The organism is Paraferrimonas sp. SM1919, assembly GCF_010993985.1.
Lineage (GTDB): Bacteria > Pseudomonadota > Gammaproteobacteria > Enterobacterales > Shewanellaceae > SM1919.
In genome coordinates, this window is record NZ_WINH01000004.1 from 57,672 (window position 1) to 115,342 (window position 57,671).

The following is a 57,671-nucleotide window of genomic DNA, read 5'->3' on the forward strand; positions in this document are numbered from 1 at the left end:
TTAGTATCGCTCGCAATCACCAAAAACCATTAATTATTCATACCAGAGATGCCAGAGAGGATACCATAGAGCGTTTACGAGTTGGCCAAGCACATGATTGCCGTGGAGTATTACATTGCTTTACTGAAAGCTATGAAATGGCCAAGCAAGCTTTGGATTTAGACTTTTATATTTCATTCTCGGGTATTGTCACTTTTAAAAATGCCAAAGAGTTACAAGAGGTGGCTCGTAAGGTGCCACTGGATCGAATTCTAATTGAAACCGATAGCCCTTACCTTGCTCCAGTTCCTAAACGAGGTAAGGAAAATCAACCGGCCTATGTGAGCCATGTTGGTCAGTTTCTAGCAGATCTAAAAGGTGTGCATGTAAAAGAGCTTGCCGCTCAAACCACAGCTAATTTCTATGAGTTGTTTAAAGGTGCAAAAACAGCCTAAAAAAATGCCCAGAACGAGTCCGATGTTCTAGGCGAGGGGAACTGTATGTAATATACATACTCTGTTAGATAGACTTTAATTGTAGACCAATTATAAAAAAGCAAAGTCAAAATTTGTTGATTTTGCTTTTTTTAGGGGTTAACAGTTGCTAACTTTTTGAGTTATGGTCAGTTGTTGAAATTTAAATGATCCTTAATAAGCACTCTGGGCAACTTATTCTTTAGCTTTTTCTGCACCGGCTTAACCAGACCTAAGACCATATTTTGGTAGCAAACTCCCATCTCACCAGGGGAAAGTTTTTGCTCTATAGTGATGTCCTTTCCTTGTAAATAGTGTTGAGCCTGCTCGAGGCTGAGTGAGAAACAATTTTCAGGCTTAAGGAGTTGGTAGCAGTCATGCTCAAACTTATAGCCTTTTTTCAATTCTTCGGCTAATTTGATTCCAATGCGTTGATATTTTACTTTTCCATACAACTGGTCCATGCACAGTGGATGCAACCAAATTTCAGCATCACGTTGGGTTAATAACCCAAACTGGTCAACATCAATGCTAAATTGTTGGGAAAATGCTTGGCTAAACTGTTTTTTCGATGTCGCTGACATAGGTTTGAAAGCGGTGGGCTTAATTTTGGCCTTCTTGCCTTGCAGTTCAGGTATTGAACCAAGTTTTTTAATTTTAGCTACAAAAAAACCTTCAGAGTCATAGGTTTCAGGCCAAACGTGTAAGAAGCCTTCTGCAGTGATGGCTTGCTCTGCGCCATCGAACAAATTGTTTAATGGCGTGAATTCCACTTGCTGTGGGTACTTATCTCGTAGAAACCGACACACTTGCTGATTTTCGCGCTCATTCAAGGTGCAGGTTGAGTACACCATACTGGCGCCAACCTTTAATGCTGAAAATGCGCTCTCGATGAGTTGTCGTTGCAGAGCAGAAATTTCATCAATGTGTTGCTCACTCCAATTAGCAAGTGCATGTTCATCTTTACGGATCGCTCCTTCACCGCCACAGGGGGCATCCAATAAAATGGCATCAAAACTTTCTGGTGCGTATAGCCCAAACACACTCGCATCAAAGTTGGTGAGGGCCACATTGTAGGCGCCCATTCTTTGTAAGTTTGCATGCAATGTCTTTAGCCGTGAAGCTGATAATTCATTGGCGATTATGGCGGTACTTTTGGGTACTAGGTTTACTAATTGAGTGGTTTTAGAGCCAGGTGCGGAAGCCATATCGAGCAGGGTATTAAGGTCATTGAGCTCGGTTTCAGCCAGCAACGCAATGGGAGGGAGCATAGATGAGGCTTCTTGAATGTAAAATAATCCCCCCAAGTGTTCAATACTATTACCGAGACTTTGAGCAGCGTTATTGTCGTTGATCCAAAACCCATTATCACACCAAGGGATAGGGGTTAATTGCCAATCCTTTAATTTGGCAATGTTTAAGAACTCGGCAATGGTGATTTTGTCGGTATTGACCCTAATCGACCGTCTTAATGGCACTTGGCAAATATCCAAAAACTTTTGAAAATGAGTTGGTTCTGGATGAATTGCACGCATGTGCTCGATAAATTCTTGGGGTAATAAAGGCATGAATAGGCCATAGCTAAGGGTGATGATATGTATTATAAATCAAAATAAAAGAGCGACCTAGGTCGCTCTTTAGCAATCTATAATGTTGTCCTCTTAAAGTTTAGACTGAAACACTTTAAATTGTTCTTTGTTACTAAGTTTAGGGCTGAGTTTAGATACCATGATCCCCGCAATGGTAGCGAAGATAAACCCTGGCAATATTTCATACAGATCAAACAGGCCACCTTCGAGTGGTTTCCAAATCACTACCGTCAGTGCTCCTACAATGATGGTGATCAAGGCACCGTCACGAGAATAGTTTGACCAATATAGACTTAATAAAATGACCGGTCCAAAGGCCGCACCAAAACCGGCCCACGCATAAGAAACCAACCCCAGAACATTACTTTGTGGATCAAGGGCAATAATAATGGCGGTAAGCGCAATAACGATTACTCCTAGGCGGCCAACCAACATTAATTCTTTATCTGTCGCCTGAGGCCTTAACCACTTCTTGTAGACATCTTCGGTCAGCACTGAAGAGCATACTAATAATTGGGAATCGATCGTGCTCATAATTGCCGACAGTATGGCGGCAATTATTATACCTGCAATCCATGGATTAAAAGCCGTTTGAGCCAACTGAATGAAAACCGTTTCGGCATTTTCTAGTGGTGCTTTGCTAAAATATGCAGCACCAGCAAGTCCAGTAGCGAGGGCTCCCACTAATGAGAGCACCATCCAAGCCATCGCAATATTACGGGAGACAGGTACATCTTTAGGGCTTCTGATAGCCATAAATCGAGACAGGATATGTGGCTGACCAAAATAGCCTAGTCCCCAAGCTAACAAGGAGAATAAGCCAATAACGGAGAGATCAGAGTGCCATAAATGCCACATTTTTTCTGGAAGCTGTGGATGACTGCTAACCTGTTGGCTTTCAAAGATAAATACAGGCACAAACAGCAGCGCTAACAACATTAAACAGCCTTGAAAGAAATCCGTCCATGAAACCGCTAAAAAGCCACCGATGAAAGTATAAGAAACAATGATAATTGAACCAATGATCAATGCTTGCAGGTAATCGAGTCCAAAAACCTTTTCAAATAACAGCGCTCCACCGACCATTCCGGAAGATGCATAAAATGTAAAAAATAATAAAATAGTGGTCGCTGAAACGACTTTAAGTAGTCCTGAAGGATCATTGAAACGTTTTTCAAAGAAATCGGGAATCGTTAACGCGTTATCGGTGAGCTCTGTATAAATACGCAAGCGCTTAGCGACACATAACCAGTTCAATAATGCCCCTAAAATTAGGCCTATCCCCAACCAAGATTCACTCAGTCCATTAAGGTAAACGGCACCCGGAAGGCCCAGTAATAGCCAGCCTGACATATCTGATGCGCCGACGCTGAGGGCGGTAACAGCGGGGCCCATCTGGCGGCCACCTAAAATATAATCACTGACGTTGTCGGTTGCGCGGTAGGCCCAAACACCAATGGCTAACATGGCGATTAAATAGATAGTAAAGGTTATTGTTGCTGCAAAATCTACGTTCATGTTTTTTTTCTTGGTAATATTTATCCGCTTACCATATCAAAGAAGTGCTCATAAACCTATTTCAGATGTTTAAAAAAAGCTCACATAAGCCCATTCAAAATGAATTTTTTAACGAGTCAGTTACAGAGCGGAACAGTTTAAAAGTTTCATCAACATTGTATGCAATTGTTATTCCCCATTTGGGGGCTATCGACTTTCACCAATCAAGTCAGATAGCGGTTGTTACATTAACTTTAGGTGGCAGCAATGCAACAGCAACACATGATCAATCCTTTATTAAAAGAAAGTCTAGGGGGCTTTTTTGCTAAAGAGTCTGCATTTGGGTTGGTGATTTATGCCTAGGAATGGGCTTAATTAAATTGAACTGATTGAGATTACCTTGAGATAAGCGGTTAGCCAAAATGGCTTACAGTATCAGAGCTCATGGATCCTCAACTCTGGTGGGAAAGCCCTTGGTTTTTTTTATGATTAATTAACGGGCTTTTGTTTGTTTCTTGTATTTTAGTCAGTGAGCCTGAAGCCTATTTATCGCCGGTGGATAGGCTTGTGGCAATGGGGTGCTGGTCTTCAGTAATCGTTTGATCTTGCTCAGTGGCTGCCATTGCGGCGCGTTCGGCCTTAGAAATATATTTAGGCTTATTACTGGTATTTAACTTAGCGTTCTGCTTTTTTAGCTTCTTCTTTAAGGTTGAAATCACTTTTTTCTTTCGGTTCATAATGGTCTCCTAGTTCATATCCAATGCATGGTGAATAAGCGTAATACACTGGGAAGCAAATAACATTTTTGGCCCTAGGCTAATATTCTCGCAACCTAAGCGTTTCAAGCTGTTAAAGCTTTTTTTAGGCATAGGAATATGGTCGGTCAATAAAAAACACGGGTTGTCGGCAAACTCGATATCATGAATGTATTCCCCTTTAGGCGACATCATATACAGCTGTTGAGTTTGGGAAAGCTCAGCAATCAGCTTTTCAAAGCTTATGGTTCTAACACTGATCCCAGGCTCTACCTGCCTTGTTTGCTCTTTACCCATGCCTAAAGACTTGGTTAATGCCAATTTAACTTTAGCAAGTAATGATTGCTCATCAAAACCAGTTAAACCAGTAAGTTCATCGGATGTAAAACTGATAGTACGGGAGTAGTCCTTAGTGCTTTCAAGGACCAGGTGGACGGTGACATCACTGCGGTGGGATTGGGCCACAAAGATCCCGTTCATTAAGGTGTGGGCCAAAATTTCAGTATGGTTGTCACCACCCACTCCTGATAATAATAATTCAGGATCAGTAGGGGCAGAGCGGGCACGAAGCACAAAGGTGCGCATAAAAAATAACCTAATAAAAAATAAAGGCGAGGGTCTGTTGACCTTCGCTGTTTGTTTCTGCAGCAGTTTGTTAGTCTTTTATACAAGGCGAAGCGATTGACGTGTGGTCATTCCACACCAATGAGCTTCACCGCAGTAAAAATGGCTAACAAACGCTGTCCGCAGGATGCGTTTAAAGCTCAACCTAGCGGCGTTACTCTCATTTTACATAGAATAACTATGCTTCAATTCGAGTGCTTTGCTATCTTGCCCTTTAATTAGCACATAAAGTAAACATGAAAGGTCAGCAGACCCTATTATACCGCTAGAGATATATTTTGTGCCACTGTATAGGCGGTTTGTTGGCAGTTTTTAAGACCTTGGGCTAATGCTTGGGGTAAATCCATACCTTCGGGAGTAATACAGTAATAGGCATCGATACCATGCTCGAGCACTTGTTGTACATCTTCACCAAGGGAACCGGCCAAAGCCAATACTTTAATTGTAGGATTAATTTTTTTGGCTCTTTTGGCCAATGCCGTCGGCGTTTTTCCTTGGATGGACTGTCCATCTAAGCGACCTTCGGCCACGATTAACAGATCGGCATCTGTGACAATATCATTAAACCCTAGATGATCCATCAGTAACTCAGCCCCAGCTTGAAGCGTTACCTGAGGCAATAGTTGCAGCCCTGCTCCAAGGCCTCCTGCAGCGCCCGCGCCAGCATTATTTAAATCCAGATTAAATTGAGTTTTTACTACCTTATGGAATTGAGCTAGAGCAGCATCTAATTGTTTTACCTGTTCAGGAGTTGCCCCTTTTTGAGGGCCGAAAATATGGCTGGCACCATTATGTCCTAGTAGCGGGTTGTCGACATCGCAAGCCACTAAAATTTCGGTGTTTTGCAAGCGGTTATCCAATTCAGATAAATCAATTTCTGCCAGTCGAATAAGCTCAGCGCCACCAGGGTTAAGTGGCTGGCCGTCCTCATCTAAAAATCTTGCTCCTAAGGCAGTTAAAAGTCCCATGCCCGCGTCATTGGTCGCTGAGCCACCTAGCCCTAGAATAATCTTTCTTGGGTTGGCAGCTAAGGCGGCTTTGATCAGCTCACCACTGCCATAAGTGGAGGTGATAAGGGGATTACGCTGAGTCGTTGTCAGGCGTTCTAAACCAGAAGCCGCCGCCACTTCGACGACATGAATGCCATCTTGTAACTGTCCATAAAAGCCGTTAATCGCTTGACCTAAAGGATCTTGGCAGGGGTGTTCAATTAACTTACCGTTATTGGCAATCAGCGCGGCAACAGTGCCTTCACCACCGTCGGCCATCGGGAATAGGGTGCACTGTGTATCTGCTTGAGCACTAAGCCAGCCTGCCTTAATGGCCTTGGCAATATCAAGGGCACTGGCGCATTCTTTAAACGAGTCTGGGGCAATAATTACTTTCATTGGTCTAGAATAGTATGTTGTTTGAATATGTAAAAGTGTAATTAATTCACCTGTACTAACCCTTTGACAAAGGTTAGTCTTAGCGAAAATTTTATAATGTCTGTCCTATGAAAAAGTTGATTAACCATTCCCTTATCCTATCTTTGCCTTTTTTTGCACTAGGTTGCCAAGAAGCGGCAAAGCCGCAGCCTGTGAACGTAGAGTTACGCATTCTTGAAACCAGCGATCTACACGCCAATATGCTGGACTTTAACTACTACGCAGGTAAAGAAGACCCCAAAATCGGATTCGCGCGTACTGCCACTTTAATTAAGCAGCAACGTCTAGCGGTCACCAATAGCGTGTTGGTTGATAATGGCGACTTATTGCAGGGCAGTCCAATGGCGGATTATATTGCCAATCAATATCAGCAAGGCCAAGGCGTTGCCAAAGGGCAGGGTAATCCGATTTACCATGCGATGAACACCCTTAATTATGATGTCGGTAATATTGGTAATCACGAATTTAACTTTGGTTTGGATTTTTTAGAAAAATCATTAGCCAGTAGTTACTTCCCCTACATTAATGCCAATGTTTACTGTGCCCAAGCCGAGTGTTGGCAAGGCATTAAACAGGGACAAAACTTATTTACCCCTTATATTATTAAGCCTACTCAAGTGAAAGATTTAACTGGGCAAATTCACACCCTTAATATTGGCTATATTGGCTTTGTGCCACCGCAAATTATGCAATGGGACAGGAACCACCTTGAGGGTAAAGTGGCCGCAGAAGACATTCTGCTGTCAGCTCGCAAATTTGTCCCGCAAATGAAAGCCAAAGGCGCAGATATTATTATCGCCATCCCCCATTCAGGTTTAGGCAGTTCACAGGCGCCGGCTGAAATCAATGCTGAAAATGCGACGTTTCATTTAGCCAGCGTGCCGGGGATTAATGCGATTTTATTTGGTCACTCCCACAGCGTGTTTCCTGGTCCTAGCTTCAGCGGTATTGAAGGCATCGACCTTAAAAAGGGCAGCATTAATGGTGTTCCGGCGGTGATGCCAGGTCGCTGGGGAGATAACCTTGGAGTGATAGATTTATCTCTGCAAAAGAGTGAGCAGGGCTGGCAGGTGCTGGATTATCAAGCGCGCGCTGTGCCAATTTTTGATAAAAAACCAATGGTAGCAGCGGATCCGCATATTCATAACATCATGGCTGATACCCACCAAGGTACCTTGAACTTTGTTAACCAAGATATTGGTTATGCTAAGCAGCCACTGAATAGCTATTTGGCATTAGTGCAGGATTCCCCAAGTATGCAGATAGTGGCCGATGCCCAGCAGGCCAGAGTAAAGCAGTTGCTTAGTCAAAATGAGCAGTTAAAACATTTACCGGTATTATCGGCCGCGGCACCGTTTAAAAGCGGTGGCAGGCACTCAACCGCTAATGATGCAGACCAGTATACTAATGTGGCTGCAGGTGAATTAAGCTTTAAAAATGCTGCAGATTTATATTTATATCCCAACACCTTAGTGGCAGTAAAAGTGAGCGGCCAACAATTAAAGGATTGGTTAGAATGCAGCGCCAATCAATTTAATCAAATCGATGTTAATTCAACTATGCCACAGCAACTGATCAATTGGAGTGGCCACCCAACCTTTAATTTTGATGTGATTGAAGGGGTCGATTACCAAATTGATATCACCCAACCAAGCCGTTTTGACCGTGAGTGCCAATTGGTTAATGAAAATACTAGCCGTATTACAGGGCTGACTTATACCAATGAACAGGGCAAAAGCGTTAGCGGGGATGAGTTATTGGCTATGGAATTTGTGGTGGCCACCAATAACTATCGTGCTTTCGGTGGTAAGTTTGCCGGAACCGGCAGTGAGCAAGTGATCCTCGAAGCCCCTGATGAAAACCGTACGGTATTGAGTCAATATATCAGCGATAAAACCACGGCACTTGGTTACGTGCCAGTGCAAGCCGATAATAATTGGCGCTTTAAGACCATTGAATCAAAGCTTAAACTGGACATTCGTTTGCAAACTAGTGCCTCTGACAATGCCACCGCTTACATAAAGCAAAGTGCCATCTTACCTATGCAATACCTAAAGCAAGATGAACTCGGCTTCGCTGAATACCGCATTAATTTGCAGTAATTGACGGGAGCAACGAGTACGGATGACAGATGACGGATTGTCAGTATTCCGTACTCTGCACTCGGTATTCTAGTCCCATATAAAAAGCCGCAATAGTGAAAACTATTGCGGCTTTATTTTTGAGTAGTGTTCTCGAAGTGCGAAGCACGTTCTCGTAGCGAAGCGCCCTCGAACCTCGAAACCTATCAAATTAGGCTTCAATCCCTACAATTAACCAAGGCGCATTATCTGCAGTTAGGTTACGCTCAAGGTGCCATACATCATCAATGGCTTCTTCTTCGTTGTTGGCTTTATCTCTAGCACGGCCACTGAACTTAACGCTTAGTTGGGCGGTGAAAGGGGTTGAATCCGCGCGAACAATCTCTGCGTTTAAGAACATGATCTCAACGTCAGAAATTTCAGATTGGGCACGGGCTTGAATTAAATCTTTTAAGATAGTTGGCTCTAGGTACTCAGCCATTACCCCTAAGTCATTCTCATCCCATGCTTTTTGTAAAGTGCGGTAATGGTTTAGGGCACCATTAATAAAGTTGTCTTTATCAAAACCCGCCGGGTAGTTGTGGGGAACATCATCACCACTAGAAACAGCAGAAGTTGTCGCTGGGTTGTGGCTTTCAAATTGCGCTGATGCGGCAGGTTTTGGCATAGGTATGTCCATCGCAGGCCCTTGAGCTGCAGCCGCTTGAGGTGCGCCTTGGCGTTTAGAAGCCATTACCGATTTAAAGACTTTAAATAGCAAGAATGCCACACCGGCCATTAACAGCATGTCCATGATTTGCAGGCCTTCAAAGCCATCGAACCCACCGCTTAGCAGCGCCGCTAATAAACCACCGGCGAGTAAACCACCTAAAATGCCGCCCATCATGCCTTTTTTAGAGCTTGGCTTGGTAGCGTCTTGCTTAGCTGGCGTTTGTTGATTGCTGGCAGGTTGTTGTTTTGCTGGTGCCGTTTTGTAGCTTTTGCCAAATGTCTTACCACCACCAAAACGTTTTTTGGCATCCGCTGCCCCAGAGAAAACCAAACTCAGTGTTAATAGCACTAAAGTAAGGGTCGATAAAATAGACTTCATGATCCACCTTAATTCATTGAATTTATCGCGACAGATAATACCTGTTTATTCTAAGATTAAAAATGCTTTAGGATATATTTGTTAAAATATTAAAGGGAAATGAATTTATGAAAACATCAATTGGATTGTTGCTTTTAAGTATAAGCAACCTAGCTTGGGCAGATTGGGCGCTTAATAATGACCAAAGCAAGGTGAGCTTTGTGTCGATAAAAAAAGGGACAATCGCTGAAAACCATTACTTCAAATCGGTAACAGGAAGCATCACTGAAAGTGGCACAGTAAGTATCAGTATTGATTTAAGCTCAGTCGAAACGCTCATTCCTATCCGTAATGAACGTATGCTTAACTACCTGTTTGAAGTGGCAAGCTACCCAAAGGCCACCATCACTGCTCAGCTTGATGACAAGACCCTAGCAAATATTAAAAAAGCGTCTAGTGTTCAACTTACCCAAGTGGCTGAGCTCGATTTACATGGAGTTAAGCAAAATATCCAGCTTGAGCTGCAAGTTAATGCCACAAACTCCGGTGTGTATGTGAATACCATTGCCCCAGTGATTATTAATGCTGCCAACTTTAAGTTAGAGGGTGGGGTAGAGAAGCTTAGGGAACTGGCCAAACTGCCAAATATTGCGTTGGCAGTCCCAGTCCACGCAACCCTGAACTTTAGTAAATAAGTCTTAACCCCTAATTAACCTGAACTTAGGTTATGCAAACAAGGTCACATGTTGCTGGGCAACGGCAATTAAGCGGCCTTGTTTATCCCATATCTTTGAGCTTTCGGTACCATAGCCATTATGGAAATGGTCAGCCACAGCTTGAAAGGCAAACCAATTATTTTCATAGCCTTGATGGCTAGGGTGAATGAACTCAATATTCCAACTCATGGTGTTTGCTGGTGCCGGCAATTTGACCAGTTGTAGTAGGGTAGGCGGCCAACAATCGAATAGCGCCACTAAATGGGCATTACTGATCTTTTCGGGCTTTTTCTTAAAACGGCACCAACCGTGGAGCTCGATAGGCTGCTCGGGGTTATTGAAAAACTTCCCTTTTTGCAAAGATAAATCAAAGTGCTGCAAAAATTTAGGGACAATTTTGGGGATAGGCGGGATAAACATTTTTCTATCGGGCTTGGCCTGATTATGTTCATCGGTATTGGTTAAAACGTATTTCGACTTCCTATCTAAGCCATAACAGCCTTGGGCAACCAGTGCTGTTTTCCCCTCCTGCTTTAAGGTCACTAGAAACTGGCTGACATTCTTGCCTTGCCTTAGCTTTTCACAGCTTAAATTTATGTCTTTGTCTCCCTCTAATGGGCCAATGTAATTGACGTTTAAAGAACGGAGCAAGCGTTCATCGTCAATTTGATTGTCCATCGTTTGTACTGCAATCGCGGCGCCGATACCGCCAAAAATGGTTCTTCCTTGACCCCAACTTTTGTCAATTTTGATGGTTTGTTGAGCATCTGCTGTCACTTGCGCAAGATGCTGATCAATCGAACTTTTCATGGCCTACTCCTTTACTGGTCTTACCACATGTTAAGTGACTGATGTAAAAGTAGCAAGGGTTAAAAGTTAGCCAAAAGTATAATTTTATGGTAATAATTGTTTGTCGAATGTGTTTGTTGTAAAATGCGCGCGATTTATTGGTTGCAGCAATGTAGCCTACTAGTGGGTGCCAATGTAGTAGCCACATAATAAATATAAAATTAAACATTAAACAAGGAAAAACCATGTTCCCTAAAACCCAATTAGCTTGCGCTATTGCTCTTGCTACAAGCGTTTTAACTTTCCCTCAAGCTTTCGCGGCTGAAGAAGCTGAAACTAAAGCTAAAGACAAACTTGAAGTGATTGAAGTTACCGCAACACGTCGTGTGCAAAACATCAATGACGTACCAGTGTCTATTGCTGCTATTTCTGAAGAGCGCTTTGCTAACTTAATGGCTGGTGGTGGGGACATTCTTACCCTTGCATTACAAGTTCCTGGTTTATATGCAGAATCATCAAATGGTCGGGTTGCGCCACGTTTTTACATTCGTGGTCTTGGTAACACCGATTTTGATTTAGCGGCATCACAGCCAGTGTCTGTGATCATGGACGATGTCGTAATGGAAAACGTAATTTTAAAAAGTTTCCCATTATTTGACGTACAACAAGTAGAAGTACTTCGTGGTCCACAGGGCACTTTATTTGGTCGTAACACCACAGCTGGTATTGTTAAATTTGATACCGTTAAGCCGACTCAAGATTTAGACGGTTACTTAAAACTTGGTGCTGGCAGCTACGGCAGCCAAATCATTGAAGGTGCTGTAGGTGGTGGTTTAACCGATGCAGTTTCTGTGCGTCTGTCTGTGAAAGACGACCGTCGTGACGATTGGGTGTCTAATGGTTACACCGGTGAAGAAAACGTCATGGGTGGTCATGTTGATACTGCAGTACGTGCTCAAATCCAAGCAGATATCACCGATTCATGGGATGTAGGTTTTAGTTACCAACAGCGTGAATTAGACGGAACTTCTACTTTATTCCGTGCCAACGTGTTAACTGCTGGCTCGAACAAGCTAAATGAAAACTACAAGCGCGATGAGGTGTACTACGATGCGCCAATGCCTAACTATCAAAAGTATGATAGCCAAGGTTACACCCTGCGTTCAAATTTAGATTTAGATATCGCAACCCTAAGTTACATTGGTTCGCTGCAGAAAGCTGAAGGTGGTGGCTACGGTGATATCGATGGCGGTTATGGTGCATCTTACCTGCCAGAAATGGGACCAGGTTTTATTCCATTTGATTCGCAAACTGCAGATGGCGCTATTGTTGAGCAAATGACCCATGAACTGCGTTTAGCCTCTAACAATGTTGCTGGCTACAGCTGGCAGACTGGTGTTTACTGGTTCGATGGTGAATTACAAGTTGAGACAAACCCATTCTTTGTTGACCCAAGCACAGTGAAGCATGAAAACAAAACTTGGGCTCTATTTGGTCAAGGTACCTATGATGTTAATGACGAGTTAACCTTAACCGGTGGTGTTCGTTATACCAAAGATGAGAAGTCTCTTAAAATCCTAGCTGCACCAATTATGGGTGATGACGTTGCAACTGATGATGGCAAAGTAAGCTGGGAAGCTGCTGCCAACTATGCAATGGATGATAACTGGAATCTGTTCACTCGTTTAGCAACCGGCTTCCGTGCGCCAACCATTCAAGGTCGTGACGTAGCCTTCTTCGGGGTACCATCGGTAGCTAAATCTGAAACTGTGACTTCATTTGAAGTGGGCACTAAAGGTGACTTACTGGATGACACCCTTCGTCTGAATACGGCTGTTTTTGCTTATCAAGTAGATGACATGCAGTTTACTGCAGTGGGTGGTAGTGACAACCTAGTCCAACTTCTCAATGCTGATAAAGGCCAGGCTTACGGTGTTGAGATGGATCTTGAGTGGGTGGCGACTGAAAACCTACTGTTCACTGCTGGTTTCTCTTACACTAAGACCGAAATTCAAGATAACAATTTGAAAGTAGGTGTGTGTGCACAATGTACTGTGACTGATCCTCTGCAAGACGGTTATGCTTTAGTTGACGGTAACCCATTCCCACAAGCTCCTGATCTAACGGCTAACTTTACTGCTCGTTGGTCTAAAGAAGTGGGTAACGGTGAAGTTTATGCCTTTACTGATTGGTCATACCAAGGTGAAACCAACCTATTCATCTATGAGTCGGTTGAATACAACACCAATGGTCAGTTTGAAGGTGGTATCCGTCTAGGTTACAACAACTTTGAGCACGATATCGACTTCTCTTTCTACGGTCGTAACATCACTAATGAGCATAACATTAAAGGTGGTATCGACTTTAACAATAATACTGCGTTCGTTAATGAGCCACGTATTATTGGTTTAGAAGTAACCAAGCGCTTTTACTAAAGCATAGTTATTTTTATAAAGCCTCGCATTTGCGGGGCTTTTTTGGTTGTTTTGTTTAAAAAGTGACTAAATAGGTCGCTAATTGTCGATAAAATGCTGTGTTATTAAAATGTTTATTTATAATAAGAATCAATAAAATGATGAATTAAAGGTAAATAATTTATTTACCTATCACAGTTACAAACAGTTAACTGAAAAAGAGGAAATGACTTGTGTCTAAACCTTGGTTACAACAATACCCAGAAGACGTTCCAGCAGAAATTAACACCTCCCAATTCCCATCACTGATTGAATTGTTTAATCAAAGTGTTGCTAGCTATGGCGATCAAGTCGCCTTTGAAAATATGGGAAGCTCAATCACTTATCGCACTTTAGAGCAACGTTCTCGCGCTTTTGCGGCATATTTGCAGAATGATTTAGGTCTGAAAAAAGGTGACCGAGTAGCATTAATGATGCCAAATCTATTGCAATATCCGATTGCTTTATTTGGGGTGCTACGTGCGGGCATGGTGGTTGTTAATGTTAACCCTCTTTATACTCCAAGGGAATTAAAGCATCAGTTAAATGACTCCGGCGCCAAAGCCATTGTCATCGTGACAAATTTTGCTCATACCCTAGAGCAAGTCATTGAACAAACCGCGATTGAGCATGTGGTATTAACTAAGCTTGGGGATCAGCTGCCCATTGCGAAGGGGACTATCGTTAACTTTGTGGTGCGTTATATTAAAAAGATGGTACCTAAATACCGTCTTCCGTATGTGACTTCGTTTAGAAAAGCGTTGAAGCTAGGAAAATCAAAACAATTTATTCAACCTAAATTGTCCTCTTCAGATCCCGCATTTTTGCAATACACAGGTGGAACCACAGGGGTTTCGAAAGGGGCTGAACTGAGCCATGGCAATATTGTGGCTAATATTTTACAAGCCGATGGCGCCTACTCACCGTTACTTAAAGATGGTGAAGAACGCGTGGTTACGGCATTACCCCTGTACCATATTTTTGCCCTGACCGTGAATTGCTTTTTGTTTTTCAAAAAAGGCGCCAGCAATCTGTTAATCACTAATCCTCGGGATATTCCAGCCTTTATTAGCGAACTGGATAAAGCCCCATTTACCTGTTTAACTGGGGTGAATACGCTTTTTAATGCCCTGTTAAATAGCCAAAATTTTGCCGAGCTTGACTTTAGCCATTTAAAACTTTCCATTGGCGGGGGTATGGCTGTGCAGCGCCCTGTTGCTGAGCACTGGCAACAGGTGACCCAAACCCGATTGTTAGAAGGCTATGGTCTCACGGAAAGCTCGCCTCTGGTGGCTTGTTGCCCTTATAACCTTGAGGGTTATAATGGTTCTATTGGTTTGCCGGCGCCCTCCACCGATATGCGTATTATTAGTGAACAAGGCCAAGTATTAGCAGTGGGTGAAGTTGGGGAAATTCAAGCGAGGGGGCCTCAGGTGATGCAAGGTTATTGGCAGCGTCCTGATGAAACCGCCAAAGTTATCGATAGTGATGGTTGGCTATCAACCGGTGATATTGGCTATATGGATGAACAAGGGTTCTTCTATATCGTGGATCGTAAGAAGGATATGATCCTAGTCTCTGGCTTTAATGTTTTCCCAAATGAAGTTGAAGAAGTCATCGCTGGTTTGCCAGGGGTGATTGAGGTTGCAGCTGTCGGTTCCCCCCATGAAGTCAGTGGTGAGGTCGTGAAAGTGTTTGTGGTGCGCAAAGATGATACCCTAACAGAGCGAGATATTATTAAACACTGTCGTGAGAATTTAACGGGATATAAGGTCCCCAAATTGGTTGAGTTTAGGGATGAGTTACCAAAAACCAATGTCGGCAAAATTCTTCGCAGAGAATTAAGATAGTTTATTTTAGCCCGCTTCGCGGGCTAATTATTTGGAGTTTTTCTTGTTAGATTTTCTATACATTGATAGTCAAAAAGCCCTTGATGAAATGATCGCTCATTATCAAACGGCGGCGGTGTTGACCATTGACACCGAATTTGTTCGTGAACGTACCTATCATGCTGCTTTGGGGCTTATTCAGATTTATGATGGCGAAAAGTTGGCATTAATTGATCCTTGTTGTGGTCTTGATTTAACCGGCTTTTGGCAATTATTGGTCGATGAAAGCATCACTAAAGTGCTGCACAGTGGTTCTGAAGACCTAGAAATTTTTGCTCATATTGGTAACTGTCAACCGAAACCGTTATTTGATAGTCAATTTGCAGCGGCATTATTGGGCCATGGTGTGGCGATTGGTTACGCTAAATTAGTTGAACATTATCAATCCATAGAACTTGATAAGGGCGAATCCAGAACCGATTGGTTAAAACGGCCGTTAACCCAATCACAGTTAAACTACGCCGCTAACGATGTTTATTACTTGCACAGTATTTACTTTGAATTAAAGCAGCAGTTGGTCGACCAAGCTAAGGAACAGTGGGTATTGGCTGAAGGCGAGCGTGCGACTACAGATAAGCTTAAATCTTTAGATATTGAGCAAGCCTATACCAAAGTGAAAAATGCGTTTCAGCTCACCCCTAAGCAGCTTGCGGTTTTAAAGCCTCTGGCAAAATGGCGTTTAGAACAGGCCTTAGAACGTAATTTAGCATTAGGTTTTATTTTAAAAGATCATGCCTTAATTGCCCTTGCAAAGAAAAAACCGCAAAACGTTAATGAGCTTATCGCAATGAAGGAGCTTAGCGAGCAGGAAAAGCGTCGACATGCTAAGCGAATTGTAAAAATGATAAGAGACGTCGATTATCAATATTTACCTGAACCTATCGATGTTATAGCGGTTCGCTCTTGGTATAAAGCCGCATTCAAAACTTGCAAATCGGCATTAAATGAATTGGCTCAAGAACAATTATTACCAGTAGAGTTATTATCCTCTAAAAAATTAGTTCATGGCTATCTTGATTGGCTTCATAAAGGTGCCGATGAACATTCTTTACCCGTGCTGTTGCAAGGCTGGCGTGGTCAAGTCACCGCACCAACATTGAAGAATTTAAAACTTGTTTTAAATTCGTGAGCCGAATAACCAAAGGGGGTAGAGCAACTCGTCTCTTGACGCTAGTTTTGCTATAGTGCCGTCTAAATATGAAAAATAAGTTGAGAACTAAAGTGATCCAGCTGTGCTCTGTTTATAAAAGCAGTAAAAAACTTGATACCTACTTATATGTAGTCAAAAGAGATGATTTTTCAAATGTTCCATCACAGTTGATGGAACTGTTTGGGCAACCGATATTCGTGATGACTCTGCCTTTATTTAAAAGGGAGCACCTAGGAGTGGCTGATATTGAGAAAGTGCGCCAATCTTTGCTTAATGAAGGTTTCTATTTGCAGTTACCACCACCAACGGTTGATGAGCTTAAAGCCCATAAAGATCGAAAAAAAGCCCAGAATAACTAGCAAAAGCCTGCCGCTTATACCATATTAAAGTCAGCCTATTAGGCTGACTTTAATATGGGAGGACTGTTGAAAGGGCTAATTTTATTGTTATTCAGTTTCAACCTGGCCGCGACCAGTTTTGATGAATTTATTGCTAATGAACGGCAATGGTTATCCAAGCAACTTGGGCAAGCGCAGCTTCTTAACGCTGAAATTAAACCCTTAAGGGTGCTCAAAAATAAGCAGCGCGATCCAATGGATTTTAGCCATTACGTGGCACAATATTTAACGGATAAGCAAACCCAATCAGGATTAGCTTGTTTGGATGAATATCAATCCTTACTGAACCAACTCACTAAAAAGTACGCCATTCCCAAGCACATCCTATGTGCGCTTTTTGCCCTTGATCGAGCTAATAGTGAGCGGTTGGATTTTTATCCTAGTACCCCTTTTCTTGCGGCATTAGCTTGGCAGCAGCCGCAGACATATCTACAGCCCTGGAGGCAATATTTATTGGCGGCAGAAAGGTCTCCTCGAGCTTTTACACAAATTAGCCGCTCCTTACGGTTTAAGCATATCCCTATCACCCTAGATAATTTGGCACCACTGAAATATTTAGGGGATTCAAAAGAGTTGGCTACGCCCCATTACTTAACAATGTGGGCAAAGTATTTAACCGCAGTCGATTGGCAAGTTGGGATCCGTTGGGGCAGACAAGTGAAGGCGAATAATGGGGCAATTGCAAATTTAGATATCTCTAAATGGCATACATTAGCCCATTGGCGGCAGCTTGGCGTAACAAAATTTAATAATAAAGCACTTCCTAAAAGTGATTTAGAGGCTAAATTGATTATTTTGGACAAGCTCAAAGGGCGCCAATATTTAGTCTATAAAAATTATAATTTGTTAGAAAAGCTCTACAATGACCAGTATTTTGCTTTTGCTGTTGTTATACTTGGCGACCGATTGTTGTATCACCAAAGTTAGCATTTATGAGTAAAGTAAAAAAAACCACAGAGAAGTTTTGGGAACACAAAACCCTCGCTCAGATGAACCCACAAGAATGGGAAGCGTTATGTGATGGTTGTGGCAAATGTTGTCTCCACAAGGTGATCGATGACGAAACCGAAGAGCTTTACTACACCGAGGTTGGTTGTAAACTTTTAGATTGTCGCAACGGCAATTGCAGCAACTACCCGCAAAGGTTCGAATTCGTACCTGATTGCACTAAAATCACCTTAGATAATATCGACTCTCTAACTTGGCTTCCCAAAAGTTGCGCTTATGTACGAATTAATGAAGGGCGGGGCTTAGCTTCTTGGCACCCGTTAATCGCCGGTGATAAACGCAAAATGCACAAGAAACATATTTCAGTGCAAGATAAAGCCATAGATGAGCGCCAAGCGGGTGAATTACAAGATCATATTGTCATGTGGCCACTATTAGACAGATAACACATCTACATTTTCGTTGGCTAACATTTGCACCAGAGAAATTAATGGTAGGCCCACTAGCGTATTGGGGTCTTTACCTGACAATTGTTCAAACAGAGCGATTCCCAGCCCTTCACTTTTGAAGCTCCCCGCACAGTTTAAAGGTTGCTCCTGTTCCACATAATAGTGAATTTGCGCTAAGTTTAGGTGCCTAAACTGTACCTCAAATGGTTCGCAAATTATTTGCTCATGAGCGGTGACACTATTGAGTAAACATAGCCCAGTGTAGAAGGTGACTGTTTTACCTGAACAAAATTGTAATTGTTTGATGGCGTTGGCGTTGCTGCCGGGTTTGCCTAATATTTTACCGTCACAAAAGGCGACTTGATCTGAACCTATGATCAGGCCTTGGTGCTGTTGTGCGACCGCTTTAGCTTTAGCGAGTGCTAATCTTTGCACTAATTGCTGTGGAGTTTCATCTGCTAATGGACTCTCATCAATGTGCGGTCCTTCACAATTGAAAGAAATGTTTAATTTGTTTAAAAGTTGTGCGCGGTAACTTGAGGTAGAGGCTAAGATTACATTCATAGTATTTATGATGAGTTTGCAATTATTGAAATTAATGCCATATTAGCATCTTGTTGAACATTTTGCTGAAGACTCTGTTTGTTGCTTTTATAGTCACAAGTGGCTGATTTAGGTTGAATTGTGAGCATTGTTTGATTAATAAAAAGCAGTTGTGAACCTTTGTCGCTTTATTCTGAGAAAGTACTATACCTAGTCTCAGACTAAGGCTAAAATACGCAACGGCTAGGGGTGGTTTTTAATTACCATTTTTTTGTCAGAAATTTTTAAGGAGATTAACTAGGAACTTGACAATTTTAAGTTCTAGGTTAATATGCGCGCCTTATGCAAGAAACTAAGATACCGGTTACCATCGACCCTGTTCGAGCTGCCCAAAAGTTATCTACCTATAATGGGATAATCCCAGGTAGGCAACTCAAGCGTTTGAATGGTGTTTGTGCCGGCGACTGTTCCGAAGTGAAGGTGTCTTTAGAAAGCGGCGTTGATATTCAAGGGATAGTCTACCTCAAGGGGAAGGCTGTGACGGAGCTCACTTTGGATTGCCAACGTTGTATGACACCGTTTAACACAGAGGTGACGGTCGAGTTCTGTTTTACACCAATTGGTGATGAAACAGAAATCGATGAGCTCCCACAGGCGTACGAGCCTATTGAGACCAGCGAGTATGGCGAAATTCGTCTACACGATTTGATCGAAGATGAGCTAATTATTGCGGTGCCATTGATCCCTGTCCATAATGATGGTCAGTGTAATCAAGGTTCGCAAGACGTTAGTTTTGGCAAGATTGAAGAGGTTGAAGAGGAACGTCCAAATCCGTTCGCCGTGTTAGAAAAACTGAAGAACAAGTAAGTAGGAGATAAACCAATGGCAGTTCAAAAAAGCCGTAAGACTCGTTCACGTCGTGGCATGCGTCGTTCACATGATGCTTTAACCACAGCACAACTATCTGTAGACGTACAGACTGGTGAAACTCACCTTCGTCACCACGTGACTGCAGACGGTTTCTACCGTGGTCAAAAGGTTATCAACAAGTAAGTTGGTAGTCCGATGACTCATCTGACGCTTGCGTTAGATACTATGGGGGGCGATTACGGCCCCCATAATATAGTGCCTGCCCTAGTGCAGGCACTTGAACATTTTACGTCCGTAGATTTCATTCTAGTGGGCGACAAACAACTCCTTTCTTCGCTACTCAGACGACATCGAATTTTTTCCCACAAAAGAATTACTATTACGCATACTGATCAAGTCGTGAGTATGACTGATAAGCCAAGCTTTGCTCTTCGTCATCGCAAAAACTCTTCAATGCGAGTCGCATTAGAATTGGTTAAATCTGGGCAAGCCGATGCATGTGTCAGTTCCGGTAATACCGGGGCATTAATGGCAATGGCTAAAGTTATTTTAAAAACCCTACCTGGTATCGAACGTCCTGCATTGATCAGTGGTCTGCCAACTATTGCAGATAAACCCGTTTATATGTTGGATCTTGGCGCCAATGTCAATTGTTCAGCAACTATGTTGTTCCAATTTGGCGTGATGGGGTCTGTGTTAGCCGAAGTCGCAGAACAACGACCCGCGCCTAAAGTGGCGTTGCTGAATATTGGCAGCGAAGAAATAAAAGGCAACGAGCCGGTCCAGCAAGCCGCCAAATTATTGAAACAAGCTTCGCACATCAATTATGTGGGCTTTATTGAAGGGGATGACATCTTCCGTGGTGAGCATGATGTGATCGTTTGTGATGGCTTTGTTGGTAACACAACCTTGAAAGCGTCTGAGGGCGTGGCTCGATTGTTGACCAATCATTTGCAAACCACGGCTAAATCATCATGGTTTTTTAAAATGTTAACCTCACTGATGCGACCAGTACTGACTTCAGCATTGAAAAAGATGAACCCCGACCACTATAACGGCGCGAGTCTGTTAGGATTGCGCGGCGTGGTAGTAAAGAGCCACGGTGGTGCAGATGAAAAAGCTTTCTATCAGGCTATTGCTCACGCCGTAATCGAGGCCGAGCGCAAGTTACCGGACCTAATATGTCATAGGGTTCAGTCGTTACTCGCAACAAAAGAACATAAAAGTGATTAATACAAAAATTTTAGGAACAGGAAGCTATCTGCCACAGCAGGTACGTTCCAACAGTGATTTAGAAAAAATTGTTGATACCAGCGATCAGTGGATTGTAGAAAGAACAGGTATCTCAGAGCGTCGTATTGCGGCCGCTAATGAAACTGTTGCTACTATGGGATTAGAGGCGGCTAAAAATGCCATTGATATGGCTGGGATCACCGCTGCGGATCTTGATTTAATCGTGGTAGGTACCACTACCTCAGAAAATGCATTTCCAGCCAGTGCTTGCGAAATTCAGGCAGCGTTAGGCGCTAGCCAAATACCGGCGTTTGATGTCAGTGCCGCCTGTTCGGGTTTTATCTACGCTTTGGCAATTGCTGACAATTTTATTAAAGCAGGCTCGAGTAAAATTGCATTAGTCATTGGCGTCGACATTATTAGCCGACTGTGCAATGAGCAAGACCGTTCAACGGTTATCTTATTTGGTGATGGTGCAGGAGCGGCGATCATCGCCATCAGTGATGAGCCGGGTATCATCTCCACTCATTTATACGCCGACGGTCAGCAGGCTGACTTACTTAAATGTGAAATGCCAAAACGTCGTATTGATGAACAAACCGGTAATGATTACATTCAGATGCAGGGTAACGAGGTCTTCAAAGTGGCGGTTACCCAGTTAGCTCAGGTGGTTAAAGAAACTCTTGAGCATAACGCCCTAGAGAAAACAGATATTGATTGGCTGGTTCCCCATCAAGCCAATTTAAGAATTATTAAAGCAACGGCTAAAAAGTTAAATATGGACTTGAATCAAGTCGTTTTAACGTTGCATAAACATGGTAATACTTCGGCAGCTTCCGTTCCAATTGCTTTGGATGAAGCCGTTCGTGACGGACGCATCAAGCGTGGTCAAATGTTACTACTAGAAGCATTTGGTGCAGGCTTTGCGTGGGGCAGTGCCCTAGTAAGATTTTAGAAGGAATAAAAAATGACACAAGCTTTTGTTTTTCCTGGTCAAGGCTCTCAAGCTGTAGGTATGATGCAAGACATCATCACTGGCCATCAAGTGGCTAAAGATACCTTTGCTGAGGCCAGTGAGGCCCTAGGTTATGATTTAACCGCTCTGGTTCTAGACGGTCCAGCAGAAGACTTAAACGAAACCCATCGTACCCAGCCTGCTTTATTAGCAGCCTCTGTGGCTATGTACCGTACCTATCTTGCCCAAGGCGGTAAAGTACCAGCGCTAATGGCCGGCCATTCTTTAGGTGAGTACTCGGCCTTGGTATGTGCTGGTGTGATCGATTTTAAAGCAGCAATTAAACTGGTTGAGCTTCGTGGTCAACTTATGCAAAAAGCGGTACCAGCAGGGACTGGTGCGATGTACGCTATTATTGGTCTAGAAGACGATGCTATCGCTCAGGCTTGTGAGCAAGCCGCTCAAGGTCAAGTGGTTAGCCCTGTTAACTTTAACTCTCCAGGACAAGTCGTTATTGCTGGTGAAAAAGACGCTGTAGAACGTGCAGGTGCACTGTGTAAAGAAGCCGGTGCTAAGCGAGCACTGCCTCTACCCGTTAGCGTACCTTCCCACTGTGCGTTAATGAAGCCTGCGGCAGATGAACTTGCTAAAGCACTTGAATCAATTGAGTTTAATGCCCCTGCAGTAAACGTAATTAACAACGTTGATGTGGCGGCTGCAACCGTGGCTAGCGACATCAAAGATGCATTAATTCGTCAGCTTTACAGCCCAGTTCGTTGGACTGAATCGGTTAACACCATGGCTGCGCAAGGCATCGAGCAATTAGTAGAATGTGGTCCAGGTAAGGTACTTGCTGGTCTGACTAAAAGAATTAATAAATCGCTTTCAGCAGCTTCGTTAAACGACCAAGCTTCCCTTGAAAGCCTAATTTAATAAAGGAACACACATGAGTGTTAGTTTTGATTTGAGCGGCAAAGTCGCTCTAGTTACTGGTGCAAGCCGTGGTATTGGTCGCACTATTGCAGAAACTCTTGTCGCTGCTGGCGCTACCGTTATTGGTACGGCAACGTCTGAGCGCGGTGCAGAGGCAATTGATGCTTATCTAGGTGACAACGGTTTTGGTATGGTATTAAACGTAACCGACACTGATTCAATTGAAGCTTTGTTTGCTAACATCAAAGAAAAGACCACTGGTGTTGATATTCTAGTAAACAATGCTGGTATCACCCGTGACAATCTAATGATGCGTATGAAAGACGATGAGTGGGAGAGTATTATTGATACTAACCTGACTTCAGTTTTCAAACTGACCAAGCAAGTATTGCGTGGCATGATGAAAAAACGTCAAGGTCGAATCATTAACATTGGCTCAGTAATCGGTACCATGGGCAACGCTGGCCAAGCCAACTATGGTGCGGCTAAAGCAGGTGTGATCGGTTTCTCTAAGTCACTGGCTCGTGAAGTGGCTTCACGTAATGTAACGGTTAACACCATTGCTCCTGGTTTTATCCAAACCGATATGACCGACGAGCTGACAGATGAGCAAAAAGCAGGTATCTTATCTGGCGTTCCAATGGATCGTTTAGGCCAACCAGCTGATATTGCAAACACTGTTTTATTCTTATCATCAGACCTTGCTGGCTATATTACGGGTGAAACAATCCACGTAAATGGCGGCATGTACATGGTATAAACAACTAAATTTTTTATTTGTAATTCACTGCCGAAAAAGGTAAGTTTTTGTGGTTAGACCACGATAATCTTTGCTTGCATTGTCGGTGAAATTCAATAAACTACACGCATCCTACGCAAAAGCGTAAAAATAAATGGGAAAATAAAAAAATGAGCAACATTGAAGAACGCGTAATCAAAATCATCGTTGAACAACTAGGTGTTAAAGAAGAAGAAGTGAAGCATGAAGCTTCTTTCGTAGATGACCTAGGCGCTGATTCTCTAGACACAGTTGAGCTAGTAATGGCTCTAGAAGAAGAGTTTGACACTGAGATCCCAGACGAAGAAGCTGAGAAGATCACTACAGTTCAAGCTGCTATCGACTACGTTACTGCTAATCAGTAATAGCGAGCAAAATTATTTAAAACAGGTGGCTTAGGCCGCCTGTTTTTGTTTTTACTATTTGGAGAGAAATATGTCTAAACGTCGTATTGTAGTAACAGGCTTAGGTGCCATTACTCCTGTTGGCAATGACATACAAAGCACATGGGATGCGCTATTAGCAGGCACTAGTGGTGTGACGGAAATTACTGAGTTCGACGCCAGTGAATTTTCTACTCGTTTTAGCGCAACCGTCAAAGACTTTGATGTCGAGCAATATATATCTAAAAAAGATGCCCGTAAAATGGACCGTTTTGTACAGTTTGGTATGGCTGCAGCCATTCAAGCGGTAGAGGACGCAGGTATTGATATGGCCAGTCTTGATCCCTCTCGAGTGGGGACTGCGATTGGTTCAGGTATTGGTGGCTTAGGTTCGATTGAAACCAATCATCTTGCTCTGCAAAATAGTGGTCCACGCCGTATTTCTCCTTTCTTTATTCCTAGTGCCATTATCAATATGATTGCGGGTCATGTATCGATTAAATATGGTATGACAGGTCCTAACTTTGCAGTGACTACCGCTTGTACTACAGGGGTACACAACATTGGTTTTGCGGCCCGGACGATTGCTTATGGCGATGCCGATATCATGGTCGCCGGCGGCGCTGAGTCGGTTAATACCCCAATGGGCATTGGTGGTTTTGCCGCAGCAAAGGCGTTATCAACTCGTAATGATGAGCCACAAAAAGCCAGCCGTCCATGGGATAAAGACCGTGATGGTTTTGTCATGGGTGAGGGTGCCGGAATGATGATTTTAGAAGAATACGAGCATGCGAAGGCCCGTGGCGCAAAAATTTATGCTGAGTTAGTGGGTTTCGGAATGAGCGGCGATGCCTTTCATATGACCTCACCACCCAAAGACGGTGCGGGCGCGGCTTTAGCAATGGAAAATGCCATCAAAGATGCCGCAATCGAAAAATCATTAGTAGGTTATATTAATGCCCATGGTACGTCGACCCCAGCAGGTGATGTCGCTGAAGCCCAAGCAGTGAAAACAGTATTTGGTGACCATGCTTATAACTTACTGGTAAGCTCAACCAAATCGATGACCGGTCATTTATTGGGCGCTGCGGGCTCTGTTGAAGCAATTTTTACGATTTTATCGATAAAAGATGGTAAAGTACCGCCGACCATAAATCTGGATAACCCAGATGAAGGATGTGATTTGGATTTCGTCGCCAACACGGCAAAGGAAAGAGAGATTGATTACGCACTATGTAACTCTTTCGGTTTTGGTGGCACGAATGGATCATTGCTGTTTGCTAAATGCAAATGATCCCTTAAAGGTGTTGACTGACACCTAGGTTGTTTAAGGATAAAAGATGAATAATAAACGTGAATTAACCCTTCGATTTTTAGCTGAACCAGGTGATGTGAACTTTGGTGGTAAAGTTCACGGCGGTGCCGTGATGAAATGGATTGATTTGGCGGCCTATGCTTGTGCATCTGGTTGGTCTAGTAGTTACTGTGTTACCGCCTATGTGGGTGGCATCCAATTCCAAGCCCCACTATTTATTGGTAACTTGGTAGAAGTTGAAGCGAGAGTAATTTACACCGGCAAAACATCCATGCACTTAGCTATTGATGTGATCGGTTGTGATCCTAAACAATGTCATAGGGTAACCACCTCATCTTGTATCATCGTTATGGTTGCGGTTGGTGAAGATGGTAAGCCAGTTGAAGTCCCCCACTGGGAACCAATTACCGCCAAAGATAAGCGTCTTGAAGATATGGCTAAAAAGCTTATGGAAATGCGTAAGCATATGCAAGATGAGCTTAAAGGCGCAGCAGAAGCCTAAGAAAAAGGCGCTGAAATCAGCGCCTTTTTTGTATTTTGAATACGGCTATAAGACCAAATGCTCTAATTCGATTTCAGTCACGCTATGCAACGCATCAAGGGAGTTATTCGCCAACGATAACTTTCCATCACTCGACTCTACTAATACGGCACGCTGAATATCACCACAATCATAACCGCTGCGGTTTAACGCTGATAAGGCTACATGCATGGGCATTAGGCTTGGATTATAAGCCGCGTTCTCTGCCACTCTACCGGTAAAAATACGTTGATCGACCATTTCTAGGGCGACACCAGCATAATTGCCGCTGTATGGGGCATAGCTGTTGTTGGCGGCATCAATTGCACTGATCACTAAAGGATCTTCGCTATCATAGTGTAAATCCACAGCCTTGCTATTAAGCAGTTGCTCGGTTTTACCTAGATCCTTAGGTGAGAAACCATAAGGTAAATATTGCTTTAGCGGTGCAATTTCGCGCTTAGGTAGGATGATGAGGGTTTCAGCGCCTTCAAAGGTTTCATTAATAAACTGACGACAATGGCCACAGGGGCTGTAATTGATCGCAATTTTCACTAGCTTTTTTGCCCCACGCAGCCAAGCGTGGCTGATGGCTGACTGCTCAGCATGAACACTATGATTAAGGGGTAATTGAGCCAGCTCAAGATTGGCGCCCATATATAAATTGCCTTCATCACAAAGGGCAATGGCCCCCACCTCAAAACCGCTGATCCTAGGTTGAGAGAAACTGGTGGCAATTGGCAACAATGCAAGCATTAGCTTATCGATAGTTAAATGATGGGTGAGCAATAGCTGTTGCACTTTTCTTTGCTCGATAAAACCTTCAAAGTTGTCATCGAGCAGAGGAATAAGGCTAGCATGCAGCAGGCTGTCTACTTGAGAAAGTGCGGGTTGGAAACGCATGTCATTTACCATTATAAAGATTGTAAATAAGAATATAGTTGCTTTAATAATCCAAGTTTATGTGGATTATTCATATTTTGCTCAACTAAGTTCTCTAAATTATAGAGGTAATCAGGATCATTGAGACGTTGTTCACAATGTTGACGCCACTTAAAAAGCTCGTTTTCAGAAAGACACTGGGGATAATTGCGAGCTTTATAACGAAAAAATAGTTCATGGTATTTAGCATCGTCGAATTGTGGGGTTAGTGCGGCAAGTTGCTCAACCTGAGTACGACGGATCATTTCCATTTGTGCTTTATCACTGTGGGACGGGAAGCCATTATATAATTGGGCATCAACATCAGCTGTCGCTGTAAAAGGAGCTTCACAATCATAAGCGGCGCTAATTTTCTCGCGAAGTTGTATTGCTTGCTTTAGCTTTTGGTATTGCACTCGGGCAAAAGCCTTATCAATCTGTAAGCGCGCGGCTATCTCATCGGTTAAGGATTTAGCTGTGGTGATAAACGGGCATTTGTTTAGGTGTAAAAGCTTTAACGGCACCGGTGCTAAGTCTTGTTGTTGCAGTTCTTTATGCGGAGTATACAAACGCTCAATAATTTGTTCAGGGGTAAGTTCTAATAGCGGTGTGATGTCTTTACACAAGTCCACCAAAACGATGGCATTGTTGTTAGTTGGGTGATAACAAATCGGCACCACCAAAGAAGCACAACCATGTTTAGGGCTAAATTTCGAGCTGATATGTAATAACGGCTTTAAGTTAATGACATCGATTTGCTTTGCGACTGCCTGCTTACGTCGTAAATTAAACGCATAATCGTAGAGCTTAGGCTGCTGTTGTTTTATTAACTTTGCCAACGCAATGGTGGCTTCGACGTCACTTAATGCGTCATGGGCATTAGTATGACCGATGCCATTGGCTGCAGTGAGCAGCTCTAAACGAAAAGAGACATGACCTTTGTCATTGATGGGCCATTCAATCCCTTCAGGTCTGAGGGCATAACAGGCTCTAACCAAATCAATAATGTCCCAACGGGAATTGTTATTAGAGTATTCCCTTTGGTATGGATCGAAAAAATTACGATATAGGCTGTAACGGGTCACTTCATCATCGAATCGAATCGAATTATAACCAACCACACAGGTTTCTGGCTCACTCATATAGCCATTAATACGCGCCATAAATTCAGCTTCGATATAGCCTTTTTCATTGGCTTTTTGTGGACTGATCCCGGTCACTAACATGGCCTCGGGTTTCGGTAAATAATCAGGGCTTAGTCGACAAAAATCATCAATCGCACGTCCCACAGGGTTTAACTCTAAATCGGTACGGATGGCGGCAAACTGGGCGGGTCTGTCTGTGCTTGGGCTGACACCCCAAGTTTCATAATCGTGCCAAAGTAAGGTTGGCTGGGAAGTGGTCATGATGCTTATCCGAGTTTATGTTATTGATATAACGAGATACTAACAGCTTTAGAGATAAGTTGTTAGCACCTGCTTAGGCGTCAAAAATAACTGCTGAAAATAAAAACAACTAATGGCTATACTTAACCAATAATAGCAATTCAGGACAGCCTACCGAATATGAATATAACATTTCTTGGTGGCACTCAAACAGTGACAGGTTCAAAATACTTGGTTGAAACTCAATCCACTAAAATCCTGATAGATTGTGGCTTGTTTCAAGGCTATAAGTGGCTGCGACAGCGTAACCGAGAACCATTGCCATTAGATATTGCCACTATTGATGCGATTATCTTAACTCATGCTCATTTAGATCACTCTGGTTACATTCCTGCGTTTTATAAAAAAGGCTATCGTGGTCCAGTGTATACTCATCCGGGCAGCTTGGCGTTGTGTGAGATTTTGTTACCTGACAGTGGTCACATTCAAGAAGAAGACGCCAAATTTTATAAAAAACATCAAATCGGCAAACATGACTCTCCCGAACCCCTATACGATGAACAGACTGCTAAAGAATGCTTAAGCCTATTTCATGAGGTGGATTTTGAACAGCCATTTAAGGTGGGTGATGTAGAAATTAAATTGCAAAGTGCTGGGCATATTTTAGGCGCATCCAGTGTCATTATTAAGGCCCAAGGAAAAGTCATTGGCTTTTCAGGTGATGTTGGCCGCCCTGATGACATTGTTATGCATCCCCCAAGTAAACTTCCTAAATTGGACTTATTATTATTAGAGTCGACTTATGGCGATAGGCTTCATAGTCGTGAAGATCCATATCATCAACTGGCGAAGGTCGTTAATGACACAGCCCATAAAGGAGGGGTGTTACTCATCCCGAGTTTTTGTGTAGGCCGTGCACAAACGTTGCAATACATGCTGGCAAGACTCATTGTCGATCACAAAATTCCTAAATTACCCATTTATATCGACAGTCCAATGGCTATTAAGGTGTCAGATATCTATTGCCGTCATCGTCAGCAGCACAAACTCAATACACAACAATGCCAATTAATGGAAGCGATGAATACTTATGTTAAATCAGTCGAGGACTCAAAGGCCTTAGCCGGTATTCGTGTGCCCCACATTATTATTGCCGGCAGTGGTATGGCAACCGGTGGACGTATATTGCATCACATGAAGCATCTACTCAGTGACCATAGAACGACGTTGTTATTTAGTGGTTATCAAGCTGGGGGAACCAGAGGTGCAAAACTAATAAGGGGCGAGGCGACTGTAAAAATTCACGGCGATTGGATCCCCGTTAAGGCTAAAGTGGATATGATTGAGGGGCTTTCTGCCCATGGTGATCATCAGGATATTTTAAATTGGTTAATGGAGTCAGATTTAGATAAAAACACCCCCATCATTTTGGTTCATGGAGAAGAGCCGGCCTTAGAAAGCTTTCGTGACTATTTAAATCAACATAGCCCATTTCAAGCCTCTGTGGCGACTTATAAAAGTATCCTACGGCTTTGATGTAGATCAAATGGCTGTTTAATTTTTGTACGCTGGTGACGGTATTCGTTTATGGTTAACAAGGATACAAGGATAAGGAGCGATCATGAAACATCTTATTAATAGTTTGTTATTGCTAATCTCTGCTGTTTTAGTGGGCTGCGACAGTGGTCCTAATGCTTCGCCGAGAGGTTTTAGTCTGCCACAGGGAGATGTTGAACAAGGCCGGTTGGTATTACATAAGTATCAATGTTTATCTTGCCATGTGATCAAGGGTGAAGTTCCCCAAGATGATGTGGTTAAAAATACAGATTATGTGGTACAAATTGGCGGTAAAACCGCACGTCAGAAAACCTATGCCGATCTCCTTACCTCGGTCATCAATCCATCTCATAAAGTGACTGCGGGTTATGGCAAATACGATAAGCAACAAAGAGGTATGGTCTCAGATATGCGTATCTACAACGATTTAATGACTGTGACAGAACTGGTTGATTTGGTGACTTATCTTGAAACCCATTATGAACTTATGCATTACCAGAGAACTGTCTACAGCAACTATGGTTATTGATAGCACCCCTTGAACCATTAATCGTTTGCTGAGTTCTGATAAAGCGGCGCACTTAAGCGCTGCTTTTTTATGCATTAAAGGTAAATGTGTTAGATTAGGGCGCATAACCGTGTTAATGGCAATCGTATTACAATGATAAACGCTTTTTTATTGATCCTTGTTGTAATTGTACTGGCAACTTTTTTGGGCTGGTTGCCAATATTAACAGTGTATCTTGGGTCTTTGCCCTTAATTAATTTATTGATTTATGTAGTAGCCTGTCTTTGGTGGTATGTGCTATTGCCACCCCAATGTGGCTTAGCTTTAAAGCGCATTTGTGCAATTTTGGGCATAGGTTCTCTGCCAATGGGATATGCGTTAGCGGGTAATTTGAGCTTTAACTTTGCGGGTGAAATTTGGTTAACGGTAGCAAAGTTCACTTGGTTTTGGTTATATCAAGGCTTATGGTTTACGTTACCAGTGCTTGTGAGTATTTATTATTTGATAAAAAGCCGAACCATGAAACGCTCGGCTAATAATCACTAAGTGTACCGTTAAAGTGGGCTGGTACTGAGTTGATAACCATTTTTATCAATGGTTAATACAGAACATTGCTCATACCAATCACCGACTACAAACCGTTTTTGCAGATTGGCCAAAGTATGTACTTTAGGTCGATGGGTATGCCCATGGATTAACCACTGTACTTGGTACTGTTGCAGTTTATCGGTCACAGCTTGGGGAGTCACATCCATCACTTCATAGGTCTTACCCTGATTCGCGGCTTTTGAATTGGCGCGGATATTGGCAGCAATACGTCGACGAATCATTTTGGGTAAAGCATTGTAAATAGCACGGGCCCAAGCTTGGTTCCTAAAACGACGAAACTTTTGATAAGCCTCATCTAAGGTACAAAGGCTATCGCCATGCAGTACGACCGCTTTATTGCCAAACAGATCAATGGTTTGATCTTCTTCAAGCAAAGTCATGCCTGATAATTCAGCATAGCGTTTACCTAGCATAAAATCCCGATTACCATGGGTGAAGTAGATAGGGAACTGAGTGCTTAACTTTTTAAGTTTATTGGCTAATTCAAGGGCGAAAGGTTCTGCAATGTCATCACCAATCCATACCTCGAACAAGTCACCCATAATGAACAGGGCTTCAATTTCTTCAAGGTTAGCTAAAAAACGATCAAAGGCTGAGTTAATGTCAGGGCGATCCGCACTTAAGTGCAGATCCCCAATAAAGACAACTTTACCTTTGTTAAAAGATAAATTAAGCAATGGTTGCCTTCTCAATAATCACTGGCTCTAGCGGTACATCTTGGTGCATACCGTGGTTGCCCGTGTCTACAGCTTTAATTTTTTCTACTACTTCCATGCCTTCAACCACTTCTGCAAACACGCAGTAACCCCAACCGTGAAGATTTTCGCCGGTGTGGTTTAGGAAACCATTGTCTTTTACGTTAATAAAGAACTGGGCAGTGGCTGAGTGAGGATCTTGAGTACGAGCCATTGCTAACGTACCGACCTTGTTGCTCAAACCATTGTTGGCTTCGTTCTTAATTGGAGCTTGAGGTTTCTTTTGTTCCATTTCAGCAGTGAAACCGCCACCTTGGATCATAAAGCCATCAATGACGCGGTGGAAAATTGTACCGTCGTAGAAACCACTTTTTACATAGTTTTCAAAGTTTTCACAGGTCACTGGTGCCGCTTCGTGGTTCAGTTTAACTTTAATGTCGCCAAAATTTGTGGTTAAAGTAATCATACTTTGTACTCGCAGTTAATAAATTCAATTAAAATCCGCTTAAGTTTAACGGAATTGGCTTTGTGCTTAAAGTAGAGTGTTAAATACATTTGCTAAGTGCTAGAATTAGCGCCAATAAACCTATATTCATCGTGTATGAGGAAGAATTAACCGATGTTGCAAATCTACAACACACTTTCAAGACAAAAAGAAGTATTTAAGCCTATTGAAGACAATAAAGTAGGCATGTATGTGTGTGGGATCACCATCTATGATTTGTGTCACATTGGTCACGCTCGTACCTATATCAGTTTTGATATGGTGGCTCGTTATCTGCGTTACTTAGGTTATGACTTAACGTATGTGCGAAATATCACCGACATTGACGATAAAATCATTAAACGCGCCAACGAGCGTGGCATTAGCTCTAAGGAATTAACCGAAGAGCTAACGGTAGAAATGCACAAAGATTTTGATGCGTTAAACCTAATTCGCCCGGACATCGAGCCAAAAGCAACTGAGCACATTCAAGAAATCATTGATATGGTTGAAACCTTGATCGCTAAAGAGCACGCCTATGTGGGTGACAATGGTGATGTGATGTTCTCGGTAGAAAGCTTTAATGAGTACGGCCGTTTATCTGGTCAAGACTTAGAGCAACTGCAAGCGGGTTCTCGGGTAGCGGTAGAAATGGCCAAGCGTAATGCAGCAGATTTCGTGCTTTGGAAAATGAGTAAACCAGGTGAACCAGCATGGCCATCACCATGGGGTGAGGGTCGCCCTGGTTGGCACATTGAGTGTTCGGCGATGAACGTGAAGCACCTAGGCGAGCATTTTGACATACATGGTGGTGGTTCAGATCTTAAGTTCCCACACCATGAAAACGAAATTGCCCAGTCGTGCTGTGCCAATGAAAAAGATTACGTAAACACCTGGATGCACACGGGCATGGTAATGGTTGATAAAGAAAAAATGTCTAAGTCATTAGGCAATTTCTTTACCGTACGTGACGTGTTAGAGCACTTTGACCCAGAAACCGTACGCTATTTCTTATTATCTTCTAACTATCGTTCACAACTGAACTATTCAGAAGATAACTTGAAACAAGCCCGTGCCTCGCTTGAGCGTTTATACACGTCATTGCGTGACTTAGACACCAGCGTAGCAGCGGCAGAATCCGCGGAATTTGTTGAGCGCTTTAACAAAGCCATGAACGATGATTTCAATACCCCAGAAGCTTATTCAACGCTGTTTGATATGGCCCGCGAAGTTAATCGCTTAAAAGAAGCGGATATCACTGCGGCCAGCGCTTTAGGCAACAAGCTTAAGCAACTGGCGGAAATTCTAGGTATTTTACAGCAACAACCACAAGCCTTCTTACAAGGTGGTGCAGGTCAGGGTAACGATGATGAAGTGGCTGAAATTGAAGCATTAATCGTTATGCGTAACCAAGCCCGTGCCGATAAAAACTGGCCTGCTGCGGACGAAGCTCGTGACAAGCTCAATGCCCTAGGCATTGTCCTAGAAGATAAAGACGGCAAAACAACCTGGCGCCGCGCTTAATAAATTAAGTTGCTAAAACATATTGAAAAAAGCTCACTTTAAAGTGAGCTTTTTTTATGCAAAGAATAAAGCTTAAAGGATCTAAAGTTCAGGGGGTGAGCATGTATAAACTTTATATTGGAAATAAAAACTACTCTTCTTGGTCATTTCGGCCGTGGCTATTAATGAAAACCTTAGGTATAGAATTTGAAGAAGTATTGGTGCCGTTTGCCGGAAGCAATACCGCCGCTCAATTCAAAGCATTTAGTCCAAGTTCTCTGGTCCCATGTTTACATGATTATAAAGTCGTGGTGAACGATTCCCTTGCGATTATTGAGTACTTAGCGGAAGAGTACCAACAAGTTTGGCCGCAAGAAAAACGCACAAGGGCATGGGCTAGAAGTGCTTGCGCACAAATGCACTCTGGTTTTTTTGAAATAAGAAATCAGTGCCCAATGAATTGTGGTATTACTTTTAAACTCAATGATATTTCTGCAGCGTTAGCTGCTGATATTGAGAAAGTACAGGCATTGCTAGAATATGGTTTGCAGCAATTCGGTGGACCTTTTCTTGCGGGCAATCACTTCACTGCCGTTGATGCCTTCTATGCACCAGTATTATCCAGGTTTAAAACTTATCAAATAGAGTTAAGTCCAATTCTAAAAGCATACTCAGACAAGATAGAAAGCTTAGTGAGTTGGCAAACTTGGTATCAACAAGCCATAGCGGAAACCTTCAGGGATGACCCCCATGAGGCAGAATTAGCGACATTAGGTACGATTATTGAGGACCGTCGTGCAATAGTTGAGCAGTCGGCTGGCTGAATGTAAATTTATACTTTACAGATAAGCCCTATATCCGTATTATTCAACCCGCTTCGGAGAGATGGCTGAGTGGTTGAAAGCACCGGTCTTGAAAACCGGCATAGGTTAATAGCCTATCTAGGGTTCAAATCCCTATCTCTCCGCCACATAAGAAAAACCCGCTACTTGTTAGCGGGTTTTTTGGTATTAACCTGAGGTTAATAGCAGCTCTTTATCTTGAGGGTTCAAATCCCTATCTCTTTGCCACATAAGAAAAACCCGCTACTTGTTAGCGGGTTTTTTGGTATTAACCTGAGGTTAATCGCGCCCTTTATCTTGAGGGTTCAAATCCCTATCTCTTTGCCACATAAGAGAAACCCGCTACTTGTTAGCGGGTTTTTTCGTATTAACCTGAGGTTAATCGCGCCCTTTATCTTGAGGGTTCAAATCCCTATCTCTTTGCCACATAAGAGAAACCCGCTACTTGTTAGCGGGTTTTTGGTATTAACCTGAGGTTAATAGCAGCTCTTTATCTTGAGGGTTCAAATCCCTATCTCTTTGCCACATAAGAGAAACCAGCTACTTGTTAGCGGGTTTTTTGGTATTAACCTGAGGTTAATAGCAGCTCTTTATCTTGAGGGTTCAAATCCCTATCTCTTTGCCACATTAAAGCCCGCTCAATCGAGCGGGTTTTTGGGTATTAACCTGAGGTTAATAGCAGCTCTTTATGCTGAGGGTTCAAACCCCTATCTCTTTGCCACAATTAAGCCCGCTCAATCGAGCTGGTTTTTTGGTATTAACCTGAGGTTAATAGCAGCTCTTTATGCTGAGGGTTCAAATCCCTATCTCTTTGCCACATAAGAAAAACCCGCTACTTGTTAGCGGGTTTTTTGGTATTAACCTGAGGTTAATCGCGCCCTTTATCTTGAGGGTTCAAATCCCTATCTCTGCCAAATATAGAAAGGCTGACTAATCAAATAGTTTTTTAATAACTACAGGTTAATTGCGCCTGCAGTCGTTCGCTGTTCTTGCTGTCTAATTGATGTCGCTTAATCATTATTGAGTTTACAGAGTTAATGTTGTTTATTTCTGCTGTTAACGGCCACAGTGACAGGCTTCATGGTGTTGTTTGTCTGATTTATCAGCTATGAAAACTATTTTTGTGCTGCATATCTTATTTTGAAGTGCTACATTGTATTTCAAGAAGTCCAAGAGCTTCGTGATATAAAAAATGAGGGTATCTGGTGATTAATGTACTAGTAGTAGATGATCATGACATTGTTCGTAGCGGTATCAGTCGATTGATTAGTGATGAAAAAGGTCTCAAAGTCCATGGCGAATGTAGTAGTGGTGAAGACGCTGTGGCTTGGTGCCGTAAAAATGATGTAGATGTCATTTTAATGGATATGACAATGCCTGGCATTGGTGGCCTGGAAGCGACTCGTAAAATCGTGCGAATAAACCCAGACGTAAAAATTATTGTATTGACCGCTTATGCCGAGCAACCAATCCCTAAGCGAGTCATGCAAGCAGGTGCTTTTGGTTTTCTTACTAAAGATTCTGCCCCGACCGATGTACTTAAAGCAATAAGGCAAGTAGCGGCAGGGCAACGTTTCTTGTCTCCTGAAGTGGCGCAAGCGATGGCAATGGGAGCCTTGGGTGATACTTCAGATAATCCATTCGATGAGCTTTCGGAACGTGAGCTACAAATCACTATGATGATCATAAACGGTGAAAAAGCCACAGATATGGCAGAAAAGCTTAATCTGAGCCCCAAAACAGTCAATAGTTATCGATATCGAATCTTCGATAAGATTAAAGTGACAGGTGACGTTGAGCTGACATTAGCGGCAATTCGACATGGGATCTTAGATAAATCTAGGATTTAATTTGAGCCAGTTCGATTCGAAAGAATTTTTAAAGCACTGCACTTCTCAAGCTGGGGTATACCGCATGTATAACCAGTCAGAGGAGGTGATCTATGTAGGAAAGGCGAAAAATCTCAAGAAACGCCTAAGTACATATTTTCAAAAAACCCAGCAGCACCCCAAGACCCTCGCATTAGTTGCTAATATCCATCATATCGATGTAACCGTTGTTCATAGTGAAACGGATGCATTGATCCTAGAAAATGATTACATTAAGCAATACATGCCGAAATATAATGTATTGCTTAGGGACGATAAGTCTTATCCTTATATATTTTTAAGTGATCATAAACACCCAAGGTTAGCCTATCACCGTGGTGCTAAGCGTCTGAAAGGTCAGTATTTTGGGCCTTATCCTAATGGCGGTGCGGTAAAGGATTCGTTACACCTTCTGCAAAAGCTATTTCCAATACGGCAGTGCCAAGACAGCTATTATCGAGCACGATCTCGCCCTTGTCTGCAGTACCAAATTGGCCGCTGTTCAGGTCCCTGTGTCGATAAAATTTCAGAGTATGACTACCAGCAGCAAGTGAATTTGGTGCGTCTATTTTTGAAAGGTCGAAACGATGAAGTGATCCATGCGCTTATCGATAAAATGGAGCAGGCGGCGAATAAATTTGAGTATGAGCAAGCTGCCGTTTATCGCGACCAAATCGAATCACTACGCAAAGTATCTGAGCAACAGGAAGTCAGTAAGGCAAGGGGAGATCTGGACGTGATAGGCATCGCCTACCAAGGTGGGATGGCCTGTTTTCATTTACTTAGTATCCGTCAGGGTAAAATTAATGGCTCTCGCAGTTATTTCCCTAAGGTGCCTTCTAATACTGAGCTTGATGAAGTGCTATCGAGCTTTATGCTGCAGTTCTATCTCAATACCGAACAGCGAATCGACTTACCATCTGAAATCATTGTGGCTGAAACATTTGAAGCCGCCCATCCCTTAGCCCAAGTTCTTAAAGATCAGGGGCATAATATTCAACTGCGGTTTGCTAAGGACATTCGTGGCGATAGGGCTAAATTTTTGGGGTTAGCTCAAACCAATGCGCAAACCGCTTTAGACTCAAGGATGGCTCATAAAGCAAATATAGAGCAGAGATATCAGTTACTTGAAGAAGTACTTAACTTTGAAGGTAGCATCCAGCATATGGAGTGCTTTGATATTTCACACACCATGGGTGAGGCCACTGTTGCGTCTTGTGTGGTGTTTGACCGCAGTGGTCCTAAATCGAGCAATTACCGCAGATTTAATATTAAAGGGATCACCCCTGGGGATGATTATGCTGCGATGGCACAGGTCATTGAGCGTAGAATAAAAGCGCTTAATTCTGGTCAAGTGAAACCCGATATTATGTTTATTGACGGTGGTTTAGGCCAACTTAAAGCTGCCGAAGCGATTGTTGATAAGCATTTAGAAGATCCGCAAATGCGCCCTTTATTAATTGGTGTTGCCAAAGGGGAAGGGCGTAAAGCTGGTTTGGAAACGTTAATCATGGGTGGCAGCCACGACAGGGTTAATCTGGACAGCCATAGTAGTGCTTTGCATTTAATTCAGCATATTAGGGATGAATCCCATCGATTTGCGATTGCTGGTCATAGAGGCCAACGTCAGAAAAAACGCATGACCTCGACACTTGAAGGTATCCCAGGAATTGGCCCTAAAAAGCGTAAAGCGTTGATTCAAAACTTAGGCGGGATCCAAGGGGTCAAGGCCGCAAGTGTTGCAGAATTGACCAAAGTCCCTGGGATCAGTAAAGATTTAGCACAATTATTGTTTGATTCATTGCGAGACAGTTAGTTTTCAGGCAAGATCCAGCTAGCCCAATGTTATTTTTGGATTTTTATGATTATCAATGTACCAATAGCCTTAACTTTATTTAGGCTTTTACTTATTCCAATTTTTATTGCCTTCTTTTACCTTCCAGTTTCTTGGAATTTTTGGGCAGCAGCTTTTATCTATATGTTGGCTTCGTTCACCGACTTACTTGACGGTTATTTAGCTCGAAAATGGAACCAATCAACCCCTTTTGGAGCGTTTTTAGATCCCGTGGCAGATAAATTAATGGTGGGTGTTGCCCTGGTTATGATCAGTGAATACTACCAAGATCCATGGGTAACCGTTCCTGCTATAATCATGATTTCGAGGGAAGTTCTGATTTCAGCACTACGAGAATGGATGGCACAGCTGGGTAAAACCGCTACCGTAAAAGTGTCCATGATGGGAAAATACAAGACAGCAGCGCAAATGATGGCGATAACAGGTCTTGTTTGGCAGGCCTGTGATGAAATGTATTATTTGGCGATGGCGATGTATTTAGTGGCGACAGTTCTCACGGTTTGGTCGATGGTCACTTATATTCGAGCAGCGTGGCCTAGTTTCTCAACATCGAAATAGCCAATTAGTTTGAATAGTGCGCAAACAGACAAAACTTATGGAATTAAGCTTGACTGTTAACGTCAACTCCGTAAAATGCACCTCGTTCTCAAGCAACGCTTGAAACTAAGGCGCTATGGCAGAATGGCTATGCTGCGGATTGCAAATCCGTCGATCTCGGTTCGACTCCGGGTGGCGCCTCCACAATTTAAAGAATTAGTGTGCCCGGGTGGTGAAATTGGTAGACACAAGGGATTTAAAATCCCTCGCGGGTTTCCGCGTGCCGGTTCAAGTCCGGCCCTGGGCACCATCATTCAAAACAACAAAGCCTGCTTTTCAGCAGGCTTTGTTGTTTTTAGCTGCATTGACTAGGCTTAGCTAAATAACTTCTAAAGGTTCATCATGTCTAAATTTTTCTATAAAGGTAAAATCGAGAAAAAACCTAAGCACGAAAGCTACGGTTTTAATACATCGAGAAAATTAAAAGCAGGCACAGCGGAAGCCCCTTTAACACTAGTAGTAAAAGATGAAGAAGAGCTGGCACAAGTGCAAGCCCAGTTAGCTGAACATCAGCTAGTGGCTGACATCAGTGTTTCTGAAGATGGTTCGACTAACCTGCAAGAGCTTGAACATTTGCTGGCCAAGCCAAAAACGGTATCGGTTGAGGCTACCCCAAACCGTAATGATCCCTGCTCCTGTGGCAGTGGAAAAAAATACAAAAAGTGTTGTGGTTAACTTCCAAGCCTTTCTTATTAATGCCCACTTTATGTGGGCATTTTTGTATCTGGCCTATGCATAGCTAATAGAGTTCGCAAGCTTAAGAACTCCAATATGGAGTTGGCATATGAAATACTTGTCGAAACTAACTAAAGAGATAAGAATATGAAAGCCTTATTTTTAATGGTATTAGGTGTTTTGGGAACATTGTATGCGGGAAGCATGATTATTGTGTATCTACATAGAACACAATTGATTACGCTTGGGGAATCAAACTATCAATTCGTTAACCAGGTGTTCTTCTACGGTACCGTCACCCTTATAATAGTTTTGTCGGTAGGCATGTTAATTTGGATGTGGGCTGGTATCTATGATGCAATAAATTGTAAATAATACTTCTTAGACATCCCGGTGTTGGGCGTAAAGTATTCAACTTAATTGTTTTTTAAGCACTTGATCCTAAATCATAAATTAATGCTTGCAAGGGCGGTGGGGATGGGTAAAATGCCCCTCGTTCTCAAGGGAAACTTTGAAAGCCAAGGCGCTATGGCAGAATGGCCATGCTGCGGATTGCAACCCCGTCGATCTCGGTTTGACTCCGGGTTGTGCCTCCACAATATACAGAATTAGTGTGCCCGGGTGGTGAAATTGGTAGACACAAGGGATTTAAAATCCCTCGCGGGTTTCCGCGTGCCGGTTCAAGTCCGGCCCTGGGCACCATCATTCAAAACAACAAAGCCCGTTACGAAAGTAACGGGCTTTGTTGTATGCGCGAAGCGCAGGTTCATGGGAGTCACTTAAAGGACTTCCTTAAGAAAGCTGGTTTCGCCCCGCTAGCACGTTGCTGCGCAACGGGATAAAAAGCTAGAACCCCTACTACTGATCACTGAAGACTGAAAAATATTCGACTTTCGACATCTCTATTTGCTTGTTTCTAATGCAAATTAATCGAAAAATAATCACTTAGAAAAGTTAAGGTCATTTTTTAGTTGCAGCTGAACTTCTGCCGTGTAAAATGCACCTCGTTCTCAAGCAACGCTTGAAACCAAGGCGCTATGGCAGAATGGCTATGCTGCGGATTGCAAATCCGTCGATCTCGGTTCGACTCCGGGTGGTGCCTCCACAATTTAAAGAATTAGTGTGCCCGGGTGGTGAAATTGGTAGACACAAGGGATTTAAAATCCCTCGCGGGTTTCCGCGTGCCGGTTCAAGTCCGGCCCTGGGCACCATCATTCAAAACAACAAAGCCTGCTTTATAGCAGGCTTTGTTGTTTTCAGAGCGGCTTCGCCTTCGAGGGTACTTAGTTACGAGAACTGGCTCCGCCCTCCGAGAACGCTGCTACGCAGCGCGAGTACAAGCAGAATACAGAACTTATTTGACGACCGAATACGGAAGACAGAATACTGAAAGAGCGTAATCCGTAATTATCGAGTCACGGAGTGACGTTATCGCAGGCGTAGCCGTTCTCGCTTCTGGTTTCGTTACTCTTCAAAACAACCTTTATCTCACCGTTTTCGTGTGAAATAGAAATGGCTAAATTGAGTTGTGTACACAAACGTTCCACAATCGATAAACCTAGGCCAAGGCCTCCACTGTCATCGCTTTTTACGCCCTTATTAAATAAATCATTAGGGTGTTGACTTGCCATGTTTTTAGTAGGGTTAGTGATGATTAACTCGGCTTCATCATTACTTATATCAATGTCGCCATCGCTGTGACTAAAAGCATTAGCAATAAGGTTATTAATAATTATCGACAGGGCTTTAGGGTTGCTTTGAAAGCTAAGTTCAGAAGAGACATTGAGCTGTAACTCCGGCTTTGCACGATTACTATCTAATAATTCATGGTGCTCAATCACGGCTTGTTCTATTAGGGGCAATAATTTTACCGTTTCTGTGTTGAATTCGCCCTCTCTAGCCAGGGTCAGTAACCCTTCAATACAATCATGCATCTGGCTATTGGCTTGATCGATTCTGGTAACCAATTGTTGTTGCTGTTCGCTCAGCTGAGTCTGTTTTAACAAACTGACAGCACCTTGATTAATGGCGACGGGCGTTCGAAGTTCGTGGGATACATCTCGGGTAAAGTCTTGCTCACGTTTAATAAATTTATCTAGGCGAGTCATGGTTTGGTCAAGTTTTTGTGCAAACAAACCCATTTCGTCGTTATCAAACTCCTTAGCAAACCCTTGTGGCAATGCGTTTTGATCCATACTATTTAATATTGAAGTTAGCTTATCTATAGGTTTAACTATGCGTCTGGCAATTCGCCAAGCAATAAAGCCTACTAGAAGTAAAATCACCACCAATACTTGCACTACCAAATAGGCAATACCTTGTTTGATTTGCCTAACAATTAAATAGTCACTGACTTCGGCAACTAAATATCCATTCTTTATTTCTAATAAGTGATAATGTTGGCTATTGTCGCCGGGGAACTCTATCCGTTGAGGCTCTTGTGCTAATAGCGTTAAAATGGGTTTAGGTAATTCACCTTTATTGGGGTAGTACTTAATGTAAGGGATGCCAGTAGTTGGTATTTGTCCTCTAACTAATTGAGATTCTACCTTTACTTTTTCGTCGTTAAGCTGCCTAGTAAACATGGCATCTTCCACATAATAACTCACTAGAAGGCCAATCATTACGAACACTAGGCTTACCGCTACCGAAATGGCAATAATATTAACTATGATTTTGTTACGTATCGTTGTGAACACTATGATTCCCCATTAATTTTTAAACCAAAACCAACCCCATGAATGGTTTTTATCACTTCCGAATTGAAGGGTTTATCAATGGCTTTGCGCAGTTGATATAAGTGCGATCTTAACGCGTCGGAATCGGTATTGTCCCCTTGCCAAATTTTATCTAGTAATTCGCTACGACTCACCGTACGCGGATGGGCATGCATGAGTATGCTAAAGATTTTAAAGGCGATAGGGGGCAAGCTTATTTCTTGCTTAGCCCTAAATACTTTATTGGCACTGATATCCAAAACCAGCTGGTTTTCGCCGCTACCATGGCAAAGTCGTGCGCTATTCTGGCTTTGTACCCGGGCAGCGATCACTTGAATGCGAACCAGTAATTCTTCTAGGGCAAAGGGTTTAGTCAAGTAGTCATCGGCGCCATAGCGAAAGCCCGTTAATTTATCATCGAGGCTGTCTCTGGCTGTAAGCATAATGATAGGAATATGCCTATTTGCTTGCTCCCTTATCATTTTGCAGGCGCTTAATCCATCCATCTTTGGCATGGTTAAATCAAGGACAATACAGTCGAAATGTTCAGAAAGTGCTAAGTCGCAGGCCATTTGGCCATCATAGGCAAAATCTAATTGCACATTGTGAGCATCCATAAACTCAGCAATATTCTTAGATAAACTGATATTGTCCTCAACGACAAGCAATTTAAGGGGCGTGTCTTTCACTAAAACCATCCATGTAATTGTTGTGGGTAACCATCAGGCAGAACATGGCCACCTTCAAACTGAATATGGCGTTTGTTGCCTGCTTTTAATAAATTAAATAGCGCTTGATTGTCCTTTATATCAGCATACTTATCATCATTGGCACTCACCAGCCAAATTTTATTGGCAGCGGCGTTTTTAAGGTAATTTTGAGGGGCAACCAAGGCCGTTTTATCATCTAAATGGGGCGGTACTATCGACAAAACCTGCGTTACCCTGTGATCGGCTGAGGCTAATAATAATGCCATGTGCCCGCCCATACTATAACCCGCTATTTTAACCTTATCTGCATTAAATTGAGGGTGTTGCTGCAGTAAATCTAATAGTACCCTATAGTCTTTCACCGTATTAATAATCATGTTTTCATAGGGTTGGCGTTTTCCCCATAAGTGCATGCCCCACATGATCTGCTTAATGGTAAGTTGAGGATCTTTACGCAAGCCATGGTTTCTGGCATCCATAGCTATCACAATATTACCGGCTTCTAATGCCATATTCGCAAGTGTGTGGGTTTGTTCTAGGGTTGGTCTATCTTTAAAGCTGTCACTAAACCAACGGTTATCACTGCGCCCCATGGCATGCAAACCAATAAATATGGGTAGTTCAGACTGTTTTTTGCTTGTCATTGGTAGTTTTATTCGGCCATTAACTTGGGCACCATCAAAACTACTAAAGGTAAAAGCATACTCATGATCACTCACTGAGGCAAAGTCCAATTCAGAATTAACTTCTTGATACTCAAAAGTATACTTAAGTTGCTGCTCAGTTAGTTGATAGCTTTTTAAACCAAACAACATATACCATAGTAATGCTAAGGTTGAAGTGGCTAACACTAAGCCTAAGGTAATCTTTTTCCACATACTCTGACTCCTATAGAGTAGCTAACAAGGTTTTTAAATCTTGGCTGTCAGGATGTTGTTTTATAGATGCAGCTAATACCGCTTTAGCTGTGTCTTTATTATTTAACGCAAGGTATGCCTTAGCGATGGCGGCATCCAGTTTTGGATGATTAATTAGGCTTTGTGTTTGCAGCATTAATTCTAGGGCACTGTTTAGTTGATGCTGAGTAGTCGCATGCTGACTTTGGTATAAACCAAACATTGCCATTAACATTGGCTCGTAATTGCTGGTGTTCGCTTTAAATTCTTGACTGGCCTTTGCTGGATTCACGATAAATTTCTCTATTAATAGTACGGTTTCATCGTCTTTAAAACGTAAATCACTAGCTAGGGTTAATCCAAGTTGCTTGGCCATCTCTTTAGCAGAATCTGCAGTAGAAAAAGGGTTTTGCCCAGTAATAATGCGGCCATCAATGCTTACCTGATTGAGCATTAAACCGTCTTGAACAAAGTTGGCACCTTGCTCACTCAAGCGGGTCTCTAATTCAAATGGCATGGTCCACGCTTTAGTAAATATGGATTCTTCTTCATTGGTAAAAGCGGAAATGCGCTTGCCATCCACAAGGTACTGACCATTTGTTAGTTTGACATCAAGCAATGCGGCAGGGCCATGACATACCGCGCCAATTACGCCATTGTTTTGGTAAACGCTGGCAATAATTTTTTTAAGATTACTGTCCTTGGCTAAATCAAACATAGGCCCTTTGCCACCTACAACATAAACTGCGTCGTAATCGGCGGGGTTGATGTCTGATAGCTTATAACTAGTCTCTAAGGCGGCTACGGCAGATGTATCTTCTAAAAAGGCTTGGTTGTATGCTTTGTTTTTATCGTACTTATCGGTGATTAATTTACCACCAAGTGGAGAGGCGAAAGTAATCTCCGCCCCGGCTTTATCAAGCACCAAATAGGACTTACTCATTTCATCGAACTCATAACCTGGCTGAACCAGCTTATCTCCCTGCATCTGGCCGTAACTACTAAGTACCATAAGTACTTTTGGTGCTTCATCAGCCATCGCGGTTGCATTAATTAAGCTTGATAATAGGGCGCCACTTACTAGTAAACCTTTTGAATTAGTCATGTCATATCTCCTTTGATGATCCCTTGTATTTGGGGTTGGAGATAAATTAACAGTGATGATGTGAAGAAAGTGTGAAGATTGGAGGGCTGAGCATTCGAGAACGCTGCTGCGCAGTTTGAATACAGATTACGGAAAACAGAATACTGAAAGACATCCGTAATCCGTAACCTCGAGTCACGAAGTGACGTTCTCGCAGGCGAAGCCATAATGCCCATGTACTTTAATACACCAAAGGCACCACCTACGAATACTACTACACCCATTACGCCGCCAGCAGACTAAAAGCCGCTGTAGAACCACTGTAAAAAGCCAATTAGGGTGGTTGGGTTTGATTCAAGCTGACGGTAGCTTTCAGGATCAATCACGGTTTTACCATCAACTACAGTGCGGGCAAACTCACCTGCAGGAATAAAGTAAGTCGCAATTCCTGCAATAGCAACCATGATCACCAACGAGAAAAATGGGTGGTTTGGCGCTTTAGCGGTTTTCACTGCAGCTTGAGTCATAGGCTCTCCAATATGCCTTTATTCGATTTTAAAAGGCGTTCACTAATTCACTAATTCACTAAGCCGCGAATTATAAAGGTTTACCAGCTTCCATTAACTTTTGTTGGTGAACTATCAAGTAGGGTTTACAAAAAATTTACATGCGTGTGATGTTGATAACAGTTTTCAATTAGGATAATGTTTATATGTTTCAGAAAATATTGAAACTTTAAAAGGTTGTGCAATATGGAAAACTATCAACAAGACATCATTAGCCACTTTGGCGAAATGGGCAGCCGCTGGGGATTTAACCGCACAGTCGGCCAAGTTATGGCAAGGCTATTATTGGCTAATGAAGCATTAGCGGCCAATACCTTGGCAGATGAACTCATGATCAGCCGTGGCAACGTCTCCATGGCCATTAAAGAGCTGCAGTCATGGCAACTGGTTAATACCGTACATAAACCAGGTGATAGAAAGGACTATTACCAAGTCAGCGGCAATGTCACCAGCCTAGCTATCAAGGTGATGGAGCAACGCCGCAAGCGGGAACTAGAACCCACCTTATCGTTATTACGAAATACTGTTTTACAAGCCCCTAAAGAAACGAATTTATCCGTCGTTAATGAATTACTTACCGCATTAGAGTCTTTAAACACTGCTGTTGATGAACTGCTCAGTCTGTCGCCAGAATCCTTACAGTTAGTATTAAAAGCTGCGCCTAGTTTAACCAAAGTGTTAGCCCTTAAAGACAAGTGGCTAAAGGAGTAACCCATGGATGTATTAATACTTTCAAGGCTACAATTTGCCTTAAATATTAGTTTTCACATTTTGTTTCCCACCATCACCATTGCCCTTGGTTGGTTTTTATTCTTCTTTAAAGTGCGCTTTATGCAAACCGGTCAAGATAAATGGATGGCTGCCTATCGGTTTTGGGTAAAAGTGTTCGCTTTAACCTTTGCTTTAGGGGTGGTCAGTGGCATTACCATGTCATTTCAATTTGGCACCAACTGGCCAGGCTTTATGGAAAAGGTGGGCAACATTGCCGGGCCATTGCTGGGTTATGAAGTGCTCACAGCCTTCTTTTTAGAGGCCACTTTCCTAGGCATTATGCTGTTTGGCTTGAAGCGGGTAGGGCACAAAGTGCATACCATTGCGACTCTTGTGGTGGCCTTTGGTACCACTATGTCAGCTTTCTGGATTTTAAGTTTAAATTCTTGGATGCACACCCCAACAGGCCATGAAATGATTGACGGTGTCGCCCATGCGAAAGATTGGTCTGCCATTATATTTAACCCTTCATTCCCTTACCGTTTAAGCCACGTATTGCTGAGCTCAGGATTAACTGCCAGCTTTTTAATTATTGGCCTAAGTTGTTATCGCTTATACAAGGGCGATAAACAAGTAACCCCCAAACTTACCTTAAAAGTGGCCTTATTCGCTGCGGCCATACTAGCGCCTATGCAAATTTTTGTGGGTGACTTACATGGCTTAAATACCCTTAAGCATCAGCCCCAAAAAATAGCGGCGATGGAGGGGTTATGGCACACCGAAAAAGGCGTACCGCTATTATTGTTTGCCATCCCCGATCAAGAGCAACAAACCAATCATTTTGAAATAGCCATTCCAAACTTGGCCAGCATCATTTTAACCCACGAAGTGGATGGCAAGTTAAAGGGCTTAGCGGAATTTGGCGAAGACATTCCCCCTGTAAAACCCGTGTTCTTTAGCTTTCGGATAATGGTCGCCATGGGCGTGTTAATGCTGCTAATGGCTTGGTACGGCAGTGTTCAACTGCTAAAAAACGGCAAATTAAACGGTTTTAGTGAAAAGGTATTTATTGCCATGATGTTCAGTGGCTGGATTGCTACATTGGCAGGTTGGTATGTAACAGAAGTCGGCAGACAACCCTATTTAGTCGATGGCATCTTAAAGGTGAGCGAAGCGGTCACCACGGTGCCAAGTTCTAATGTATTGCTGAGCTTTAGCTTATACAGTGTGATTTATGGGGTGCTATTAGTGGCTTACATTCACACCATATTACTGCTCGCGAGAAAAGCTATTAACGAGCAACAATCTCAAGGAGAAAGCCATGTTTGATGCCCATACCCTAGCACTCATTTATATTGCCTTATTAGGTCTGGCAGTGATTTTATACGCACTCTTAGATGGCTACGATTTAGGCGTGGGCATATTACTGCCAATTAATGATAAACAAAGTGCCGATACCATGATTGCCTCTATCGGCCCATTTTGGGATGCCAATGAAACCTGGTTAGTATTGGCTGTTGGGCTGTTACTTATTGCATTTCCTGAGGCACATTCAATTATTTTGACCGAATTATACTTACCCGCGACCTTTATGTTACTTGGGTTAATACTGCGTGGCGTGGCTTTTGACTTTCGGGCAAAAGCGGCAGTGAGCTATCAAAAAACTTGGGACGTTGCCTTTAAATTCGGTTCGTTATTGGCCGCATTTACCCAGGGCTACATGTTAGGTTTATATGTGATTGGTTTTGATTCGGGCCTGCATGGGCAGCTGTTTGCGGTGGCCTCAGGCATCGGTGTGAGCTGTGCCTATGCCTTTATTGGTGGCACCTGGTTAATCATGAAAACAGAAGGCAAATTGCAACAAGCCGCTATCGTTTACTGCAAGTACTTAGCTGCCATTGCCTTCATCGGTATTGCCTTAGTAACGGCGCTGAATTTATACCTATACCCACAAGTATTTGCTAAGTGGTTTGCGATGCCTACCGCATTGATATTACTGCCACTGCCGCTATTGGCGACGCTCTGTTTTATCATGTTATTTGTGGTACTTAATGCACTTAATAAAGATTCAAACTGGGGCCAAGCCTTACCATTTGTACTGGCTTGTTTAATCTTTATCATTAGCTTTTTCGGGCTAGGCTTTAGCTTCTTCCCATACATAGTACCAAACCAACTCAGTATTTTTGATGCCTTAGCTGCGCCGGCATCTTTAAATTTCTTGATGTGGGGAGTGGTGATCGTAGTACCGACCATTCTGGCCTACACCATATACAGCTACCGAGTGTTCTGGGGTAAAGCTGAAAAACTCAGTTATTACTGAGCATAAAATGTGGGGTCACTTCGTTTCGAGGTCAAAGCACAGAATACGGAATACCGAATGAGTCTGTGATCCGTATTCATCCCTTGAGCCACGAAGTGGCACTGTCGAAGCGAAGGCGAAGCCGCTCTCGCTTCCGTCATCTATTTTCGTCACCCATCAAGTGACTAAAATTAAACCTTGTGTTTACATGTGAAAGCGCTTACATTTTTAGGTGTTAATAAAATGTAAGCGCTGCTGGTGGTATTTGCAGAGGTCATGTTTAAAGTCATTTCACTTTAGGAATTTGATATGGATTTTCGAAAAAATACTGTCGGCAGTGTGCTGGCGGTCAATTTATTACTGCTACAAGGCTGTGGTGGTTCCTCTTCAGATTCACCTGATCCTACACCAGAGCCGATTGATGCTATTGCGCCGGTGATCACCTTAAATGGCGATGCACAAATTCAGCATGAGCAAGGCACCAGTTACCAAGATGCCGGTGCAACAGCGAATGATAATGTTGATGGTACAGTAAATGTTACCACAACCGGTGAAGTGGGCTCTAATGCCGCCACTTACACCATTACCTATAGCGCCAGTGATGCCTCAGGTAATACCGCCAGCCTAACCAGAACCGTTATCGTGGCGGATACTATTGCACCAGTGATCACCTTAAACGGTGAAAGCCCGATGCAGATAACTGAAGGTGAAGCCTATCAAGAGCCTGGTGCAACTGCCGTTGATGTGGTTGATGGGGCAATCGATGTGGTGATCAGCGGCAATGTTGGCCAAAGCGTTGGTAATTATCAAGTGAGTTACACGGTTGCCGATACGGCAGGTAACAATGCCAGTCTTACCAGGCAAGTCGAGGTGTTAGCCAAAGACACTACACCGGTTGATGGTGTTGAACTGGTCGTTATGGTTGATGGCCAAGCAGACAGCAAATGGGACAGAGGCTTATTGGCTTTTGATGCAGCTTTAGGTTATGCAGATTGTAGCAACAGTCAAGGTTCTAGCCCATGTGTCAGCATTGATTGGCAAACTGTAAACGATGCCGAAAAAGGTCAAGTACTGCAAATTAGCCATGGTAGTACGGGGGAATTAGCAGGCTTCTTTATTGGCTCAAGTGCCGGAGAAGATCTCACCGTATTTAGTAAGGGCGCCCTTAAGTTTGATATTAAACACATCAGTGGTGACAGCAATTTTACTGCCAAACTTGATTGTTTTTATCCATGTACATCGGGTGATCAAAGCCTAGGTTCACTTGGCACCGATGGTTGGCAAACGGTGGAAATGCCAATCGCCAGCTTAATCAATGCCGGTTTAGACATCACCAAAGTCAACACCGGTATTGTGATTTGGGCCAGCCAAGCTAAAGATACGGTATTTTTGTTAGATAACGTACGCTTTAGTACCGATACTGCCTTTGAAATACCGCCAAATAACGGCGGTACTTTTGATAACTACAGCATTACCAATTATGGCGCTGGCAGCATCTCTGACACCATTAATCCTGACAGCTGGCGCTGTGTGCATGACTATGGTAACTGGATTTATAACGCCGGTATTGTTGAGCCAGGTGTGGCTGACTGTAATACTACAACGGGCATTCCTATTGGTGAGCCAACCAAGCTATTTCCACACTTAACCGCAGACGCTGATGATAAGCCAACACCAACTCACAAATGGTGGGGTTCTATTCCATTCATGGGTGAAATGACCATTGGCGATGCTAATTCGGCCTCTTACATTACCCCTGATCCAATTATGGCCCGCATTACTAATGCTGGCGTGCGCATGTTGTCTATTCCTTCAGGCCTATCTTCATCGACCGGCGGCTTTGGTTACGCTATTCCAGATCCATTTAGTGAAGTGTTTGACGGTATCGCAGTCGCTAACAGTAAACATGCCAATATGAACGCGGTATTGAAAGATTACTCAGACGGTACGGTAACCGTGCAATGGCAAGCCTCTGGCACAGCAGTAATGGAAGCCACCTTTGTTTATGGGTCACCCTATGCATTTTTTACCGCCCTTGATGGTCAAATCATCATTAAAACCCTGCGTGAAGATGGCGGCGAAAAAGGCACTTTTTATAACAGTGACAACAGCCTAGGGGTATGGACCAGCGTAGCGGGCAACCACAATAACTATTTATTAGTGGGTGAGGGCGCAACCACCTTTGATGGCGCAAGCTCAAACCAAATTACCGTCACTAATGCCACTAACCAACTCACCGTTGCTTATTTACCGCAAACAACGGCTAACCCTGCTGCGGCTATGAGCCAGCAGTTCGAGCAATATGCCCGTAACATTATCGCTAAGGTAAACATTAATTACAGTGTAGACAGGGCAACTAACATGGTTACCGTTAGCCATGACTACTTAGATAGCGCCGATCAAGCGGTAACCACTATGGCAGGTTTAATGCCACTGCAGTGGAAACAACTAAACCAAAATTTAACCAGCCAATATTCGGTACGCAGTGCCAGGGGTGTTGTTAAGTTTGCACCTTTTAGTCGCTTTGATTACAGCATGCCATTTGTAGGGGTATTGCCAAGCTTACCAAGCATAGATAACAGCCTTGATATACAGGTACTAACCGATCATATCAACGACTTTATCGCCAAAGGTGAGGCCAGTTGGAACACCCATACCGATGCGTACTGGTCAGGTAAAAACTACTCGAAGGTGTCTGAACTGATTGCCATTAGTGACAGCATTGGTTTAACCACTCAAGGGCAAACCCTTAGAAATTGGCTAAAGGCAGAACTGGCCGACTGGTTTACCGCAGAAAATAACGACAGCCTCAATGAGCTTAAATACTTCGTATATGACGATGTATGGAACACCTTATTAGCCATTGAAGAGTCGTTTATGTCGCACCAGCAGCTGAACGATCACCACTTCCATTACGGTTACTTTGTCCGCGCTGCCGCTGAAATTTGTCGCGTTGATGTTGACTGGTGTTCAGCAGAACAATACGGCCCAATGATTGAGCTGTTAATTCGTGACTACGCCGGTGGCAGGGATGATGACATGTTCCCATACCTGCGCAACTTTGACCCTGCAAATGGTTTCTCATGGGCATCAGGCAAGATGAACTTTGCCCGTGGTAACAACAATGAATCGACCTCGGAAGCAGCCAATGCTTATGGCGCAGTAGTGTTATACGGCTTAATCACCAATAACACCGAGCTTACCGAGCGTGGCATGTATTTACATGCATCAACGACGGCGGCGTACTGGCAATACTGGAACAACATTGACGGTTATAGCCAAAAAGGGTCCGAGCACGACAACTTCCCTGCAGGTTATGACAAAATCACCACCTCAATTATTTGGGGCGATGGTGCAGTGTTCTCTACCTGGTTTAGCCCTGCATATGCGCATATTTTAGGGATCCAGGGCTTACCAAGTAACCCATTATCATTGCATACCGGTTTATATAAAGACTATATGCAAGACTATGTGGCGCTAGGTTTAGCGGAATCGAGCAATAACAAACCATCAGGGTTAATTCCTGACCAATGGCGAGACATTTGGTGGAACCTGTGGGCCATGGTAGATCCACAAGCCGCCATTAATGACTACAACAGCATGCCTAATTACATCCCAGAGGCAGGCGAAACCAAGGCGCATACCTATCATTGGATCCACACCTTCAATGCGTTAGGCCAAGTCGCCACCGGTATGGGCAATTTAACGGCAGATTATCCAACCGCTTTAGCCTTCGATAAAGATGGTACGCTAAGCTATGTGGTTTATAACTATGGCGACAGCCCAATTACCGTTAAATACAGCAATGGTAAAACCGTCACTGCCCAACCAGGTTTTAGTGTGGCAAACGATTAACCCTGCCTCAATGTAAACACTGATGGAATTGCCCACTGGTAAGTGGGCTTTTCTTTTTAGGTGCTTTATTGCCGCTTTGTTGGTTTGTTTTATACCGTTAATTACAATTTAAGTTATGATTAAATAGTCAATTAATACTCACCTTTCAGGAGGAAAACATGGCGAATATAATCGTTTGCTGTGATGGGACATGGAACAACGAAAGCAACCAAGATGATGGTGTACCCGCTCCTACCAATGTACTTAGAATTTTTTATGCCGTTAATAAAACCCAACAAAAAGCCCATTACCAAGCCGGGGTAGGCACTGGGAAATTATGGGACAAAATCGTCGGTGGTGCGGTAGGTTCGGGCATTTCAACCGATATTTGCGAATGTTATCTATGGTTATGCCGACATTACCAGTCAGGGGATAAACTGTTTTTATTTGGTTTTAGTCGTGGGGCCTATACTGCTCGCTCATTAGGGGGCATGATAGGTCGTTATGGTTTGCTGGACTTAAGCCAAAGCCAGTCGCAAATTAATGATGTTCAGGTGCTATACAATGATGGCTATCGCCAGCGTAAAACCACAACAGAATTAGACTATCTTAATTTTAGCTATCATCCCGATTCACAACATATTGAATTTATTGGAGTGTTTGATACCGTTGGCGCTTTAGGCATACCAAACGATAAAGAGTTTTTTAACCTATTCGATAACCCAGAAAAGTACCAATTCCACGACACTAAACTCGGTGATACGGTAAAGCATGCCTGCCATGCGGTAGCCATTGATGAAAAACGCGGTAGCTTCACCCCGACACTTTGGCAAGCAGACCCAAGAGTAAAACAACGCTGGTTTGCTGGCGTTCACAGTGATATTGGTGGTGGCTATAAAGAAAACGGTTTGTCTGACTGCACCCTAGACTGGATCATTCAAGAGGCCCAAAGTCATGGGTTATTGTTTAGTGAACACATGCTGGAACAAATCCAACCTAATCCACTTGGACGACTGCATAATTCTTATAAAGGGGTGATGAAGGTTTTACGTTCAAACCCAAGAGCCATTCCCCGTATGGATGCGCCTGAAGTCGATCAAACTGCCAAAATCCGTTTAGCTAATCCACCGATAAACCAAGGTTTTTATCGTCCATTGAATCATTTCAAAAATAATCAAGCCAGCGTTGAAGTGATGGCTGATATTCGTTGGAACTGGACTGGCGTTTATTTACAAAAGGGCAAACGTTATCGCTTTTTAGCCACTGGAACATGGTTTGATCGCAACATCTGTTGCGGACCAGGGGGATGTGATGATGGAAACTTCCAATTTGCTGAAGCAATTCAGGCCGTCGGCAGCCTATTTGGTAAAGCTGAAAAGCTGTTTAACCGCTGGTTTCATCGGGACAATAAAAAGTATCAGGTATCAGATTTTCCATTTACCAAAAGGGTGGAAGATCAAGACTGGTTTTGCCTAATGGGAGCAATCCCCAAGGCTGAAAATCCTGATAAAGACGGCTCATTTGTTCGACCTGAATTATTTCATATTGGTGACAGTAGCGACTATAGCCCACAAACCAGCGGTTACTTATATTGTTTTGCAAATGATGCTTGGGGGATGTACGGCAATAACAGTGGTGAAGTCAGTATGATCATCACCGAATTGGACTAGTATGACAGTTATCAACAGTGGCCACTTCTTCAGTGCCTTATTCGCACTCATCATTGGACTGTGGCTATTAACCATTAAAAAAGGCACTCGATGGCATAAAAACCTTGGCTATGGTTATTGGTTTGCCATGTTAGCGTTAAATGTATCTGCTCTCAGTTTATATCAACGAGATGGTCAGTTTGGGCCATTTCATATTGCAGCGGTATTATCATTATTAACATTAATTGCTGGGGCAGTTCCCGCCCTTAGGCGCAAGCCCAAACATTGGTTGGCGATGCACTGGCGATTTATGGCTTGGTCATATGTAGGGTTAGTGGCAGGGGCTTTATCCGAAAGCATATTCAGGTTACCTGGCATGGCTTATTGGCCGTCAATAGTAGCAGTATCATTGCTTACCTTTGCCATTGGGGGCGTTTGGATAAAACAGCAAAACCATAAATGGCCATAATCTTACATTACTTCCTAACAGCAAATGGACGCTTTATAGGGTTAACGCTTGTAAAAGATGATAAATAACATGACTAAAAAAATACTGATCACCCTAGGTATCATTGCTGCGCTAATAATGGCATTAATAGGCACGGTAGATGCCTTCGCAGTGGCGCAAATTGATAAATCTTTAGTGAATGCGGGTGTTAGCTTTGCTGCTGCCCGCTTGTTAGATGCGGCACTCACCACAGTACAAAGCTTAGAGGGCAGCATCGGCGTGGCCAGTATTCAAATCGGCCAGTTACTCAACCCCATTGTTGATATTATTAATAACTTTGCCGATATTATGGCACTGGCGTTTGCATCCCTGACCCTGCAGCGCATATTGGCATTATTATTCTCATCAGATGTAGGGAATGCCTTGTTGGTGATATCAAGCGTTGCGTTATTAGCCTGTCTATGGATAACTAAACTCAGTGCATATATAAACGCAGCTTGGACGCAGTTTAAAATTGTTTTCTTACTGCGCTTTGGCCTAGCGCTAGCATTATTGCTTACCTCAGCCATCAATCACTACGCCCTAGACGAACAAATCAATAATAATGCCCACGCAGTGGATGCCTTAACTCTTCAAGCCGATGGCATTACCGCGGGTATTAGTGTGACGACCGACACCAGTACCGAAGACGAAGGCAGTTTATGGCAAAGCGTAAAAAACGCCACCAACGCCATGACCAGCGGCCTCATAGACAAGGTAAAATTGTTTAAAACCGGAGTAGAGCACGCCATTACCAACATCATCACCCTAATGGCACTATTTGTATTAAACACTATATTGCTCCCTCTAGGTTTTTTCTGGTTTGTGAAGCATTTAGTGTTTGTGAATATGACCCTACCAAGGCCGCAAGCCAATACCTCAAGCTAAGGGATAAGCCCTTGTGAATTACAGGGGCTTTTTTTCGTGCCTAAGAATGTCAATATTCCAAATGTTGATATTTTCGCTTTATTACTTTGAATTAGTGGCCATTAAAGCATAACTTACCCCTTAGATAAGTCGGGTAGTTTGATAATTTTATCAACGATATAGGGTTAATTAATGGCGTTCTTGGGTGGTAATGATTTTATGATTAAGACAAAAGGGCTGATTGCGGCATGTCTGCTGTGCTCTGTGCCTACTTGGGCAGAAGTGGTAAGCATCGATTTTGAAAACGGTCAATGGCATTCGGGCTTTGACAACATCGTCTTTAGTAAAGCAGGCTCTGAAGATTCAGTCAGTGGTATTGAGATCACTGACAAATTTGTTCGCCAGGGGAAACTGGCCGCCCGTTTTTGGCGAGAAGCTGATTCAGGCCGCATGGAACATGGTTATGATCGCCTCCACAAATACACTGACGGCAGTCATAAGTTTTACCGCGCCAGTTATTTTATTGATCCCAATTCTACCTTGGAATCGAGAAAAAATGGCACTATTTTTCAGCTAAAACATACCGGTTTACCCCTAGGAAAAGGAACGGCAAAATGCATCGCAGTTAATACCGATGGTAAATCACTCACTCTAGATGTGCGCCATTACCACCCACAACAACAGCGTATTCGAAATAAACACACTTTGCTTGCAGAGCTGCCAGTTGGTCGTTGGTTTGATATTGTGGTGGAAAGTAAATGGTCAAATAAAGCTGATGGCTTTTATCGAGTGTTTGTTCGTGAGCAGGGCAGCGATAAATGGCAAAAACAGTTTGAGCAGCTCAATATCACTACCCTAGCTAACCCTAAGGCGCCTAAAAAGCCAGTAAAAGGGTATTTTAAAGTCGGAACTTATGCTGGCCCTAAAGTCACGGTCAGCAAAGAAATTTATCTTGATGACATCCGCATTGCCGACAGCTTTATTGAAGCCACGGCCATGCGCTAAGTTTCCATATTGGCTTTTATGGTGTCTGGGGCCGGGATTTACTTTGCAGCAGTATGATTTGCCTGAGAAAGTGTTAAACGGCCATAGGCCACAGCAACAATGGCAACGCAAAAGGTACATACCACACCAATATAAAATTGCTTTATGTCAGCGGTTGCTGCTATGTCGAGTTTGTCTAATTTAAAAGGTTTAGCCAGCTGGTTGTAATGGCAGGCCAGTTGATACAAAAACTCATGCCCAGTGGTTAATGCGCGGTAATTACCTATACAGAACACGATATAGCCAAGCAAAATAAATATTGGCTCTTTTATGGTTTTCGTGGCTTGCTCACTGCCTATGGTGAATCCCGCCACAGCGAGGCTGACGATGCCAAAGTAATTCCAAATTTTATCGACTTGGCTGTACTGGGCTTGGTACATGTTGAAGGCATTGATGACACTTTCATTGATTTCCATTGTTTATCCTTTTGGTAAGTACAGCGAAGCCATTCTTGAGAGCCAGTAGCATAAAATAGGTGACATCGAAACAAAATCTAGCTTAAACAGCCGTTAATTTGAGTTATGTCAAAATCTTTTATGTGAAAAATGTCCAAGTTGGATTAGGCTTAAGAACCAACAGGGAGTAATTTTTTTGTTAGAGCAGTTGAAATATTAAACAAAGACCACATATCAATTTTGTGGAGGGCAGCAATTTACAATGCCAGTTGTTACCACCAATTGTTTTTGTTTTATATTGCTTCTAACGGAGGATATACCATGAATGCAATTACTTTTTCTCCTTTCTATCGTAGCCGTAGTAGCTTCGACCGTTTCGCCTCATTGTTTGATGGCAACATGACTGAAGACAGTTATGGCGAAAAGTTACCTCAATATAATATTCAAGCCCTAACGGATGATCGTTATCAGATCACCTTAGCCGTTGCTGGTTTTAAAGAAGAACAACTCAGCATCGAAGTAAGCAACGGTGTGTTGTTTGTGAAAGGCAGTAAACTAGATGCAGATGACGAAAACTACTTGCATCGAGGGATCAACCACTACGGTTTTGAGCGTAAATTTAACCTAGCAGATCATATCGAAGTTACAGGGGCTGATTTGTCCGATGGCTTGCTTACTATCAAGTTAGTCAAAGAAGTGCCAGAGGCGTTAAAGCCCAAAATCATTCAAATTAATCAAAATAAAAATTTGCTCAATCATGAGAAATGAATTTAGCCAGTTATAAAGGGGCCTTGCCCCTTTATAAACTAAGTTAAACGTCACGAATGACATAGAACTCTGGAGAACACTATGGATTTTGAGAAGTTAAAACCTTGGAATTGGTTTAAGCATGAGCAAGATAGTCATCAAATACCCGTTACTAAAAGCACTAACCAGAATCCTGCAAACGTTAGTCAAAGCCAAGTGAGCACTTTATGGCAACTACACCGGCAAATGGATAAGTTATTTGATGAGCTGTGGCACACTAATCATTCACCAACTTTAACCACCGGACCATCAATGCTTGGCAACAGATGGTTCGATAATTCTTTGTTGGG

Annotated in this window: 55 protein-coding genes and 7 tRNA genes (2 of these 62 cut by a window edge); 44 read left to right on the forward strand and 18 right to left on the reverse strand. The window is 42.9% G+C overall.

Annotated features, from left to right (window positions below):
• Positions 1-434, forward strand: the 3' portion of a protein-coding gene (locus GFB48_RS03390; protein ID WP_163931151.1) for a TatD family hydrolase. It extends 346 nt beyond the left edge of the window; the window shows 434 of its 780 coding nt (coding positions 347-780); the start codon falls outside the window, past its left edge; its stop codon occupies positions 432-434.
• A 167-nt stretch (positions 435-601) separates the two neighbouring features.
• Here GFB48_RS03390 and rsmF read toward each other — a convergent pair whose 3' ends face one another.
• From rsmF to GFB48_RS03415, 5 genes are all read right to left on the reverse strand, one after another.
• Positions 602-2,020 (reverse strand): 16S rRNA (cytosine(1407)-C(5))-methyltransferase RsmF, encoded by a 1,419-nt coding sequence (gene rsmF, locus GFB48_RS03395; RefSeq protein ID WP_163931153.1) that lies wholly within the window; start codon positions 2,018-2,020, stop codon positions 602-604.
• Positions 2,021-2,113: 93 nt separating this feature from the next.
• On the reverse strand, positions 2,114-3,559 hold the full coding sequence (gene putP / locus GFB48_RS03400; RefSeq protein ID WP_163931156.1) for a sodium/proline symporter PutP: 1,446 nt from the start codon (positions 3,557-3,559) through the stop codon (positions 2,114-2,116).
• Between the two features lie 521 nt (positions 3,560-4,080).
• Positions 4,081-4,275 (reverse strand): DUF2986 domain-containing protein, encoded by a 195-nt coding sequence (locus GFB48_RS03405; RefSeq protein WP_163931159.1) that lies wholly within the window; start codon positions 4,273-4,275, stop codon positions 4,081-4,083.
• A gap of 9 nt (positions 4,276-4,284) precedes the next feature.
• The gene (gene trmY, locus GFB48_RS03410) at positions 4,285-4,878 is read right to left on the reverse strand and encodes a tRNA (pseudouridine(54)-N(1))-methyltransferase TrmY (protein ID WP_163931161.1); all 594 of its coding nucleotides are present in this window, start codon (positions 4,876-4,878) and stop codon (positions 4,285-4,287) included.
• Positions 4,879-5,174: 296 nt separating this feature from the next.
• Entirely contained in the window at positions 5,175-6,305 is a 1,131-nt protein-coding gene (locus GFB48_RS03415) for a glycerate kinase (RefSeq protein ID WP_163931166.1), read from the reverse strand.
• A 107-nt stretch (positions 6,306-6,412) separates the two neighbouring features.
• Here GFB48_RS03415 and GFB48_RS03420 point away from each other — a divergent pair, with 107 nt between their 5' ends.
• Positions 6,413-8,446, forward strand: a complete 2,034-nt coding sequence (locus GFB48_RS03420) for a bifunctional 2',3'-cyclic-nucleotide 2'-phosphodiesterase/3'-nucleotidase (protein ID WP_163931169.1) — start codon at positions 6,413-6,415, stop codon at positions 8,444-8,446.
• 190 nt (positions 8,447-8,636) lie between these two features.
• Here the strand turns inward: GFB48_RS03420 and GFB48_RS03425 are convergent, their stop codons facing one another.
• A complete protein-coding gene (locus tag GFB48_RS03425; protein WP_163931171.1) occupies positions 8,637-9,515 on the reverse strand; it encodes a Tim44 domain-containing protein in 879 nt (292 codons plus the stop codon).
• A 107-nt stretch (positions 9,516-9,622) separates the two neighbouring features.
• Here GFB48_RS03425 and GFB48_RS03430 point away from each other — a divergent pair, with 107 nt between their 5' ends.
• Positions 9,623-10,189: a YceI family protein gene (locus GFB48_RS03430; RefSeq protein ID WP_163931174.1), complete on the forward strand. Its 567-nt coding sequence runs from the start codon at positions 9,623-9,625 to the stop codon at positions 10,187-10,189.
• Positions 10,190-10,219: 30 nt separating this feature from the next.
• On the opposite strand, the gene GFB48_RS03435 is transcribed toward GFB48_RS03430, so the two are convergent.
• Positions 10,220-11,020, reverse strand: coding sequence for a thioesterase family protein (locus GFB48_RS03435; RefSeq protein ID WP_163931176.1), 801 nt, complete (start codon positions 11,018-11,020; stop codon positions 10,220-10,222).
• 224 nt (positions 11,021-11,244) lie between these two features.
• Here GFB48_RS03435 and GFB48_RS03440 point away from each other — a divergent pair, with 224 nt between their 5' ends.
• From GFB48_RS03440 to GFB48_RS03465, 6 genes are all read left to right on the forward strand, one after another.
• Positions 11,245-13,434 (forward strand): TonB-dependent receptor, encoded by a 2,190-nt coding sequence (locus GFB48_RS03440; protein ID WP_163931178.1) that lies wholly within the window; start codon positions 11,245-11,247, stop codon positions 13,432-13,434.
• A 212-nt stretch (positions 13,435-13,646) separates the two neighbouring features.
• Positions 13,647-15,302, forward strand: coding sequence for a long-chain-fatty-acid--CoA ligase FadD (fadD, locus tag GFB48_RS03445; RefSeq protein ID WP_163931180.1), 1,656 nt, complete (start codon positions 13,647-13,649; stop codon positions 15,300-15,302).
• 43 nt (positions 15,303-15,345) lie between these two features.
• Positions 15,346-16,470, forward strand: coding sequence for a ribonuclease D (gene rnd, locus GFB48_RS03450; protein ID WP_163931182.1), 1,125 nt, complete (start codon positions 15,346-15,348; stop codon positions 16,468-16,470).
• A gap of 68 nt (positions 16,471-16,538) precedes the next feature.
• Positions 16,539-16,850 carry a YcgL domain-containing protein gene (locus GFB48_RS03455; RefSeq protein ID WP_163931184.1) on the forward strand — a complete coding sequence of 104 codons (312 nt, stop codon included), beginning with the start codon at positions 16,539-16,541 and terminating at the stop codon, positions 16,848-16,850.
• 66 nt (positions 16,851-16,916) lie between these two features.
• Positions 16,917-17,816, forward strand: a complete 900-nt coding sequence (locus GFB48_RS03460; protein WP_163931186.1) for a lytic murein transglycosylase — start codon at positions 16,917-16,919, stop codon at positions 17,814-17,816.
• A 5-nt stretch (positions 17,817-17,821) separates the two neighbouring features.
• The gene (locus GFB48_RS03465; RefSeq protein ID WP_163931188.1) at positions 17,822-18,283 is read left to right on the forward strand and encodes a YcgN family cysteine cluster protein; all 462 of its coding nucleotides are present in this window, start codon (positions 17,822-17,824) and stop codon (positions 18,281-18,283) included.
• Here the strand turns inward: GFB48_RS03465 and GFB48_RS03470 are convergent.
• Positions 18,272-18,850, reverse strand: coding sequence for a nucleoside triphosphate pyrophosphatase (locus tag GFB48_RS03470; protein ID WP_163931191.1), 579 nt, complete (start codon positions 18,848-18,850; stop codon positions 18,272-18,274). The two genes, GFB48_RS03465 and GFB48_RS03470, sit on opposite strands and share 12 nt — an antisense overlap.
• A 321-nt stretch (positions 18,851-19,171) precedes the next feature.
• Between GFB48_RS03470 and yceD the strand changes: the two genes are divergently transcribed.
• From yceD to GFB48_RS03515, 9 genes are all read left to right on the forward strand, one after another.
• Positions 19,172-19,696, forward strand: a complete 525-nt coding sequence (gene yceD / locus GFB48_RS03475) for a 23S rRNA accumulation protein YceD (RefSeq protein ID WP_163931193.1) — start codon at positions 19,172-19,174, stop codon at positions 19,694-19,696.
• A 15-nt stretch (positions 19,697-19,711) separates the two neighbouring features.
• The gene (gene rpmF / locus GFB48_RS03480) at positions 19,712-19,882 is read left to right on the forward strand and encodes a 50S ribosomal protein L32 (protein WP_163931195.1); all 171 of its coding nucleotides are present in this window, start codon (positions 19,712-19,714) and stop codon (positions 19,880-19,882) included.
• 12 nt (positions 19,883-19,894) lie between these two features.
• The gene (gene plsX, locus GFB48_RS03485; protein WP_163931197.1) at positions 19,895-20,932 is read left to right on the forward strand and encodes a phosphate acyltransferase PlsX; all 1,038 of its coding nucleotides are present in this window, start codon (positions 19,895-19,897) and stop codon (positions 20,930-20,932) included.
• Positions 20,928-21,887 (forward strand): beta-ketoacyl-ACP synthase III, encoded by a 960-nt coding sequence (locus tag GFB48_RS03490; RefSeq protein WP_163931474.1) that lies wholly within the window; start codon positions 20,928-20,930, stop codon positions 21,885-21,887. The genes plsX and GFB48_RS03490 overlap by 5 nt, the downstream gene beginning before the upstream one ends.
• A gap of 12 nt (positions 21,888-21,899) precedes the next feature.
• Positions 21,900-22,820, forward strand: a complete 921-nt coding sequence (gene fabD / locus GFB48_RS03495) for an ACP S-malonyltransferase (protein WP_163931199.1) — start codon at positions 21,900-21,902, stop codon at positions 22,818-22,820.
• 13 nt (positions 22,821-22,833) lie between these two features.
• Entirely contained in the window at positions 22,834-23,580 is a 747-nt protein-coding gene (fabG, locus tag GFB48_RS03500; RefSeq protein WP_163931201.1) for a 3-oxoacyl-ACP reductase FabG, read from the forward strand.
• 149 nt (positions 23,581-23,729) lie between these two features.
• Positions 23,730-23,963, forward strand: coding sequence for an acyl carrier protein (gene acpP, locus GFB48_RS03505; protein WP_163931203.1), 234 nt, complete (start codon positions 23,730-23,732; stop codon positions 23,961-23,963).
• A 70-nt stretch (positions 23,964-24,033) separates the two neighbouring features.
• The gene (gene fabF / locus GFB48_RS03510) at positions 24,034-25,275 is read left to right on the forward strand and encodes a beta-ketoacyl-ACP synthase II (RefSeq protein ID WP_163931206.1); all 1,242 of its coding nucleotides are present in this window, start codon (positions 24,034-24,036) and stop codon (positions 25,273-25,275) included.
• A gap of 46 nt (positions 25,276-25,321) precedes the next feature.
• The gene (locus GFB48_RS03515; protein ID WP_163931209.1) at positions 25,322-25,798 is read left to right on the forward strand and encodes an acyl-CoA thioesterase; all 477 of its coding nucleotides are present in this window, start codon (positions 25,322-25,324) and stop codon (positions 25,796-25,798) included.
• A 45-nt stretch (positions 25,799-25,843) separates the two neighbouring features.
• Here the strand turns inward: GFB48_RS03515 and cdd are convergent, their stop codons facing one another.
• The gene (gene cdd / locus GFB48_RS03520; protein ID WP_240464821.1) at positions 25,844-26,719 is read right to left on the reverse strand and encodes a cytidine deaminase; all 876 of its coding nucleotides are present in this window, start codon (positions 26,717-26,719) and stop codon (positions 25,844-25,846) included.
• 11 nt (positions 26,720-26,730) lie between these two features.
• Positions 26,731-28,143, reverse strand: a complete 1,413-nt coding sequence (gene sbcB / locus GFB48_RS03525; RefSeq protein WP_163931215.1) for an exodeoxyribonuclease I — start codon at positions 28,141-28,143, stop codon at positions 26,731-26,733.
• Positions 28,144-28,302: 159 nt separating this feature from the next.
• Between sbcB and GFB48_RS03530 the strand changes: the two genes are divergently transcribed.
• The 3 genes from GFB48_RS03530 to GFB48_RS03540 all read left to right on the forward strand — a co-directional run bounded on the left by GFB48_RS03530 (position 28,303) and on the right by GFB48_RS03540 (position 30,733).
• Positions 28,303-29,658 (forward strand): MBL fold metallo-hydrolase RNA specificity domain-containing protein, encoded by a 1,356-nt coding sequence (locus tag GFB48_RS03530; protein WP_163931218.1) that lies wholly within the window; start codon positions 28,303-28,305, stop codon positions 29,656-29,658.
• Positions 29,659-29,743: 85 nt separating this feature from the next.
• Positions 29,744-30,208 (forward strand): cytochrome C, encoded by a 465-nt coding sequence (locus GFB48_RS03535; protein WP_163931220.1) that lies wholly within the window; start codon positions 29,744-29,746, stop codon positions 30,206-30,208.
• 345 nt (positions 30,209-30,553) lie between these two features.
• On the forward strand, positions 30,554-30,733 hold the full coding sequence (locus GFB48_RS03540; protein WP_163931223.1) for a hypothetical protein: 180 nt from the start codon (positions 30,554-30,556) through the stop codon (positions 30,731-30,733).
• 8 nt (positions 30,734-30,741) lie between these two features.
• Here the strand turns inward: GFB48_RS03540 and GFB48_RS03545 are convergent, their stop codons facing one another.
• Positions 30,742-31,473, reverse strand: a complete 732-nt coding sequence (locus GFB48_RS03545; protein ID WP_163931226.1) for a UDP-2,3-diacylglucosamine diphosphatase — start codon at positions 31,471-31,473, stop codon at positions 30,742-30,744.
• Positions 31,466-31,957 (reverse strand): peptidylprolyl isomerase, encoded by a 492-nt coding sequence (locus GFB48_RS03550; RefSeq protein WP_163931229.1) that lies wholly within the window; start codon positions 31,955-31,957, stop codon positions 31,466-31,468. Before GFB48_RS03550 ends, GFB48_RS03545 begins: the two co-directional genes overlap by 8 nt.
• Before the next feature lie 153 nt (positions 31,958-32,110).
• On the opposite strand from GFB48_RS03550, the gene cysS reads away from it, so the two are divergent.
• The 13 genes from cysS (at position 32,111) to GFB48_RS03615 (ending at position 40,526) form a co-directional block, all read left to right on the forward strand.
• Positions 32,111-33,499, forward strand: coding sequence for a cysteine--tRNA ligase (gene cysS, locus GFB48_RS03555; RefSeq protein WP_163931232.1), 1,389 nt, complete (start codon positions 32,111-32,113; stop codon positions 33,497-33,499).
• Between the two features lie 101 nt (positions 33,500-33,600).
• A complete protein-coding gene (locus GFB48_RS03560; protein ID WP_163931235.1) occupies positions 33,601-34,302 on the forward strand; it encodes a glutathione S-transferase family protein in 702 nt (233 codons plus the stop codon).
• A gap of 55 nt (positions 34,303-34,357) precedes the next feature.
• A tRNA-Ser gene (locus GFB48_RS03565) sits at positions 34,358-34,448 on the forward strand.
• 1,077 nt (positions 34,449-35,525) lie between these two features.
• Positions 35,526-36,170, forward strand: a complete 645-nt coding sequence (gene uvrY / locus GFB48_RS03570) for a UvrY/SirA/GacA family response regulator transcription factor (protein WP_163931238.1) — start codon at positions 35,526-35,528, stop codon at positions 36,168-36,170.
• 1 nt (position 36,171) lies between these two features.
• The gene (uvrC, locus tag GFB48_RS03575; RefSeq protein WP_163931242.1) at positions 36,172-38,004 is read left to right on the forward strand and encodes an excinuclease ABC subunit UvrC; all 1,833 of its coding nucleotides are present in this window, start codon (positions 36,172-36,174) and stop codon (positions 38,002-38,004) included.
• A 45-nt stretch (positions 38,005-38,049) separates the two neighbouring features.
• Positions 38,050-38,601, forward strand: coding sequence for a CDP-diacylglycerol--glycerol-3-phosphate 3-phosphatidyltransferase (pgsA, locus tag GFB48_RS03580; protein ID WP_163931245.1), 552 nt, complete (start codon positions 38,050-38,052; stop codon positions 38,599-38,601).
• A 109-nt stretch (positions 38,602-38,710) separates the two neighbouring features.
• Positions 38,711-38,784, forward strand: a tRNA-Cys gene (locus GFB48_RS03585).
• A gap of 19 nt (positions 38,785-38,803) precedes the next feature.
• Positions 38,804-38,890, forward strand: a tRNA-Leu gene (locus GFB48_RS03590).
• Between the two features lie 89 nt (positions 38,891-38,979).
• Positions 38,980-39,315 carry a PBPRA1643 family SWIM/SEC-C metal-binding motif protein gene (locus tag GFB48_RS03595; RefSeq protein WP_205597675.1) on the forward strand — a complete coding sequence of 112 codons (336 nt, stop codon included), beginning with the start codon at positions 38,980-38,982 and terminating at the stop codon, positions 39,313-39,315.
• Between the two features lie 522 nt (positions 39,316-39,837).
• Positions 39,838-39,911 (forward strand) — tRNA-Cys (locus GFB48_RS03600).
• A 19-nt stretch (positions 39,912-39,930) separates the two neighbouring features.
• Positions 39,931-40,017, forward strand: a tRNA-Leu gene (locus tag GFB48_RS03605).
• Positions 40,018-40,346: 329 nt separating this feature from the next.
• Positions 40,347-40,420: transfer RNA gene (locus GFB48_RS03610), tRNA-Cys, on the forward strand.
• 19 nt (positions 40,421-40,439) lie between these two features.
• Positions 40,440-40,526: transfer RNA gene (locus GFB48_RS03615), tRNA-Leu, on the forward strand.
• Between the two features lie 204 nt (positions 40,527-40,730).
• Here GFB48_RS03615 and GFB48_RS03620 read toward each other — a convergent pair.
• The 5 genes from GFB48_RS03620 to GFB48_RS03640 form a co-directional block, all read right to left on the reverse strand.
• Complete coding sequence (locus tag GFB48_RS03620; protein WP_163931251.1) at positions 40,731-42,014, reverse strand: HAMP domain-containing sensor histidine kinase; 1,284 nt, start codon at positions 42,012-42,014, stop codon at positions 40,731-40,733.
• A complete protein-coding gene (locus GFB48_RS03625; protein WP_163931253.1) occupies positions 42,014-42,730 on the reverse strand; it encodes a response regulator transcription factor in 717 nt (238 codons plus the stop codon). Before GFB48_RS03625 ends, GFB48_RS03620 begins: the two co-directional genes overlap by 1 nt.
• On the reverse strand, positions 42,721-43,620 hold the full coding sequence (locus tag GFB48_RS03630; protein ID WP_163931256.1) for an alpha/beta hydrolase: 900 nt from the start codon (positions 43,618-43,620) through the stop codon (positions 42,721-42,723). Before GFB48_RS03630 ends, GFB48_RS03625 begins: the two co-directional genes overlap by 10 nt.
• A 10-nt stretch (positions 43,621-43,630) precedes the next feature.
• Positions 43,631-44,743, reverse strand: coding sequence for a DJ-1/PfpI family protein (locus GFB48_RS03635; protein WP_163931258.1), 1,113 nt, complete (start codon positions 44,741-44,743; stop codon positions 43,631-43,633).
• A 278-nt stretch (positions 44,744-45,021) separates the two neighbouring features.
• Positions 45,022-45,249, reverse strand: coding sequence for a hypothetical protein (locus GFB48_RS03640; RefSeq protein ID WP_205597673.1), 228 nt, complete (start codon positions 45,247-45,249; stop codon positions 45,022-45,024).
• A 225-nt stretch (positions 45,250-45,474) separates the two neighbouring features.
• Here GFB48_RS03640 and GFB48_RS03645 point away from each other — a divergent pair, with 225 nt between their 5' ends.
• From GFB48_RS03645 to GFB48_RS03680, 8 genes are all read left to right on the forward strand, one after another.
• Positions 45,475-45,999 carry a GbsR/MarR family transcriptional regulator gene (locus tag GFB48_RS03645; protein WP_163931261.1) on the forward strand — a complete coding sequence of 175 codons (525 nt, stop codon included), beginning with the start codon at positions 45,475-45,477 and terminating at the stop codon, positions 45,997-45,999.
• 3 nt (positions 46,000-46,002) lie between these two features.
• Positions 46,003-47,328: a cytochrome ubiquinol oxidase subunit I gene (locus GFB48_RS03650; RefSeq protein WP_163931264.1), complete on the forward strand. Its 1,326-nt coding sequence runs from the start codon at positions 46,003-46,005 to the stop codon at positions 47,326-47,328.
• Complete coding sequence (locus tag GFB48_RS03655; protein WP_163931265.1) at positions 47,321-48,319, forward strand: cytochrome d ubiquinol oxidase subunit II; 999 nt, start codon at positions 47,321-47,323, stop codon at positions 48,317-48,319. The genes GFB48_RS03650 and GFB48_RS03655 overlap by 8 nt, the downstream gene beginning before the upstream one ends.
• A gap of 288 nt (positions 48,320-48,607) precedes the next feature.
• Positions 48,608-52,153 (forward strand): glycosyl hydrolase, encoded by a 3,546-nt coding sequence (locus tag GFB48_RS03660; protein ID WP_163931268.1) that lies wholly within the window; start codon positions 48,608-48,610, stop codon positions 52,151-52,153.
• A gap of 158 nt (positions 52,154-52,311) precedes the next feature.
• Entirely contained in the window at positions 52,312-53,802 is a 1,491-nt protein-coding gene (locus GFB48_RS03665) for a DUF2235 domain-containing protein (RefSeq protein ID WP_163931271.1), read from the forward strand.
• 1 nt (position 53,803) lies between these two features.
• Complete coding sequence (locus GFB48_RS03670) at positions 53,804-54,250, forward strand: DUF2306 domain-containing protein (protein ID WP_163931274.1); 447 nt, start codon at positions 53,804-53,806, stop codon at positions 54,248-54,250.
• A 69-nt stretch (positions 54,251-54,319) separates the two neighbouring features.
• Entirely contained in the window at positions 54,320-55,156 is an 837-nt protein-coding gene (locus GFB48_RS03675) for a hypothetical protein (RefSeq protein ID WP_163931277.1), read from the forward strand.
• Positions 55,157-55,327: 171 nt separating this feature from the next.
• Positions 55,328-56,140 (forward strand): heparin lyase I family protein, encoded by an 813-nt coding sequence (locus GFB48_RS03680; protein ID WP_163931280.1) that lies wholly within the window; start codon positions 55,328-55,330, stop codon positions 56,138-56,140.
• Between the two features lie 38 nt (positions 56,141-56,178).
• On the opposite strand, the gene GFB48_RS03685 is transcribed toward GFB48_RS03680, so the two are convergent.
• Positions 56,179-56,595, reverse strand: a complete 417-nt coding sequence (locus GFB48_RS03685; protein WP_163931282.1) for a hypothetical protein — start codon at positions 56,593-56,595, stop codon at positions 56,179-56,181.
• 300 nt (positions 56,596-56,895) lie between these two features.
• On the opposite strand from GFB48_RS03685, the gene GFB48_RS03690 reads away from it, so the two are divergent.
• Both GFB48_RS03690 and GFB48_RS03695 read left to right on the forward strand, forming a co-directional pair.
• Positions 56,896-57,342: an Hsp20 family protein gene (locus GFB48_RS03690; protein ID WP_163931285.1), complete on the forward strand. Its 447-nt coding sequence runs from the start codon at positions 56,896-56,898 to the stop codon at positions 57,340-57,342.
• 81 nt (positions 57,343-57,423) lie between these two features.
• Positions 57,424-57,671 carry the start of an Hsp20/alpha crystallin family protein gene (locus GFB48_RS03695; protein ID WP_163931288.1) on the forward strand. 331 nt of this gene lie beyond the right edge of the window, so the window shows 248 of its 579 coding nt (coding positions 1-248); its start codon is at positions 57,424-57,426; the stop codon falls past the right edge of the window.

Coding starts and splice junctions, on each gene's coding strand:
- cysS (WP_163931232.1), top strand. CDS start 32,111: ATGTTGCAAATCTACAACACACTTTCAAGACAAAAAGAAGTATTTAAG.
- GFB48_RS03675 (WP_163931277.1), top strand. CDS start 54,320: ATGACTAAAAAAATACTGATCACCCTAGGTATCATTGCTGCGCTAATA.
- GFB48_RS03640 (WP_205597673.1), bottom strand. CDS start 45,249: ATGACTCAAGCTGCAGTGAAAACCGCTAAAGCGCCAAACCACCCATTT.
- sbcB (WP_163931215.1), bottom strand. CDS start 28,143: ATGACCACTTCCCAGCCAACCTTACTTTGGCACGATTATGAAACTTGG.
- GFB48_RS03630 (WP_163931256.1), bottom strand. CDS start 43,620: ATGTGGAAAAAGATTACCTTAGGCTTAGTGTTAGCCACTTCAACCTTA.
- fabD (WP_163931199.1), top strand. CDS start 21,900: ATGACACAAGCTTTTGTTTTTCCTGGTCAAGGCTCTCAAGCTGTAGGT.
- GFB48_RS03680 (WP_163931280.1), top strand. CDS start 55,328: ATGGCGTTCTTGGGTGGTAATGATTTTATGATTAAGACAAAAGGGCTG.
- GFB48_RS03635 (WP_163931258.1), bottom strand. CDS start 44,743: ATGACTAATTCAAAAGGTTTACTAGTAAGTGGCGCCCTATTATCAAGC.
- yceD (WP_163931193.1), top strand. CDS start 19,172: ATGCAAGAAACTAAGATACCGGTTACCATCGACCCTGTTCGAGCTGCC.
- GFB48_RS03550 (WP_163931229.1), bottom strand. CDS start 31,957: ATGATTACTTTAACCACAAATTTTGGCGACATTAAAGTTAAACTGAAC.
- GFB48_RS03435 (WP_163931176.1), bottom strand. CDS start 11,020: ATGAAAAGTTCGATTGATCAGCATCTTGCGCAAGTGACAGCAGATGCT.
- GFB48_RS03440 (WP_163931178.1), top strand. CDS start 11,245: ATGTTCCCTAAAACCCAATTAGCTTGCGCTATTGCTCTTGCTACAAGC.
- GFB48_RS03655 (WP_163931265.1), top strand. CDS start 47,321: ATGTTTGATGCCCATACCCTAGCACTCATTTATATTGCCTTATTAGGT.
- putP (WP_163931156.1), bottom strand. CDS start 3,559: ATGAACGTAGATTTTGCAGCAACAATAACCTTTACTATCTATTTAATC.
- fabG (WP_163931201.1), top strand. CDS start 22,834: ATGAGTGTTAGTTTTGATTTGAGCGGCAAAGTCGCTCTAGTTACTGGT.
- GFB48_RS03535 (WP_163931220.1), top strand. CDS start 29,744: ATGAAACATCTTATTAATAGTTTGTTATTGCTAATCTCTGCTGTTTTA.
- GFB48_RS03420 (WP_163931169.1), top strand. CDS start 6,413: ATGAAAAAGTTGATTAACCATTCCCTTATCCTATCTTTGCCTTTTTTT.
- GFB48_RS03530 (WP_163931218.1), top strand. CDS start 28,303: ATGAATATAACATTTCTTGGTGGCACTCAAACAGTGACAGGTTCAAAA.
- rpmF (WP_163931195.1), top strand. CDS start 19,712: ATGGCAGTTCAAAAAAGCCGTAAGACTCGTTCACGTCGTGGCATGCGT.
- cdd (WP_240464821.1), bottom strand. CDS start 26,719: ATGCGTTTCCAACCCGCACTTTCTCAAGTAGACAGCCTGCTGCATGCT.
- GFB48_RS03405 (WP_163931159.1), bottom strand. CDS start 4,275: ATGAACCGAAAGAAAAAAGTGATTTCAACCTTAAAGAAGAAGCTAAAA.
- GFB48_RS03455 (WP_163931184.1), top strand. CDS start 16,539: ATGAAAAATAAGTTGAGAACTAAAGTGATCCAGCTGTGCTCTGTTTAT.
- GFB48_RS03660 (WP_163931268.1), top strand. CDS start 48,608: ATGGATTTTCGAAAAAATACTGTCGGCAGTGTGCTGGCGGTCAATTTA.
- GFB48_RS03515 (WP_163931209.1), top strand. CDS start 25,322: ATGAATAATAAACGTGAATTAACCCTTCGATTTTTAGCTGAACCAGGT.
- GFB48_RS03560 (WP_163931235.1), top strand. CDS start 33,601: ATGTATAAACTTTATATTGGAAATAAAAACTACTCTTCTTGGTCATTT.
- GFB48_RS03670 (WP_163931274.1), top strand. CDS start 53,804: ATGACAGTTATCAACAGTGGCCACTTCTTCAGTGCCTTATTCGCACTC.
- GFB48_RS03625 (WP_163931253.1), bottom strand. CDS start 42,730: ATGGTTTTAGTGAAAGACACGCCCCTTAAATTGCTTGTCGTTGAGGAC.
- GFB48_RS03415 (WP_163931166.1), bottom strand. CDS start 6,305: ATGAAAGTAATTATTGCCCCAGACTCGTTTAAAGAATGCGCCAGTGCC.
- fabF (WP_163931206.1), top strand. CDS start 24,034: ATGTCTAAACGTCGTATTGTAGTAACAGGCTTAGGTGCCATTACTCCT.
- GFB48_RS03430 (WP_163931174.1), top strand. CDS start 9,623: ATGAAAACATCAATTGGATTGTTGCTTTTAAGTATAAGCAACCTAGCT.
- GFB48_RS03650 (WP_163931264.1), top strand. CDS start 46,003: ATGGATGTATTAATACTTTCAAGGCTACAATTTGCCTTAAATATTAGT.
- GFB48_RS03665 (WP_163931271.1), top strand. CDS start 52,312: ATGGCGAATATAATCGTTTGCTGTGATGGGACATGGAACAACGAAAGC.
- GFB48_RS03685 (WP_163931282.1), bottom strand. CDS start 56,595: ATGGAAATCAATGAAAGTGTCATCAATGCCTTCAACATGTACCAAGCC.
- trmY (WP_163931161.1), bottom strand. CDS start 4,878: ATGCGCACCTTTGTGCTTCGTGCCCGCTCTGCCCCTACTGATCCTGAA.
- GFB48_RS03465 (WP_163931188.1), top strand. CDS start 17,822: ATGAGTAAAGTAAAAAAAACCACAGAGAAGTTTTGGGAACACAAAACC.
- acpP (WP_163931203.1), top strand. CDS start 23,730: ATGAGCAACATTGAAGAACGCGTAATCAAAATCATCGTTGAACAACTA.
- pgsA (WP_163931245.1), top strand. CDS start 38,050: ATGATTATCAATGTACCAATAGCCTTAACTTTATTTAGGCTTTTACTT.
- GFB48_RS03425 (WP_163931171.1), bottom strand. CDS start 9,515: ATGAAGTCTATTTTATCGACCCTTACTTTAGTGCTATTAACACTGAGT.
- GFB48_RS03470 (WP_163931191.1), bottom strand. CDS start 18,850: ATGAATGTAATCTTAGCCTCTACCTCAAGTTACCGCGCACAACTTTTA.
- GFB48_RS03540 (WP_163931223.1), top strand. CDS start 30,554: ATGGGATATGCGTTAGCGGGTAATTTGAGCTTTAACTTTGCGGGTGAA.
- GFB48_RS03645 (WP_163931261.1), top strand. CDS start 45,475: ATGGAAAACTATCAACAAGACATCATTAGCCACTTTGGCGAAATGGGC.
- plsX (WP_163931197.1), top strand. CDS start 19,895: ATGACTCATCTGACGCTTGCGTTAGATACTATGGGGGGCGATTACGGC.
- GFB48_RS03690 (WP_163931285.1), top strand. CDS start 56,896: ATGAATGCAATTACTTTTTCTCCTTTCTATCGTAGCCGTAGTAGCTTC.
- rsmF (WP_163931153.1), bottom strand. CDS start 2,020: ATGCCTTTATTACCCCAAGAATTTATCGAGCACATGCGTGCAATTCAT.